The sequence below is a fragment of the Bradyrhizobium rifense genome, assembly GCF_008123425.1.
In the GTDB taxonomy this organism is placed as follows: domain Bacteria; phylum Pseudomonadota; class Alphaproteobacteria; order Rhizobiales; family Xanthobacteraceae; genus Bradyrhizobium; species Bradyrhizobium rifense.
Genome location: NZ_VSSS01000062.1, coordinates 1 through 57,127 on the forward strand (window position 1 = coordinate 1; position 57,127 = coordinate 57,127).

At 59.7% G+C, this 57,127-nt stretch carries 52 protein-coding genes, 2 tRNA genes and 2 pseudogenes (1 of these 56 cut by a window edge); 16 read left to right on the forward strand and 40 right to left on the reverse strand.

What is annotated here, in order from left to right; all coding sequences use genetic code 11:
* Positions 1-148: 148 nt before the first annotated feature.
* Complete coding sequence (gene rlmB, locus FXB40_RS36385; RefSeq protein WP_187437399.1) at positions 149-979, reverse strand: 23S rRNA (guanosine(2251)-2'-O)-methyltransferase RlmB; 831 nt, start codon at positions 977-979, stop codon at positions 149-151.
* A 206-nt stretch (positions 980-1,185) separates the two neighbouring features.
* On the opposite strand from rlmB, the gene FXB40_RS36390 reads away from it, so the two are divergent.
* The 7 genes from FXB40_RS36390 to FXB40_RS36420 all read left to right on the forward strand — a co-directional run bounded on the left by FXB40_RS36390 (position 1,186) and on the right by FXB40_RS36420 (position 10,936).
* Positions 1,186-1,271: transfer RNA gene (locus FXB40_RS36390), tRNA-Tyr, on the forward strand.
* 383 nt (positions 1,272-1,654) lie between these two features.
* Positions 1,655-4,093 carry an EcoAI/FtnUII family type I restriction enzme subunit R gene (gene hsdR / locus FXB40_RS36395; protein ID WP_148777106.1) on the forward strand — a complete coding sequence of 813 codons (2,439 nt, stop codon included), beginning with the start codon at positions 1,655-1,657 and terminating at the stop codon, positions 4,091-4,093.
* 3 nt (positions 4,094-4,096) lie between these two features.
* Complete coding sequence (locus FXB40_RS36400) at positions 4,097-5,551, forward strand: type I restriction-modification system subunit M (RefSeq protein ID WP_148777107.1); 1,455 nt, start codon at positions 4,097-4,099, stop codon at positions 5,549-5,551.
* Positions 5,548-7,239, forward strand: coding sequence for a restriction endonuclease subunit S (locus FXB40_RS36405; protein WP_148777108.1), 1,692 nt, complete (start codon positions 5,548-5,550; stop codon positions 7,237-7,239). The genes FXB40_RS36400 and FXB40_RS36405 overlap by 4 nt, the downstream gene beginning before the upstream one ends.
* On the forward strand, positions 7,236-7,922 hold the full coding sequence (locus FXB40_RS36410; RefSeq protein WP_148777109.1) for a hypothetical protein: 687 nt from the start codon (positions 7,236-7,238) through the stop codon (positions 7,920-7,922). The genes FXB40_RS36405 and FXB40_RS36410 overlap by 4 nt, the downstream gene beginning before the upstream one ends.
* Positions 7,919-9,409, forward strand: a complete 1,491-nt coding sequence (locus FXB40_RS36415; protein ID WP_148777110.1) for a hypothetical protein — start codon at positions 7,919-7,921, stop codon at positions 9,407-9,409. Before FXB40_RS36410 ends, FXB40_RS36415 begins: the two co-directional genes overlap by 4 nt.
* A gap of 78 nt (positions 9,410-9,487) precedes the next feature.
* Positions 9,488-10,936: a gamma-glutamylcyclotransferase family protein gene (locus FXB40_RS36420; protein ID WP_148777111.1), complete on the forward strand. Its 1,449-nt coding sequence runs from the start codon at positions 9,488-9,490 to the stop codon at positions 10,934-10,936.
* 184 nt (positions 10,937-11,120) lie between these two features.
* Here FXB40_RS36420 and FXB40_RS36425 read toward each other — a convergent pair whose 3' ends face one another.
* From FXB40_RS36425 to FXB40_RS36495, 17 genes and pseudogenes are all read right to left on the reverse strand, one after another.
* Positions 11,121-12,734, reverse strand: a complete 1,614-nt coding sequence (locus tag FXB40_RS36425) for an RNA-directed DNA polymerase (protein ID WP_148777112.1) — start codon at positions 12,732-12,734, stop codon at positions 11,121-11,123.
* 289 nt (positions 12,735-13,023) lie between these two features.
* Positions 13,024-13,866, reverse strand: a complete 843-nt coding sequence (locus FXB40_RS36430; RefSeq protein ID WP_148777113.1) for a hypothetical protein — start codon at positions 13,864-13,866, stop codon at positions 13,024-13,026.
* A 5-nt stretch (positions 13,867-13,871) separates the two neighbouring features.
* Positions 13,872-14,072 carry a hypothetical protein gene (locus tag FXB40_RS36435; RefSeq protein ID WP_148777114.1) on the reverse strand — a complete coding sequence of 67 codons (201 nt, stop codon included), beginning with the start codon at positions 14,070-14,072 and terminating at the stop codon, positions 13,872-13,874.
* Positions 14,073-14,394: 322 nt separating this feature from the next.
* Positions 14,395-14,919: a hypothetical protein gene (locus tag FXB40_RS36440; protein ID WP_148777115.1), complete on the reverse strand. Its 525-nt coding sequence runs from the start codon at positions 14,917-14,919 to the stop codon at positions 14,395-14,397.
* 227 nt (positions 14,920-15,146) lie between these two features.
* Positions 15,147-16,715 carry a UvrD-helicase domain-containing protein gene (locus FXB40_RS49995; protein WP_210352218.1) on the reverse strand — a complete coding sequence of 523 codons (1,569 nt, stop codon included), beginning with the start codon at positions 16,713-16,715 and terminating at the stop codon, positions 15,147-15,149.
* On the reverse strand, positions 16,705-16,929 hold the full coding sequence (locus tag FXB40_RS50000) for a UvrD-helicase domain-containing protein (protein ID WP_210352219.1): 225 nt from the start codon (positions 16,927-16,929) through the stop codon (positions 16,705-16,707). Before FXB40_RS50000 ends, FXB40_RS49995 begins: the two co-directional genes overlap by 11 nt.
* Positions 16,929-19,064, reverse strand: a complete 2,136-nt coding sequence (locus tag FXB40_RS36450) for an ATP-dependent nuclease (protein ID WP_148777116.1) — start codon at positions 19,062-19,064, stop codon at positions 16,929-16,931. The genes FXB40_RS50000 and FXB40_RS36450 overlap by 1 nt, the downstream gene beginning before the upstream one ends.
* 1,967 nt (positions 19,065-21,031) lie before the next feature.
* Positions 21,032-22,402, reverse strand: a complete 1,371-nt coding sequence (locus tag FXB40_RS36455) for a bifunctional DNA primase/polymerase (RefSeq protein WP_148777117.1) — start codon at positions 22,400-22,402, stop codon at positions 21,032-21,034.
* The gene (locus tag FXB40_RS36460; RefSeq protein ID WP_148777118.1) at positions 22,402-22,731 is read right to left on the reverse strand and encodes a hypothetical protein; all 330 of its coding nucleotides are present in this window, start codon (positions 22,729-22,731) and stop codon (positions 22,402-22,404) included. The genes FXB40_RS36455 and FXB40_RS36460 overlap by 1 nt, the downstream gene beginning before the upstream one ends.
* Before the next feature lie 53 nt (positions 22,732-22,784).
* Complete coding sequence (locus FXB40_RS50575) at positions 22,785-23,048, reverse strand: helix-turn-helix transcriptional regulator (protein WP_210352220.1); 264 nt, start codon at positions 23,046-23,048, stop codon at positions 22,785-22,787.
* 78 nt (positions 23,049-23,126) lie between these two features.
* Positions 23,127-23,288, reverse strand: coding sequence for a hypothetical protein (locus FXB40_RS48335; RefSeq protein WP_187437400.1), 162 nt, complete (start codon positions 23,286-23,288; stop codon positions 23,127-23,129).
* A 13-nt stretch (positions 23,289-23,301) separates the two neighbouring features.
* A complete protein-coding gene (locus FXB40_RS36470) occupies positions 23,302-23,502 on the reverse strand; it encodes a helix-turn-helix transcriptional regulator (RefSeq protein WP_148777119.1) in 201 nt (66 codons plus the stop codon).
* Positions 23,503-23,613: 111 nt separating this feature from the next.
* Complete coding sequence (locus tag FXB40_RS36475; protein ID WP_148777120.1) at positions 23,614-23,877, reverse strand: hypothetical protein; 264 nt, start codon at positions 23,875-23,877, stop codon at positions 23,614-23,616.
* A 196-nt stretch (positions 23,878-24,073) separates the two neighbouring features.
* Complete coding sequence (locus FXB40_RS36480; protein ID WP_187437401.1) at positions 24,074-25,357, reverse strand: tyrosine-type recombinase/integrase; 1,284 nt, start codon at positions 25,355-25,357, stop codon at positions 24,074-24,076.
* Positions 25,358-25,682: 325 nt separating this feature from the next.
* Positions 25,683-26,714, reverse strand: a complete 1,032-nt coding sequence (locus tag FXB40_RS36485; RefSeq protein WP_148777122.1) for an LLM class flavin-dependent oxidoreductase — start codon at positions 26,712-26,714, stop codon at positions 25,683-25,685.
* A 96-nt stretch (positions 26,715-26,810) separates the two neighbouring features.
* Positions 26,811-27,791, reverse strand: a pseudogene (locus FXB40_RS36490) (NADPH:quinone oxidoreductase family protein).
* Between the two features lie 55 nt (positions 27,792-27,846).
* The gene (locus FXB40_RS36495; protein WP_148777123.1) at positions 27,847-29,904 is read right to left on the reverse strand and encodes an ATP-dependent helicase; all 2,058 of its coding nucleotides are present in this window, start codon (positions 29,902-29,904) and stop codon (positions 27,847-27,849) included.
* 126 nt (positions 29,905-30,030) lie between these two features.
* Here FXB40_RS36495 and FXB40_RS36500 point away from each other — a divergent pair, with 126 nt between their 5' ends.
* A complete protein-coding gene (locus FXB40_RS36500; RefSeq protein ID WP_148777124.1) occupies positions 30,031-30,621 on the forward strand; it encodes a TMEM175 family protein in 591 nt (196 codons plus the stop codon).
* 15 nt (positions 30,622-30,636) lie between these two features.
* Here the strand turns inward: FXB40_RS36500 and FXB40_RS36505 are convergent, their stop codons facing one another.
* Positions 30,637-31,023, reverse strand: a complete 387-nt coding sequence (locus FXB40_RS36505; RefSeq protein ID WP_148777125.1) for a YciI family protein — start codon at positions 31,021-31,023, stop codon at positions 30,637-30,639.
* Positions 31,024-31,228: 205 nt separating this feature from the next.
* Between FXB40_RS36505 and FXB40_RS36510 the strand changes: the two genes are divergently transcribed.
* Entirely contained in the window at positions 31,229-31,414 is a 186-nt protein-coding gene (locus FXB40_RS36510; RefSeq protein WP_148777126.1) for a hypothetical protein, read from the forward strand.
* Between the two features lie 382 nt (positions 31,415-31,796).
* Positions 31,797-31,870, forward strand: a tRNA-Gly gene (locus FXB40_RS36515).
* 404 nt (positions 31,871-32,274) lie between these two features.
* On the opposite strand, the pseudogene FXB40_RS36520 reads toward FXB40_RS36515, so the two are convergent.
* From FXB40_RS36520 to FXB40_RS48345, 3 genes and pseudogenes are all read right to left on the reverse strand, one after another.
* Positions 32,275-32,931, reverse strand: a pseudogene (locus FXB40_RS36520) (SDR family oxidoreductase).
* 42 nt (positions 32,932-32,973) lie between these two features.
* Entirely contained in the window at positions 32,974-33,111 is a 138-nt protein-coding gene (locus FXB40_RS48340; protein ID WP_187437402.1) for a VOC family protein, read from the reverse strand.
* A gap of 651 nt (positions 33,112-33,762) precedes the next feature.
* A complete protein-coding gene (locus tag FXB40_RS48345; RefSeq protein WP_187437403.1) occupies positions 33,763-33,924 on the reverse strand; it encodes a hypothetical protein in 162 nt (53 codons plus the stop codon).
* 562 nt (positions 33,925-34,486) lie between these two features.
* Here FXB40_RS48345 and FXB40_RS49555 point away from each other — a divergent pair.
* From FXB40_RS49555 to FXB40_RS36545, 3 genes are all read left to right on the forward strand, one after another.
* On the forward strand, positions 34,487-34,909 hold the full coding sequence (locus FXB40_RS49555; RefSeq protein WP_246208196.1) for a DUF6894 family protein: 423 nt from the start codon (positions 34,487-34,489) through the stop codon (positions 34,907-34,909).
* 26 nt (positions 34,910-34,935) lie between these two features.
* Positions 34,936-35,403, forward strand: a complete 468-nt coding sequence (locus tag FXB40_RS36535) for a metallophosphoesterase family protein (RefSeq protein ID WP_148777128.1) — start codon at positions 34,936-34,938, stop codon at positions 35,401-35,403.
* Between the two features lie 1,558 nt (positions 35,404-36,961).
* Complete coding sequence (locus tag FXB40_RS36545) at positions 36,962-39,304, forward strand: membrane-bound PQQ-dependent dehydrogenase, glucose/quinate/shikimate family (protein ID WP_148777130.1); 2,343 nt, start codon at positions 36,962-36,964, stop codon at positions 39,302-39,304.
* A 353-nt stretch (positions 39,305-39,657) separates the two neighbouring features.
* On the opposite strand, the gene FXB40_RS36555 is transcribed toward FXB40_RS36545, so the two are convergent.
* Entirely contained in the window at positions 39,658-40,197 is a 540-nt protein-coding gene (locus tag FXB40_RS36555; protein ID WP_148777132.1) for a DUF1003 domain-containing protein, read from the reverse strand.
* Between the two features lie 203 nt (positions 40,198-40,400).
* Between FXB40_RS36555 and FXB40_RS36560 the strand changes: the two genes are divergently transcribed.
* Positions 40,401-40,649, forward strand: a complete 249-nt coding sequence (locus FXB40_RS36560) for a DUF6894 family protein (RefSeq protein WP_148777133.1) — start codon at positions 40,401-40,403, stop codon at positions 40,647-40,649.
* A gap of 590 nt (positions 40,650-41,239) precedes the next feature.
* Here the strand turns inward: FXB40_RS36560 and FXB40_RS36570 are convergent.
* The 3 genes from FXB40_RS36570 to FXB40_RS36580 form a co-directional block, all read right to left on the reverse strand.
* Positions 41,240-41,467 (reverse strand): DUF6894 family protein, encoded by a 228-nt coding sequence (locus FXB40_RS36570; protein ID WP_148777135.1) that lies wholly within the window; start codon positions 41,465-41,467, stop codon positions 41,240-41,242.
* A gap of 1 nt (position 41,468) precedes the next feature.
* A complete protein-coding gene (locus tag FXB40_RS36575) occupies positions 41,469-42,200 on the reverse strand; it encodes a Crp/Fnr family transcriptional regulator (RefSeq protein ID WP_148777136.1) in 732 nt (243 codons plus the stop codon).
* 127 nt (positions 42,201-42,327) lie between these two features.
* Positions 42,328-42,564, reverse strand: coding sequence for a DUF3551 domain-containing protein (locus FXB40_RS36580; protein WP_148777137.1), 237 nt, complete (start codon positions 42,562-42,564; stop codon positions 42,328-42,330).
* 155 nt (positions 42,565-42,719) lie between these two features.
* Here FXB40_RS36580 and FXB40_RS36585 point away from each other — a divergent pair, with 155 nt between their 5' ends.
* The gene (locus FXB40_RS36585) at positions 42,720-43,577 is read left to right on the forward strand and encodes an SDR family oxidoreductase (protein ID WP_148777138.1); all 858 of its coding nucleotides are present in this window, start codon (positions 42,720-42,722) and stop codon (positions 43,575-43,577) included.
* A gap of 61 nt (positions 43,578-43,638) precedes the next feature.
* Here FXB40_RS36585 and FXB40_RS36590 read toward each other — a convergent pair whose 3' ends face one another.
* The 11 genes from FXB40_RS36590 to FXB40_RS36640 all read right to left on the reverse strand — a co-directional run bounded on the left by FXB40_RS36590 (position 43,639) and on the right by FXB40_RS36640 (position 53,416).
* Positions 43,639-44,028 (reverse strand): c-type cytochrome, encoded by a 390-nt coding sequence (locus FXB40_RS36590; protein WP_246208198.1) that lies wholly within the window; start codon positions 44,026-44,028, stop codon positions 43,639-43,641.
* Positions 44,029-44,045: 17 nt separating this feature from the next.
* Positions 44,046-44,678 carry a c-type cytochrome gene (locus FXB40_RS36595; RefSeq protein WP_148777139.1) on the reverse strand — a complete coding sequence of 211 codons (633 nt, stop codon included), beginning with the start codon at positions 44,676-44,678 and terminating at the stop codon, positions 44,046-44,048.
* Positions 44,679-45,449, reverse strand: a complete 771-nt coding sequence (locus FXB40_RS36600) for a substrate-binding domain-containing protein (protein WP_148777202.1) — start codon at positions 45,447-45,449, stop codon at positions 44,679-44,681.
* Between the two features lie 49 nt (positions 45,450-45,498).
* Positions 45,499-47,328 carry a PQQ-dependent dehydrogenase, methanol/ethanol family gene (locus tag FXB40_RS36605; protein WP_148777140.1) on the reverse strand — a complete coding sequence of 610 codons (1,830 nt, stop codon included), beginning with the start codon at positions 47,326-47,328 and terminating at the stop codon, positions 45,499-45,501.
* 124 nt (positions 47,329-47,452) lie between these two features.
* The gene (locus FXB40_RS36610; RefSeq protein WP_148777203.1) at positions 47,453-48,205 is read right to left on the reverse strand and encodes a heme-binding protein; all 753 of its coding nucleotides are present in this window, start codon (positions 48,203-48,205) and stop codon (positions 47,453-47,455) included.
* 107 nt (positions 48,206-48,312) lie between these two features.
* Positions 48,313-49,245: a cytochrome c oxidase assembly protein gene (locus FXB40_RS36615; RefSeq protein WP_148777141.1), complete on the reverse strand. Its 933-nt coding sequence runs from the start codon at positions 49,243-49,245 to the stop codon at positions 48,313-48,315.
* Entirely contained in the window at positions 49,233-49,586 is a 354-nt protein-coding gene (locus tag FXB40_RS36620; RefSeq protein ID WP_148777142.1) for a hypothetical protein, read from the reverse strand. Before FXB40_RS36620 ends, FXB40_RS36615 begins: the two co-directional genes overlap by 13 nt.
* A complete protein-coding gene (locus tag FXB40_RS36625; protein WP_148777143.1) occupies positions 49,583-50,182 on the reverse strand; it encodes a cytochrome c oxidase subunit 3 in 600 nt (199 codons plus the stop codon). The genes FXB40_RS36620 and FXB40_RS36625 overlap by 4 nt, the downstream gene beginning before the upstream one ends.
* Positions 50,179-52,092: a cytochrome c oxidase subunit I gene (gene ctaD, locus FXB40_RS36630; RefSeq protein ID WP_148777144.1), complete on the reverse strand. Its 1,914-nt coding sequence runs from the start codon at positions 52,090-52,092 to the stop codon at positions 50,179-50,181. The genes FXB40_RS36625 and ctaD overlap by 4 nt, the downstream gene beginning before the upstream one ends.
* Positions 52,089-53,021: a cytochrome c oxidase subunit II gene (coxB, locus tag FXB40_RS36635; RefSeq protein WP_246208201.1), complete on the reverse strand. Its 933-nt coding sequence runs from the start codon at positions 53,019-53,021 to the stop codon at positions 52,089-52,091. The genes ctaD and coxB overlap by 4 nt, the downstream gene beginning before the upstream one ends.
* A 161-nt stretch (positions 53,022-53,182) precedes the next feature.
* On the reverse strand, positions 53,183-53,416 hold the full coding sequence (locus FXB40_RS36640) for a hypothetical protein (protein WP_148777146.1): 234 nt from the start codon (positions 53,414-53,416) through the stop codon (positions 53,183-53,185).
* Positions 53,417-53,468: 52 nt separating this feature from the next.
* Here FXB40_RS36640 and FXB40_RS36645 point away from each other — a divergent pair, with 52 nt between their 5' ends.
* Positions 53,469-53,792 carry a low affinity iron permease family protein gene (locus FXB40_RS36645; protein WP_148777147.1) on the forward strand — a complete coding sequence of 108 codons (324 nt, stop codon included), beginning with the start codon at positions 53,469-53,471 and terminating at the stop codon, positions 53,790-53,792.
* A gap of 56 nt (positions 53,793-53,848) precedes the next feature.
* On the opposite strand, the gene FXB40_RS36650 is transcribed toward FXB40_RS36645, so the two are convergent.
* The 3 genes from FXB40_RS36650 to FXB40_RS36660 form a co-directional block, all read right to left on the reverse strand.
* Positions 53,849-54,403 (reverse strand): inorganic diphosphatase, encoded by a 555-nt coding sequence (locus FXB40_RS36650; RefSeq protein WP_246208204.1) that lies wholly within the window; start codon positions 54,401-54,403, stop codon positions 53,849-53,851.
* A 108-nt stretch (positions 54,404-54,511) separates the two neighbouring features.
* Positions 54,512-55,786 carry a DUF892 family protein gene (locus tag FXB40_RS36655; protein WP_148777149.1) on the reverse strand — a complete coding sequence of 425 codons (1,275 nt, stop codon included), beginning with the start codon at positions 55,784-55,786 and terminating at the stop codon, positions 54,512-54,514.
* A gap of 105 nt (positions 55,787-55,891) precedes the next feature.
* On the reverse strand, positions 55,892-57,127 hold the 3' portion of the coding sequence (locus FXB40_RS36660) for an alpha-amylase family glycosyl hydrolase (protein WP_148777150.1). It continues 357 nt past the right edge of the window; only the last 1,236 of its 1,593 coding nucleotides appear in the window; its start codon lies beyond the right edge, outside the window; its stop codon occupies positions 55,892-55,894.

Sequence of the window (57,127 nt, forward strand, 5' to 3'; positions counted from 1 at the left end):
GTCGGGCAAAACAGGCGCACGATGGCATCGTCGGGATGTGCGCGGCGACGCCTAGAGCCCCGTTCCGATGGAATCGGAACGGGCTCTAGGTTCTTGTTTTGACGCGTTTTCTTGATGCGAACCGGAATCCACTTCGCTCGAAAACGCTCTACCGCTTCATCAGTCCAAGCCGGCTCGCGCCGACATAGAGCGAGAGCGCGGCGGCATTCGAGACGTTGAGGCTCTTGATCTCGCCGGGCATGTCGAGCCGCGCCACGACGCTGCAGGTCTCGCGAGTCAATTGCCGCAGGCCTTTGCCTTCTGCACCCAGCACCAGCGCGAGCGGCTCGCGCAACGTGACGTCCGAGAGGTCCTCGCTGCCTTCGCTGTCCAGACCAACGGTCTGGAAGCCGCTGTCGTTCAGCTCGTTCAGCGCGCGGGCGAGGTTCTGCACGGTGATCATCGGCACCAGCTCCAGCGCGCCGGAGGCGGCCTTGGCGAGCACGCCGGTCGCTTCCGGGCTGTGGCGCGCGGTGGTGACGATCGCCTTCACCGCAAACGCCGCGGCGGAACGCAGGATGGCGCCGACATTGTGCGGATCGGTGATCTGGTCGAGCACCAGCACCATCCCCTCGAGCGCTAAGTCCTCGATGTCAGGCGAGGGCAGGGGATCGGCCTCCGCGAGCAGGCCTTGATGCACGGCATCGGGCGAGAGCAGCCGGTCGATCTCCTGCGGCCGGACGATCTCGGGCGCGATGCGGGTCTCGATGTTCTCGTCCGCCAGGCGCCGGGCGGCGTTCTCGGTCAGCGTCAGCTTACGGATCTGCCGCTGCGGGTTGGCGAGCGCCAGGGTGACGGTGTGCCAGCCATAGAGGATGACGGGCCCGTCGGCATGCGAATCGCGTTCGCGCCAGGCTGGCCGGCTGGCCGATTTTCCAGGCCTGTTGAAGGGCTTAGACCCGCCACGGGGGCCCTTGGGGATGAATTTTCGATCCTTCATGGGCTCGCTTGTGTCACGGGTCCCGGAATATGGCAATTTGGACGCCCAAGGGGACGATTTTAGCTGTTCGCCTCGGTTGACTTTACCCCACCGCTTCGCCCATAACCGCGCCCGGTCGCGCCCCCATCCGGGCTGTCGCGGCCTTCACGTTCCATGGCCGTCTTCGGTCGCCGGCAAGGTCCGGCCCGATTGTGCTGCCGTCGAGCGGGGGAGTGTCCCGAGTGGCAAAGGGAGCTGACTGTAAATCAGCCGCCTTATGGCTTCGCAGGTTCGAGTCCTGCCTCCCCCACCAATCTGAAAAAGCTAGAGAATCTTGGATTTTCTAGCCAGCTTCTAAGAGGCCTCCCTCAAGGCCCTTCCTTCAAGCCCCACTCCAAGCCCCAATTGCGTCGCCGTAGACGGAACCCTCGGCGATGAGCGAACCCGCCGCGCTGAATGCACGAAGTCTAGCCCGGGTAGGGCTATCGATCCGGCTCTGCATCCTGTCTCGCCGGCCGGAGGGAGTCTGTATAGCCATACTATTTAGTGCCGAACTATCGCGGAGGACTTCATCACCTAGTTGTTTCATGCTCAACTTTCGCGCATTGAGAGGTGCGAGATTCGGTTCGGGGCAAGTCGCTCATTTGAAATTGCATTGGCCTGTCGCGCTTCGCGCCGCAACAAAGCTTGCCATCAATGGACAAACGCTCATTAAGCGAACGAGATATTTGCACGAAGTACATCACGCCAGCGCTACGCGACGCTGGCTGGGACGAAATACTGCAAATCCGTGAGGAGGTCGGCTTTACCAAGGGCCGCATCATCGTGCGCGGCAAACTCGTCACCCGTGGGAAGGCCAAGCGCGCTGACTACATCCTCTACTACAAGCCGAACATCCCGCTGGCGCTGATTGAGGCCAAGGACAACAACCACAGCGTCGGCGACGGCATCCAGCAGGGTCTCGACTATGCCGCGACGCTCGACATCCCGTTCGTGTTCGCCTCAAACGGTGACGGCTTCGTCTTCCACGACCGCACCGGCCAGAGCCTGCCGATCGAGGCGAACCTTGGGCTCGATGCCTTCCCTTCACCAGCCGATCTGTGGACTCGCTATCGCGTCTGGAAGGGCATCAGCTCCGAAGCTGAACAGATCGTGCTTCAGGACTATTACGACGACGGCAGCGGCGAGGCCAAACGCTACTACCAAGTCACCGCAGTCAATCGCACCATCGAGGCCATAGCGAAAGGAGCAAACCGTGTTTTGCTCGTGATGGCTACAGGGAGCGGGAAAACCAGAACCGCCTTTCAGATCATTTGGCGCCTGTGGAAAGCAGGCCGCAGGAAACGTATCCTGTTCCTCGCCGACCGCAACGTGCTGATCGACCAGACGATGGTGAACGACTTCCGCCCGTTCGGCGGGGCGATGGCAAAGCTATCGACCAACGCCAAAACCATCGAGCGGCAGGACGGCACCAAAGAAGACCTGCCCCTGGCACTCGACAAGAAACGCCGCATCGACACCGCCTTCGAGATCTATCTCGGACTTTATCAAGCGATTACGGGGCCGGAGGAACACCAAAAACTCTATCGCGAGTTCTCGCCCGGCTTTTTCGATCTGATCGTGATTGACGAATGTCATCGTGGCAGCGCGGCCGAGGATTCTGCATGGCGGGAAATTCTCGACCATTTTTCCGGCGCCACGCAGATCGGTATGACTGCGACTCCGAAGGAAACCGAATATGTTTCCAACACAGACTATTTTGGCGAGCCGATCTACACCTATTCGCTGAAGCAGGGGATTAGCGACGGCTTTCTTGCGCCCTATAAAGTCATTAAGGTTCACATCGATCGCGACGTGGAAGGCTATCGCCCCGAACTCGGGCAGCTCGACCGCGAAGGCAACGTGATCGAGGACCGCATTTACAACGCCAAGGATTTCGACCGCAACATCGTGCTCGACGACCGCACGGTGCTGACCGCGAAAAAGATCACCGAATTTCTCAAGGAAAGCGGTGACCGCTTTCAGAAAACAATCGTCTTCTGCGTCGACGAGGAGCACGCGGCGCGGATGCGCCAAGCGCTCGTCAACGAAAACGCTGATCTGGTCGCCGAGAACCAGCGCTATGTCATGCGCATTACCGGGAGCGACAAGGAAGGCCAGGAACAGATCGGCAATTTTATCGACCCGGAATCGAAATATCCGGTTTTGGTCACGACGTCGCGACTGCTATCGACTGGCGTGGATGCGCAGACCTGTCGCCTGATCGTGCTTGATCGCGCGGTGGGCTCGATGACCGAGTTCAAGCAGATCGTCGGGCGCGGCACCCGCGTTCATGAGGATACGAAGAAGTTTTACTTCACGTTGATCGATTTTCGCGGCGCGACAAGCCATTTTGCCGATCCGGATTTCGATGGCGATGTACCGGTTTATGAGCGGGGCGAAGGCGATCCGATCATACCACCCGACGCAACGCCGACATCCGATGACGATACAATCCCGCCGACGCCAGACGAAGATGAAACCATCGTCGATCAACCGGACTTGCAGCTGCCGCCGCCCGGTGATCCGATCCGCAAAATTTATGTCGATGGGGTCGGTGCGCGCATCATAGCCGAGCGCGTCGAATACCTCGACGAGAACGGCAAGCTTGTCACGGAAACTTTGCGCGATTTTACCAAGACTGCGCTGAAGAAGCGTTTCGCCAGCCTCGACGATTTCCTCAAGCGTTGGAAATCGACGGAAAGGAAACAGGCGATCATCGAGGAACTTGAAGCCGAGGGCCTGGCGCTCGACGCCATCGCCGACGAACTCGGCAAGAATCTTGACCCTTTCGACCTGATCTGCCATGTCGCCTTTGATAAGAAGCCGCTGACGCGCCGCGAGCGGGCCGAGAACATCAAGAAGCGCGACGTGTTCACCAAATATGGTCCGCAGGCCCGCGCCGTGCTCGATGCCTTACTTGAAAAGTACCGCGACGAGGGCGTACTCAATCTCGATGATGCCAACGTGCTGAAGGTGACGCCGTTCACCGCGATGGGCAGCGTTGTTCAACTCATCAACGCGTTCGGCGGCAGGGAGGGCTTCGAAAAGGCCGTCCACGAAATGCAGGCCGCGCTGTATCAGGAGACCGCATAGGCAATGATCGTTCGTACCACCGTCAAATCAATTCAAGACATAATGCGCCAGGACGTGGGCGTCGATGGCGATGCACAGCGCATCAGCCAGCTCACCTGGATGTTCTTCCTGAAGATCATTGACGATCAGGATCAGGAACTCGAACTGACGAGAGACGGCTACCGCTCGCCAATCCAGAAGCAATATCGGTGGCGCAGCTGGGCGGCGGACCCCGAGGGTATGACCGGTGAGCCGCTGCTGAGTTTCATCAATGACGAGCTGTTTCCGGCGCTGAAAGAGCTGAAACTCACCGGCAAGCCGGGCGACCGTCGCCGCGTGGTGCGTGACGTGTTCGAGGACGCCTACAATTACATGAAGTCCGGCCACCTCATCCGGCAGGTCGTTAACAAGATCAATGAAGTAGACTTCAACAATCTCGACGAGCGAAGGCATTTCGGCGAGTTCTACGAGCAACTGCTCAACGATCTGCAATCGGCGGGCAACGCTGGCGAATATTATACACCACGCGCCGTCACCGCCTTCATGGCCGACCGAATTGACCCACATCCCGGTGAAATCCTGTTCGATCCCGCCTGCGGCACTGGCGGCTTCCTAACCTGTGCTATCCGTCACATGGAGAAGAACTACGTCAAAACGCCCAAGCAGCGCGAAAAGATGCACGGCGCATTGCGAGCGGTAGAGAAAAAGCAACTTCCACACATGCTCTGCGTCACCAATATGCTGCTGCATGGCGTCGAGGACCCGAGCTTCGTGCGCCACGACAACACCTTGGCCCGGCCGCTGATTTCATGGAGCAAGGATGAGCGCGTTGACATTGTGCTCACCAATCCGCCGTTCGGCGGCCGCGAGGAAGACGGCATTGAGAACAACTTCCCGACGTTCCGCACCAAGGAAACGGCCGATCTGTTCCTCGCCCTGATCGTGCGCCTGCTCAAGGCAGATGGCCGCGCCGCTGTGGTGCTGCCCGACGGCACACTGTTTGGTGAGGGCGTGAAGACGCGGCTCAAGGAACATCTGATGGAGGAATGCAACCTCCACACCATCGTTCGCCTACCCAACTCCGTGTTCAAGCCCTATGCCTCGATTGGTACCAATCTCTTATTTTTCGAGAAGGGCACGCCGACTAAGGACATCTGGTTCTACGAACACCGCGTGCCCGAAGGCCAAAAGGCCTATTCCATGACCAAGCCAATCCGACTGGAGCATTTCAGAGATTGTATCGATTGGTGGGGCGGCAAGGAGCGGAAGGGCCGCGAGGAAACTCCGCAGGCATGGCGCGTGACAGCTGACGAGGTGAAAGCGCGCGGCTATAATCTCGACATCAAGAATCCGCATGCCGTGGCAGATGATCATGGAGACCCAGAAGCGCTATTGGCGGAACTCGCCGCCGCAGAGGCTGAGACGGGTGCATTGCGCGACCAATTAAAGGTGATCCTCGCCGAGGCGCTGGCGCGATGAACGCTGAACGCCTCTTGGCGCACTATCACGAGATCGCCGACGCGCCCGATGCGATCGCCCGCCTGCGCCGCTTCGTTCTAGATCTGGCCGTGCGCGGCAAACTCGTACCGCAAGATGCGGGCGACGAGCCGGCGTCGGAATTGCTGAGGCGGTCTGACAAAGGTCGACCGCAAGCGTCATTTAAAGAAAGCCGAACGGACAATAACGAAACGTCAGATCCCGAGTACGATCTTCCCGCCAATTGGCTCTGGGTACGGATTGGAGACCATCTTGAGCTGATTAATGGCATGGCTTTCAAGCCGACCGATTGGAAACCGTCTGGCATCAAAATTGTTCGGATTCAAAATCTTAATCGGCCCGACGCGCCGTTTAACTATTGCGATCCGACGATGGTACGAGATCGGTTCTTAATCAACGACGGCGCGTTTCTAATAAGCTGGTCAGGTACGCCCGGCACCTCATTCGGGGCTTTCATCTGGGAACGTGGCGAAGCGGTATTAAACCAGCACATCTTTCGATGCGATTTCCGCCTCAATGCCTTTGATCCACTCTACTTGCGCTTGGCGATCAATGGCCGTCTGGACGAAATGATTGCCAAGGCGCACGGGGGTGTTGGTCTTCAACATATTACGAAAGGCAAACTCGAAGCTCTTTTGATCGCCCTTCCACCACTCGCCGAGCAGTGCCGCATCGTGGTCAAGTTCGATGAGTTGATGCGTTTGTGCGATCGGCTGGAGGCGGCGCGGGGAGACCGTGAGAGCGTGCGCGATCGGCTGGAGGCGGCGAGTCTCACCCGCCTCAGCGCACCAGATTCCGAAACCTTCCAGGCCGATGCCCGCTTTGCGCTCGACGCGCTGCCCGCCCTCACCACACGCCCCGACCAGATCCAGCAACTGCGCCAAACCATCCTCAAGCTCGCAGTTTTCGGAAAGCTGGTACCGCAGGACCCGAAAGACGAACCAGCGTCGGAACTGCTTGATAAACTTTTAGCTCAAAAGTCGAAGGGACAGAGGGGACGCGATTGGACAGCGGGCATGTCCGACGCACGTGGGCAGATGTTTAAGGCTCCAGTCGGTTGGGCGTGGACCCGGATCGCCGACACGTGTGAACGGGTGACTGTTGGATACGTCGGACCGATGAAGGACCAATACGTCGATATTGGTATCCCCTTTCTTCGAAGCCAGAATGTTCGCGCCAACCGGTTTCGAGAAGAAGGGCTGATTTATATCTCGCCGCACTTTCATAAGAAGATAATCAAGTCAGCTTTGGTGCCAGGCGATGTTGTCGTCGTGAGATCAGGCAACGTAGGGACGGCCTGCGTTATCCCGGAGACGATTCCGGAAGCAAACTGTTCTGATCTGGTTGTGGTTCAGCGCCCTCAATGCGTTCTGCCGACTTTTCTATGTTTTTATCTGAACTCATTGGCAGCATTGCATGTTGAAGCAGGGTCGGTCGGCGTGGCTCTCACACACTTCAACACGAAGTCAGTCGCCACGATGCCTCTGCCCCTCCCACCACTCGCGGAACAACACCGCATCGTCGCCAAGGTCGATTCGCTGGTGGCGCTCTGCGACCGTCTAGAGGCGAACCTCACCGCTACGGCCGCCACCCGGCGCCGCTTGCTCGACGCGCTGTTGGCCGAAGCACTGGCGCCGACCGATGATCGCAAACTGGAGGCGGCGGAATGAGCCGCGCGCCGGCGCGCCCCGAAATGAACGGCCTCGATCCTGAGAAGGTGGCCTATTGGTATCTCCGGTTGAATGGGTTTTTCCAGATTGAGAACTTTGTGGTTCACCCAGAACGGCGTGGCGGTCAGCGGACTGACGCCGATCTGCTGGCGGTTCGTTTCCCCTTTCGTGCCGAGCGCCTGTTCGATGATCCGAACGACATCATGGCGGACGACGTACAGCAGCTCGCGCTTTCTGACGATCTGATCGATATCGTCATTGCAGAAGTGAAGACAAATCAACCTTGCACCTTGAATGGTCCGTGGACTCGAGCTGATCGGCAGAACGTCCATCGGGTACTGGCAGCGATCGGATGCCTACCATCCGGCCGGATCGAAGCAGCGGCGGCAGATATCTATCGGGCGGGCTTCCACCGGAGCGCCGCGCTTCGTATTCGTCTTGTGGCGGTGGGGCGCGATCGAAGCGATGACATTACGAAGGCGTATCCCGACGTCACGCAATTGTGCTGGACGGGAATGTTGGTGTTCATCTGGGAACGATTTCATCGATATCGACGCCAGAAGGCGCAGGTGGATCAATGGGACTCGGAGGGCCTCAAGATCAAAGAGCTCGCCGATCGGTCGAATAGCCCGGTAGATTTTATGAGAGATGCATTGCGCCTCATGGGGATAGAAGGACAATGACGCTCGCCGTTGCAGAAGCCGAAGCAACACTGAGGGCACGGCTGGGCGAGCCCGCCAAGCCGCCCACGGACTATGTGATCGGCTTCACGACGCCAAGCGGCAAGGTCCTGGCGATCCACCGCGAGGCCGCTGAGACACGCATCTGGTTTCAGCCACCGTCACCACCGACCCTCGATGGCATCCGGTTGATGGACACCCCCTCAAACGGAAACTCCAACATCAACGGACCGCTTCTGCCCCTGCGTTCGCCAGCCACGCTGCGTGTCGAAGTCGATAGTTCCGGCGCTTTGGACAGGTTTCTCGATTGGTATGCCGGTCCCGAGAGCACGCCTCAGCCGATCATGGCCGCGTCAATTGATCCATCCGCCTTCCGTGAAGCGCTTGTGCGCTTTCAGAACCTTGTTACGGCAAAGTCCGGTCATCCGTTCAACGGGTTTCACGAGGGCCTGGTTGCGGTCTGGGAGAGCTACAAGCCGCGTCTCCGCGATCATGCAATCGGTTTGCTTCGAGCAAGCGAATGGATGGAAGGCGATATCGGTTCGGGCGTGATCTTGGAATGCGTGATCGATGCTATCGAGATTCAGGACAACTCCCGCAATCTGACGAATAATCTCGTGTTCTGGCAAAACATTTATGGGCACGCCAACCGCGACCATCGCGAGCTATTGGAAGCGCGAGCGAAGCCGAAGCTTCGTCATGAACTCGAAGGTCTGTTTTTTGGGCTCTATCGAGGTGGCGCCGACGAGGGCTCAACGTTTAACCGGTTGAGAGATCTGACTGGCCGCAAGTACCCGTTGTTGGCGTATCTCTTCTTTCTCAAAGATATGGATCGTTTTATGCCGATCCAGCCCACCGGATTCGACCGCGCATTTTGGGCACTCAACATTTATTTTTCGACCATCCTCCAGTGCGGCTGGGGCAACTATTCGACATACAATGGGACACTGGCTGCATTGCGGCCGCTTATTGAGCAAACCGCCGGCCTGAAAAACGTCCGCCTTATCGATGCGCATACCTTCTGCTGGGTCTTCTCTAAACTGATAAAACTTGAATCGGAAGGCTCTGTCAGCAAAGCAACGAGCGGCAGGGATGATGGGCGCATTCTCGGTGGACGGGAAAGGTCCATTATTGAAATGCGCCTTTCCGTGGAGAACACGGTCAGGAATGCAAACGGACAAGAAGTCAAACGTACTGTAAAGAACAAGGAATTGCGGATGACCACGGTTGAGCTGGAGAGGCTCATCGGTTCTCTGCTTGACCTACAGGAGAACCGCTGCGCTTTGAGTGGTATCTCCTTCCATTTTTCCGGTCCTGAAGCAGACAGGAACCTGCTGCCATCGCTTGATCGGATCGACAGCGGGGGGCACTACGAAGTGGGTAATCTTCAGGTTGTCTGCCAGTTTATCAACTTCTGGAAAAGCGACAGTAACGATCTGGAGTTCCGCAGGCTCCTGGGATTGGTGAGGGGCCAGGAGGAAGTTGCCTAAGACCACTATCTCCAATTCGAAGTGCCTTTAGAAGAGCATCTGGAGTGCGGCGCAACGAAGCTGCGACAGGAAGTGACCATGTTGAAAGCTACTGAAGAGGAGATCCAGGAGGTCCGCGAATACTTTGAATGGCAAGCGCCCGACCTCAAACTGACCTTCATGCAGAAGGTCTATTCTGAAGTGGTCGTGAATACCCATCACGATGTCTGGGATATTCACACCAACAAAGATCGTTGGTGGGTCATTACCGGCGGCACGAACCTTTATTCTCAGGAGCAATTTCCAAACATGGACCTTGCTCTAACCTTCCATATTGGTCTGATCCTCCGCATGCCGCGCACGGAAGAACAGAAGGAAGACGATCTACGCATTCTCCCGTTTGGGTCAGTTTACCAGAAGGTTGAGGAAGCTGGCACCGCCGTGACCCAAGCGCAAAGCCTATCCGGATATCAGGCCGTTGGCGTCCGCTGCCGCGAAGCGCTTCTTGAACTGATCAGCATTGCGCAGGACGCTGCAGTTTGGACCGACGTTCCGCCGCAGCGAGCTAACTTCCGCGCTTGGGTGGAGATCATATGCAATCAGATATTGCCGAGCGACACCAACAAGGAGCGTCGAGGGGTTCTCAAAAGCGCGCTCGAATCCGCCTGGACGTTCACCAACTGGTTGACCCATTCGAAGTCGGCGACTTGGACCGATGCCGACTTGGCGCACTTATTGATCCAGCATGCCATCAGCACGACGACCGGAGCTATTCTTCGCGTGTTGCGCGGCGTGCCAGAGGAATGCCCCAAGTGCGGATCACCTCAACTTGCCCCGGAACAGGGCGAAAACTCCGCTGCACCGGGCGTTCTCTGGGAGCGACCTCGCTGCGTTGATTGCGGATGGACCGGCAGACCCCTTCCGATCTTCGACCGCGAGGATGGGCGGCCAATCATTACTCGCGAAGGTAAGGAGTCCGACGTGCATGGAATGCTTGCGATTCCGATGCGTAACATCCGCAGGCCGGGTGATCCGCCCGTTGAACAGCGACACAAAGTAGAGACACGGCCGCCGGAGTTGGCTGTTTATTTTGCTTACGGGCCGAATATGTCGACTGCGCGGCTGACCAAGCTATTGCCGAGCTGCAAGCCGACAGGTGCTGCAATCTTACCAAGGCACACGCTTCGCTTCCACAAGCGTAGCACCAAGGGGTTCGGAGAGTGCAACGCATTTCCCAGCGACGACAATGACGTGGTCGTTGGGGTCCTCTTCAGCTTCGACCCAGCCGAGCGCGCCAAGTTAGATGAAGTCGAAGGAGTCGGCGACGGCTATGAACATTCGATCGTTACGATCATCAACGAGAAAGGTCGCAGGCAGAAGGTCCTCGCCTACTTGGCCACTCCCGAGTACATAGACGACAGCCTCAAGCCGAGTGACGACTACAAGGACCAAGTCCTTGTGGGCGCTAGTGAGCACGGCCTTCCGTCAGAATACGTCACAAGATACATCCAGCCGGTTGAGGTAGCCGAACCACGTTCAGCGCCGTGATGATGTCGGCTACCGTCCGTGTAGTGGACCCGGCTCGTGCTGGCTTTAACGGCCTTCTGTGACCCACGGCAGACGTTCGCGTCATGTAGTCTAGTTTGCTAGGCTCGGCTCAGGCTCGCAGGCCTCAAACCTTGCGGATTAGAGCCGTCACGCTTCGTTCAAGCTCGACGGCGAGATGGTGGCGCTACTTCTTATCCATTGCGATCGTTAGAAGCTTATTTAGCGGCCCGTGGTTCCCCCAATTCGTCCTTGCATTCTGCCTCTCTACCTTCGACCACTTGCGCGACGAGAAATAGATGGCGCTCTGAATGTAGGGGGGCGACGTGGTGTAGACGCCCTGTAAGGTGATCCGTCGGGAATGATCCCCATAACGTCCGACGAATATCGCCGCCACTGCCCGGAGGGTCTCGTGCCGATGGGCGTCCTGAAGGATATCCAGCGCGGTTTTAACGGACGCATCGTCGTACTTGTCCGCTTGAGAGAGCGCCGCAAGAATCCACATCTTTTGCCAGTCGGTCAGCTCCGAATCCACTAGCAGGGCAAAGAGGGCGTCGAAAACGCCGTCGTGTTTCAGGAACTTGGCAACGTACGATGCATATATCTGAGCCATTGACGGACGCTTTTTGAATGACTCCAGCACATGTTGAAGTGCGTGGTCTGACTCAGCTTTGGCGAGTAAAGGCAGGCAGAACCGCTCAATGTTCTCCTCTTGTCCGAGATATGTTCCGATGGAATCGAAGAGCTGCTTCGTAGCCTCCAGACTGAGTTCGTCCTCGTCCTCCTCCTCTTCCTCATCATCTTCCCATTCGGACTGAAAGCCGTAATCGGCGTCGAAGTCATCATCGTTCAGCTGTTCACGGATCTCCTCGACGGCTTCGTCGAATAGCTCCTGCAGGTCCGGCTCTTCGGAATGAAGCTGATTTTTCGGAATGATCTTGCACTTAGCCTCATTCAGGACGAGATCATAGCTGCGTAGCCGAGGGATAAGCTGTCGCAGCAAACTCTCCGCAGCTTCGACGCTCTCGATGAAAACGTAGAGGTCATCCACGTAGCGAGCTGCCAGGACGCCATTGTCCTTCAAGAAACGATCAATTGGCTCCATGTAGAAATTTCCGAAGAGGTCCGATGGAAACATTCCCTGCAGTATGCCGCGCGAGGAGCGGTTGCTTGTATAGCTGGATAAAAGGGTCTCTAGCCGGTTCAGTAGCTCACTCGCGTATCCAGAGTCGTTCAGCACGTTAATCAGCGTGTGAAGATTCAGCGAGCCGAAATAGTTGGCAACGTCGATCTTTAGGATGTATTTGATCCCCTGTTCCTGCGAAAGCCTCGCCAGCTCGCTCTGCCAAGCGCTCCAGCAAGTCCTGGTGGGCATGAACATCGCGGGGTTATCCAGCGCCGCAAGTTGGTGACTGAACGTGCGTGAATGGTCAGTCTTCCTCTGAACGATAGGGGCTGCTTGGTCTGCCAGAACCTGATAGAGTAACCGATCGTGGGGAAGAAGAATGCTTCCTGGGCGTGAGAAGCTCGGGCCCAATCGCACGGGGTTCACCGCGACCTGTATGCGAAACGACTTTGGGACTTCGATCGTGATAGGCAGGCCGGGGCTGTATGCGCCGTTGGATAACGCCGATCTCACCTCCCGGATGAGTTCATCGCCCGCTTTTGCATAGATGAAGCCAATGTGCGGCGCGTAGATGAAGTCGGATCGAAGATCGTGGCTAATCCGCTTGAGCGCGAGTTGCCAATCCATTCTCGCTATCACCGCCCCGTCTAGACCGAAAGGTATCTTGTCCGACATACTGACTGCTCCGTATCGCAGTAAGATGCGGCTCCGCTGGTGGTATTTCAACCCCTAGTTGGCGACGGAAGCCTTGCATGCGTGATCTGGTCCAAGTCTTCCTTATCGGCACCTTCCTTCAATATTCCAGGTCGAAAGAAGGCATTTCGAGCAGGTGGCTCTAGCAAACTTGATTTTCGTTTGCGGAACGTCGGGTCGCGCCCTGTGTCGCCGCCGCGCATTTAGCCTCACAACAGCTCCCGCTGATTGAGCGGGATGATGTAAATCAGCATCGAGCAACTGACGCATATTATCCTCGCGGCCAAAAGGAGGGCTCGGCGGAGAACGCAGGCGGGAGTCGGACCGATGACAGCGTCGCTTCGGTCTGGCCGGGGCGGAAGGACACGCGCTCAAAAACGACCTCCCGATCTTCGAGAGTGGGGATGATGGTGAGCACGCGACCATAGTAGTCGTGCTGGACTGCGGGCACCGGGATTGCCTTACCATCACGACCAATGTCCGCCTGCCGAACGACTTCGTGCGGGGCTTCGTACTGAAACTTCGTCTTGTCCGTGTCGCGCGGGGAGCCGGGGTAACGATAGACCCAGCACTTCCGCACCGCGCGTCGCTCGCCAGCCTGGCGGTCGGGGCTCCTTCGGTGGATTGCGTCGTATCCCGCGACGTTTTCGGCGACGGGATTGGACCGCAGCGCGGCATTCACGGCCGTCGTCTCGATGTCGAGCGCTTCGAGCTTTGCGATCACTTCCGAAACCCGAGTAGCGTGGACCGCGTAGTCCGCGAGCAGCTTGGCGGCTTCCTTAGTGTTCGCCTTCCGCGCGGCTTCTGCACGCTGGCGCAACGCGTCGTCGGAAGCGACCTTCGCGGCGGCTTCCTCAGCCGCGATCACGTTCGGAAGCTCGGCGGCCAAGTGATTGGCGCGCGCTTCAAGTCGCGTAATTGCACGCTTGATCGCTGCTGCGTCAGCCTCAGCTTGCGCATGCTGGCTATCATTCATGACGGCAATGCCGGCAAGCACGCCCTCAAGTTGGGCGCTGTGTGCAGTGATTTCAGATTCAGCCCGTTCGATCTCGGCCCGGATCGTCGCGGAAGTGATGGCGGTCTTGGGGGCGAACAGCTTGGAGATCATATTCATTGGCATCAGCCTCGATAGTTCTGAAGAGCGTCGGTCGCGCGCAGCCATTCCGAGAAGGCGCTCGCTTCAAGATTGCAGGTGCCGAAGATATCGGCGCCCATGCCAAGCGCGGCCATTTTGCGCGCGTGAGTATGGCGCTCCTTGGCGGTGGCGTAGGTCGCAGTGGCGGCTTGCACGGCGCGCATAAGTTCATCGCGACGGGTCATGCGGCGTCTCCGCCGTCTGCGAGCCAGACCTGAAGCTGATCGACGGGATAAGCAGGTCGACCACCGATCAACAGGAACGGCGGACCTTCGCCGCGTTTGGCGAGGTTGCGCATGGTTTTCGAGCAGCAACCGATTCGCTTTGCGGCTTGCGTTCGTGAAAGAAAGACGTCGGACATGACTTCCCATCTGAAAAGTGGCCGGTGCATCTGGCAATCAAACGCACCGGCCTCGGTTTCACCCATTACTTGGTGAGGAGGAGAACCAAGTAACGGGAGCAGTATGGGAAAATCAGGGACCGCTGTCGGGACTGTTTCGGTATCCCTTAAGCCGCTTTACGGCGGCGCTTCTGGTTATCGTTGGCGGCGATGCCAGCGAGGCGCGATTCGTGCTCGGCCAGAATGGCGGCACGCTCGTCCGCTCGCATGCGGAGAAGCTTCTGCTCGATGCCGATGTCGATCAGAGCAGCCCAGGTCTGCGGGATATTCATTCGCATCTTGAGCGCGAGCGCAGTGAGTTGGCCCGCGAGTTCAGGATGGTCCAGTGCTTCAAGAGCGGCGACGGGTACAAGCCCGAATCCCAGCGTTGCCAGGGCCGCTTCAATGCTCTCTAAGCCGGGGCGATTCTTCTTTCTCCAAGCCTTCAGCGTGGCCCTACGCACGCCGCTGCGCTCTTCAAGCGAGTCGTAGGTCACTCGCTGGCGGGCCATCTCGGCAAAGACGAGTCTCGCGAACGGCCCGACGCGCTCGGGCATCGAGACGGTGCGCGGATTTCTGCGTCGCTTCCGGGTGGAGGGGAAAATTGGCGCCGCGCGGAAATCGGGCGGATACAGCGGATTATTCGGGGGCATCGGGTCATCCTGAAGGCGATTGAACTGCCTTCAGGGTCGGATAATGGCCTATTCCGCTACAGCCCATTTCGGTAGCCACTGCGCATGCGTCTAGTTTGGAGACAGAAGTGCATTCGAGAACAGAAAGTCACTGTTGAAATCTTATATCTAGCCAGATCGGGCGGTCGCACGTCACCCACGATTAGGGGGGCGCCAGGAGGACCCAAAGTGATCAGCGAGAGTCCAAATTACCAAGGCTGATCGTAAGCGAACGTGCACGCCGATAATACTTCGGTCGTTTCGTAAGGAATGCCACGAGGATCGAGGCGACCGGCCTCAGCAATGAGGTGGAGGTTCTTGCGCGGTCTGGAAGAGACGACGTAGAGCAGCTTCTTCGCGCTTTCGTCCCCGGCCGGATCGGCGAAGTGCGGTACCATCCCCTCAAGAAGAGCAAAGGCGATCACCGTGTCGTATTCGGCTCCCTTCACCCCGTGGATGGTCGAGATCGTAATGCCGCTCCGGCTGGCGAAAGCACGCCGAAACATGGTTATTTCTGAGACTCCCTGAACACCCGACTGCTCTAGCCGTTCGATCTGCGTAGCTGAGCGCGCGAAAAAAATGTGATAGTGGGCTGCGAGAGCCGGAACTTCCTCCAGTTCAAACTCCAGCGCTAGGCATAGCTCGTCGAAGAACAGTCGCAGATATTCCAGTCCATCATCGACCGCGATCTGGACAGTATTGCAACGTCGCAGCAATTCTCGCGGAGTCAAGCTACCGGCAACGACACCTGCGTTACGCAATTCGAAAATGATTTCTTTAGCCCATAGCGTGCGTCGCACGTACAGTTGAGGAGAAGGCTCGGTCAGGGCCAAGCGGGCGACCTTGTACCAAAAGTTGTCTTGATCCCGCGAAAACGGCGCCATGCCCGGGCCGTCAAAGTTATATTCAGGCAAGGCGCCCATTAGCCGCCTCGTTAGTGCTGCCAATTGCATCCAACGTGGGCCAACCACGCAAATCTCGTGAGCGGCGATTCCCTGATCAATGTTGAAGCGGATAAGCCGGACAATCTCGTCGTCAACCTCGTGATTCCCAGTCTGCTGATCAAAGGAAACTACACTGGCGTAATCACGACACTCACCCTCTGCCGAAATCGCAGCCGGTACGACATGGTAGTTTGAGAAATATTCAACCAGTCGCGAAGAAGATCGGTAATTGGTCGAGAGGCTCTTTTCCGCAAGCTGGAGGCCCGACAAGACTTCAAACTCGGCGCGGGTCATGGCATAGCCGCCGAGCGAGCCGTAAATCGCTTGGTTGGGATCGCCGACTAAAAAGGCGTTCGACTGACCGGCAGAGGACCTGAGGATCAATGCTAGGATGGCATATTGGATTTCCTTAGTATCCTGAAATTCGTCAACTAGGATGAACTTGAACAACGACCCCAGCAGTGTGGGTATTGCGGGCTCGCTTGCGACTAAGTCGTGCGCGTAACGGAGGATCATTTCGAAATCCACCAATCGCTCCGCCTCTAGGCCATTCCAAAAAGCTTCGAGCACTCCCGAGATCTGTTGACGGCGTTGTGGGTCCACTGCTTCCATTTGGAGGCCCTGTGGTGTGAAGAAGTAACCGCAGTCAAAAGTGCGAAGACGCGGACGCTGTCCTTGGCACAAAAGTTCCAGCCGACGTTCTGTTTCATGCTGATCGGCGATACGAAATCCGTGCTTTAGCTTGTCGTGATAAAGGCGGTAAGGCCGCAAGATCCAGTCTAAGCAAAAGGAATGTATGGTACCAATCCAGAGACGTTCGGTATCAACGCCCAAGCGCTCGATTNNCTTCGGCCGCGCGGTGGGTGTATGTAATTGCCACTACCCAGTGCTTGTCCGACTCCAGACGTGAGAGTTCGAGAGCGATTTTATAGGTCAGAGCTCGAGTCTTGCCGCTTCCGGGACAAGCCGTCAGAAATACGCTTCCCGGGTGCTCAATCGCCTCAACTTGCTCCGGATTCAAGTCGCGCTGTTCCCACACGAACACCATCACGCTTGTCCTAGCACCTCAATAATAACATCCCCTGGTAGCGCCTTTGCCAAAACATCAAGGAGCGAAGCGAGCTCAATCTCTCCTCGCTGGTATTGAGCCGCGTGGTCGCGGACGGATTGCGCGAGGGCTGGCGGAAGTAAGGCAGGATCATCATGCGCCCTCAGCCGGTGTGCAATCATATTGCTGAGAACCGCTCGGCTGAGAGGTCGATGGGCGGTAAAGATGGCCTCCAAGAGATATGGTGGGATACGGGTCTTTGTCGTCACTCGCTTGGCTAACTGAATTGCCAACCAGCCCTTACCGATGTTCTCAGCCATCGTTAGTATCCGCTTGCCGAACCTTTCTGGATCGGTCGAGCGCAGATCTTCCGTCGCGGTTCTAATCGTTGGGGCCGACGAATAGACCGCAGCAAGGCTGTCGACCGCCGCCTCCGCATTTCCACTTCTGATAAACTCGACTTCGAAAGTGCACGGCGCAAAATGGGTGGACAGCCAAGAATTGCCAGCCTTGAAAGAATTTAGACGCGCCTGCCGCGCGAGCCCAGCCTCTGCAGAACCCGCCGCCTTGAGCTTTAGCTTCGCAACTGCCGCCGTGTCGTCCTCGTTAGGAGTGATATCGAAGAAGCTTGCGTCCAGATCGGTAACAATTGCACAACGCTTCCGGATGCGGTCGTCGTGGAATAGCAGAGCAACGTTTTCAAACCCAGTGCTACGAATGTTTATCAGACTTATGCCGAGTTCATCGAGACTGATCCCCAATACCTCCTTCACCATCGTTGGAACGAGGATCTCCTCCGCATCGCCCTCGACGAGGATGACGCTCTTGGCGAACAGCAGATTGCTGCGCACTGCGTCCAAATAGCGTTCCAAGCTTAGGATCTGGCCGGGGTCTAGACCCGAGGCGGGCTGAAAGATTTCGCAGCGACTGCCGGAGCGGCTAAGTACGTTTACATTCTCAACATTGCTCACTTCAGATATGTGCGTGGAGTGAGTTGAGTAGATAACTTGAGTGTCCGCATAGGCCAAGCGATCGAACAAGGTCTTCTGAATATGTGTATGGATATGCGCCTCAGGCTCTTCAATCAGCAAGAAGTTAGCGCAGGCCTGCTTTGCTTTTTGGTATTTAAATTCGAGCAGCTTTAAAGTGAGATAGATTAGGTTGGCTCCGCCGAGGCTCAGTTCATGGATCGCGCCTTCGTAATCGTCGTCAGTTTCCCCGACGAAGAGCCGCAGTGATTGGAATAGTCGCTCGGCTTCAGCCGGTACCGCCGATCGTACAGCGAGGTTGGCCGGCGAATACGTTTCTCCCGCAGTGTCTCGAATGGTTTGGCGGATGTCGGAGCGGATTTCGCCGACGTCGGGCAAGTCCTCGATTGCTTGGTTTAGGTCTTTGACCTTGTCGGTGATCGGCTTGAGCTTTGCTGGATCGATTTCACCGCTCTTGCTACGTAGCAAGGTTAGGAGCGGATTAGTGCGCTGCCCCTGAAATTCGCTAACCACATCGCGAAGCGCTTGAACGAATGTAAAGCAAATTTCTTTCGAGACCGAGAGCACACGAGGAATTGGGCCGCCGAGCTGCGGAGGATTGAGCTCTTTTGGAAATGAGACCGCCTCGAAATCGCCGACCAATGTCTTGTAGGCATCGGGGTCAGTAAAGTTTGCGGTGCTCTTGCCCGTAAACACCGTTTCGTAGTCGGCGATGGTAATCCCGTTCAATATTTGCTGAAGCGCAGCTTGATCACCCTCAGCCAGTTCGCCGAGACGCTGGCGAACAGCGGCGCTCGGTCGGAAGATAAGGTTGTAAGTGGCACGCCCAACCACGCTCTGCTCGACTACGCCCGTACCGTGAAGGAAAAGGGCTTGAATGGCTTCGTCTTGCGAAACCTCGTCGAACTCCAAGCTAATGATGATCCAGTGGCCGCGCCAACTTTTCAGGCCTCGATAGAAATCTGTCTCTTGCAGGCGGTAGGCCCATCGCAGTTGATCGGCGTCAAGCAGAAGTCGAATGCCCCGAAACAGATTGGTCTTGCCCGATCCGTTTTCACCAATGATCGTGTTAACGCCAGACTTAAACTTGGCATCTGCGCGTTCGAAATTCCGGTAGTTGACGAGCTGAACGCGCGAAATGTGCATTCGTCTGTTCCTGGACCATGCTGGAGGGATTAATTGCAGAACAACTTGGTGGCTTGCGGCCACGCCGCATTAACCCACGATTGTAAATCATGACGGGCTGCTGCGATAGGGCGTGCGGCGGAGGTAGGCGGGCCGGCTATTTGAAAAGGCCGCTCGCCGATGCGAAGTGATCCGCCCGCAAGGAGATCTTGGCGAAGCTGGCGCGCGACTGCACCCGCGTAACCTCAAGGCTCGCCAGCGGCCCCAGCCGCTCTTCCAGCCACACCCGGAGGGCGGGAACGCCTCCGGGCAGGACGCCGGGGAGATAGTAGCCGCTACTTGCCGGACCGCGCGCTCCCCCTTTGCGGTAGGTGAACACCCGAATCGGAGAAACTGCCCCGGAATCCCTAATATGATTCCTATTTAGGGATTCCGGGGCAGTTTTCGCGCGCTCAGCGTCGTGCTTCGACAAGTCAAACGCGGTCATAGAGTCGCGGCTACTCGACAACACGACACCCTCGGCCATCATGTCAGCCTCGGCACCGGGGCAGACCGCGCCCCACTCAACGACCTCGTCCACCGTAACCGGCAGGACGACTTCCCCGACTAAGTCGAGAAAGCACGGCGCCGTTCGGCGGTGCGGCCTCAATCGACCGATGGCCTGCTCAAGCTCGTCTTCCGTGATGCCACGGCGGACGGCCTCGGCGAAATGGTCGGGATGGCACTCAACGTTGGCGGAGATGGCCGGACCGTCGGTCATCCGAATGCCGCCAATCCTCTTCCGGTAATATTCGCCGATAGGCTTGACCGGGTATCCGGCGAAAACGCTCGCGCGAGCCTCCACCTTGTCCGGGGACAGCCACCACCGGCCGATAACAACCAGGCCGGCCACCGTCCCAAATTCGTTTGAGCCCGAAGTTGCACCGAAGTGCATCCACGACACATTATCCGGCACCTGACGGGCGAACCGCTCCTCAAGGCCAAGGTAGGAAATGACGCCGAGACGCGCCGGTGCGATAAGCGCTGCCCGCTGCCGGATATAGCGGAGGACACCTTGCTCGTTTTGGGGGTGAGGCTTGGCATTCTGGCCGATTCCCAGGGAGCCCATAGACATGGTCTTCCCAGTGACCTGCCGCACGAGGACATGATCCGGCCATTGAATGGGGATGTCGGCCTTCACGCTGGCGGCGACCGGAAGGCCGGCAACTTCGTCCCCGAACACGGCCGCGTGCAGAATCTCGGGCGTCGTGAGCGTCGCGTCCAGCGCGAGCACCGGCGCCAACCATGACGGATCGAACGGGCGCAGCGGCGTCAGCGTGAACGCGCTGCCCGTAACGGTGATCCGTCCCGACTGCCGATGGTCGAACGCAAGGAATAACGCGATTTCGCTCCAGAGCGCGCCAACATCCCGCGCCAAGCGGTTACGAGCGCCGTGATTGTGGAGCGCGAGATTGAGTCCAGACTCCTTCATGCCCGGTTGTAGAACTTCTGGCCGAACGCGCCGCTGCTCTAAGGTCGCAGCTCGCAGGGCGGTATGCGAGAAAATGCGGTGATCTCCATCTTCGAGCACCGCGCGGGACAACGGCCCGTTGCCGTTCGCCTTTACTACGGCCAGCAGCTTCGCGCGCGTGCCGATCAGAAAATCGTGTTCTTCATCGCTGCAAAGTTCGATCTTCGCGCGCCAAAGCTCGGTGACGTCGATCGTCGTTGTATCGCCAACGGCATTGTCATGGAACTTCTCGTCGATCACAAGGCCATCTAGCTCGGGCAGGAAGTCCGGCTTTTCGTAGAGCAGTGATGCGGACGTAATGATCCAAACCTCAGGCTTCGCCTCGCGTTGCCGCTCATGGCCGCAAACAGTAGCGAACTCACATTGCACAAGCATCTCATCAATCCGGCGCATACAGACTGCGGACCTGACGCTGACACCCAGAGCAATGGCCGCAGCCACGGCCGGCAGGTTTTGGCACATGGTCTGTCCCGGCGCGTCAGGGTCGGCCTGTTCGCGGCCCCGATAGACCTGCGCCTTGATGCCGAGGCTCTTCAGGTCGAGTGCTATATCCTTTCCGAGGTCGATACGCGGGACCACATAGGCCAGGCGCCAGCCGCGCTTGGTCCACGCGGCAACATTCCGGGCGGCTTGAAATGACTTGGCCAGCATCGATCTTCACACCCCACACGGGCGACTTTTGGTGAATCAGCGGCGACTTGAGGCGTGCTTGGTTGCGATAGATGCGCCACGCCTTCATCTGCGCTTCGAAGTCGTCCAACGCACCGCGCAACGCCGAGGTGGCGTCGGCAAGCGGAAAAGCGCGGTCGGGATAGGTCGGTGACAGCGAGCCGGACTTGGTTGAGCGCAGAAGGATCAGGCGCTCTTCCGGCAGTCCAAGTTTTTGGCGCAGCCATGCCGCCGCAGCCGGATAGGGAATGCGCTGCGCCTTGGCGACGACCTTGATGGGCGTGAAGGTCTCCATGGTGCCGAAGTCCTGAATGCCGGTCGGGTGGAACGACAGGTTCGGTTGGCGGCGAGCCTCAGAGCGGCCCGAGCCTGAGCCACGCCATGGCGCGACTGCGCGATAGCCAACGCCATTCGGGCGGGTCTTTGGCAAACCCAGCGCAGGAACCCACGCATGCAGGTTCGCGAGCGCCACCGTATTCACGTCGTCGTGCCAAAGCAGGTCCTGGGCCGTCTCGCCTCGCGCGGGCCGTTCAACGGTTGCGCCACGCGGCTGCCGCTCGGGTGCGTCCCATCCGTATGCGCTAAGCACGTCCTCCATCGCCGCGACATGCGCGCTGGTGATCTCGGGAAGGTCACTGAGCGGCGTATCGAGCAACGTCCGCTCGGTGGTCCACTCATAAGGCCGACCGATGTCGGGATGCACAGTCGGGGGAAGCACCGTCTGCTTTCCGCCGCTCAGGAAGTCGAGCAAGCCGCGCTTCTCGGTGGTGCGGTAGTTCTTCGACGGCAGCGGCTCGGCGGCACGATAGAACGCGGTCACGCCCTTCCGGCCGCGTTTCGCGACCGTGTGGGGCGGCAACACCGCGAAGATGGGGTCAATCAGGGAGTCGTCGTCAACGTCCACCGCAACGAATCCACCGAAGCCGCAAGCGAGGCCGACCCCGGCATCCGGCCACCTTGACCAATGCTCGATAATCTTGAGATGGGCCTGCCGATCGCCGAACACCTGCCAGTTTTTGAGGCGATACCACTCCGGCTCACCGTCGCGGCCGACTTCGAGTCTGCCGGGCTCTTTGCCTTTCGGATTCCAGTCGTGTTCGCCCCACGGCGCGATCGGCAACGGCGAATAGCCGCGCTCGACCAGCGCCGGGGCAGTTAGAGCAAAGGGGGAGGCCATCATCACGCCCCCGACAGAGCAGGCGGCCGGAAGTTCACATCGGTAATCACAGCACGAATGGCGGCCTTGAACCGCTCGCGCGGGCTGCCGCCGCCACCGCTCCAAATCTTCGAGCAGAGATCGGCGCTGTTGCAGCAAATCGTGTCGCCGGTGCGAAGCGTGATCTCTACGTGGAAGTACCAAGGCTTCCGGCCGGGGTCGTTCGTCCACGCACGAACTCGGTAGATAGCGTTAGGAAATGCGGCGAAGTAAGCTGCGTTGATGTTTTTGACGGGCTTCCCGCAAAAACCTTGCGCACACTTCGAGTCGGAATTATAGAAATTGGGCCTCATAAGACTTTCCTTTTGCATCACCCGCCGCGCCAACGGCGGGTTTTGCTTTTAGGCTATACGACAGCAACACGCCGCGCTTCGAGCCATAGGTCCACGTCCGATCGGCGGTAACGCACGGCCCCGCCAGGAAGGCGGAACCAAGCCGGGCCGGTGCCTTCACGGCGATACCGCTGCAACGTCGGCCGCGACACGCCAAGTTCCGCCATGAGGTCATCTTGAGGTAGGAGCGCTAAGTTCGACATCTTTGGTCTCCAATCGTTCACGAAAACAAACGAACACGCCATCACATAGCTGAACAGGCCATTATGATCTCCCATGCCGAAACTCCTCTTGCGCAACGAAGCTAGGCGCCGCGTCGGTGGCAACGTTTCGTTGATACTTATTGCTGGGATTTATCAGGCGAGCCCTGCGTCGATCAGATCGGCGCGGTCGAGAAGCGCCCGCTTGCACAAGGCCTGATCGGTCGAGCCAAGCGTGGCCTCTTCATTGTGTCCGAGGCAGTCTGCGAGCAGGCGCAGGTATTCGGGCGAACCGATTTTGGGGTTGTTGTCGTCCATGGTCAGCCCTCCCTTACGCCGCGCATCCGTTGGAATTGGCCGCCGAACGGGTAGCGAGCCATGCGTCAATCTCCGCCGCATCGAAGAAACGAGAACGGCCGATGTAGATCGGCGTGGGAAAATTGTTCGTCCGCAGCTTAACCAGTCGCTCGAAAGTGGACTGCGGCATGTCGAGCTTGCCGCGCACGGTTTCGGACTTGATCAGTTGTTTCATTCTATACCTCCTGAGATTTGATGGTGGCTCAAGAGGTACAAACGGCGGCGTAGAAAATCGCGGTAGAAATTGACTGACGCTCGTTACCCCAAAACAATGGATGCTTTGTCTCTACACGTCACGCTTCAAGCGTTTCCAGATCTTCTTGATAGATTCAATCCCGACCCCAACACCCTTATCGGCCGCGACGGCGGCTTGAGCGGCCCCAACCTTCATGCCCCCCTCAACGCGCTCGTAAACGGCTAGGAAGATCTTATAGTCCCGCCATTCGCCTTGCAGCGATCCGACGGGATTGTCTCCGCCGGAGCTGCGCCACGCTTGGCTCAACTCTTCCGCCCGAAAACGGATTGGCGGTGCGCCCAACTGGGTCTGCATCGCTTTGTTCCGCAACCTTTCCGATGCAACTAGCAAACCTATCAACCTCAGCTTGGATCACATCCGGCACGGGTAGTCGGTGCCGTCGCGCCAAACTATATGCGGCCCAAGCCGCCGCAGGATTCTTGTTGACGGTGAACACTCCCGTCAGTGTGGTTAGGTCAAGTTCGGCCTTTGTGGGCAGCTTCGCCATTGATCACGCGCCCACCTTGAACTTCACGATATTCGATTCGCGTGCCGCCGAGAGATTGGCGAGGAAATCCGCCCATAGGTTGAGCGCGTGGCGCTTCTCTTGAGCGAACGAATGCCGTTGATAAACAGCCATCACGCCGCGCATCTGATGGTTCAGCACCCGTTCAATCGTCACGACGTCTACGCCCAGTCGCGGCATGGTGGTGGCCGCAGTGCGGCGAAGATCGTGGAGTCGCCATGGCTCGATTGTAACCGCGTCAGGATCAACGCCGCGCGCCACTGCATCCTCGCGCGCGATCTCAAGCATCACTTCGTCAACGCGTGTTTTCGCATGGGCGGCAGAGAATGACGCGAACACACGCGGCGAGTCCTTGACTCGGTCCATGGTGCTCAGAATCTCAACGGCGATTGGGGCGAGGGGAACGGCGTGTGCTCGACCGTTCTTCGCGCGAACGCCTGGGAGCGTCCATGTCGGCGCTTCGCCGATCAGGTCGAGTTCGGACCATTCCATGTCGCCGACTTCGTTCAACCGCTGCGCCGACAGCAAGAGCAGATGGACGAATTGACGCCGGGGCCATTCGAGCCGGTCGATTGCCCGCAGCACGAGCCGCAATTCATCATCAGTGAGGACTCGATCCCGAGGGACTTCCTTGACGACCGCAGTTCCGTCGAACGGGTTCTTTTCGACCAGTTCCTTGGTAATGCACCATTGGAAGAAATGCCGCCCATAGGCTCGCAGCCGCTTCGACTGGATCGGCGCACGCGCCTTGACCGTGTCGAGTACCCGGATTGCGTCGCTGCGCCGGATGTCATCCACCCGCCTCTTGGCCCAGCCTTTCAGTTCCCTGCCGAGAACTCGCCGTACCTCCTGGCCGGACTTCAATCCATCGGCGTGGTCGGCGTAGTAGCGAGCCAGCACGTTTGCGACCGTATCCTCGCGGCGTCGGGCTTCCTGCTCCTCGGCCGCAATCCGGGCAGCTTCTGCCCGGCGAGTAGCGCGCTTCTGGTCGGCGGGGTCCGCACCGATCGCACGTTGCCGTCGTGCGTCGCCGGCCGCATCACGGGCCTGCGCCAGCGTAAGCGCTCCGGGTCCGCTGGCCGGACCGAGTACGACAGTCACGTCTTGCGCGTCTTCCTTCTCGCCACGTCGGAACCTGTAGACGAACGTCCGCGCCCCAGACGGATACACCAACACGCGCAGGCCGGGATGCCCCACGTCCGGCAGGGCGTAGCGCTTCGCTCGCGGCTTTGCGTGTTCGATCGCCAACGCAGTCAGCGGTTTTTTCACTAGCGCCCCCTTTCTGAGCCCCACTCCAAGCCCCAACAAATACCTAGCTGTAGCGGTATTTCCTGGGATGTCGTCAGCTACCAATAGAGGGTGATGTTATTGAATAGAATGAGATTTTTTGACGCATGTGGGGCTTGGCGGTAGTTGCCGAAACTACAAGATGCCTGACTGTAAATCAGCCGCCTCATGGCTTCGCAGGTTCGAGTCCTGCCTCCCCCACCATGCTTCGCACTGACGGGCGCATGGCGCAGCCGAGCGTAGCCCGTCAGTGCCAAGCATGTCCGGCATAGCTTGAGCGCAGCGAAAGCGAAGACGGACTTTCGCCTTACCCCAGCATCTCCCGCACCATCGGCACCACTTTCCGCCCGTAGAGCTCGATGCTCGTCATCAGCTTCCCATGCGGCAACGGCCCCGCCGAATATTTCAGCTGAAACCGCGCAATGCCGAGCGCCTTCGCCGTCTTGGCGATCTTGCGCGCCACCGTTTCCGGCGAGCCGACATAGAGTGAGCCGTGCTCGGCTTCGCTGACGAATTCGTCGCGGCCCATCGGGGGCCAGCCGCGCTCGCGGCCGATGCGGTCGCGCATGGCCTTGTAGTCGGGCCACAGCTCTTCGCGGGCCTGTTCGTCGGTCTCGGCGACATAGCCGGGGGAGTGCACGCCGATCGGCTGCGCGGGGCGGCCGAACTCCTTGAAGGCGCGGTGATAGAGATCGACGTAGGGCGCGAAGCGTTCGGGATCGCCGCCGATGATGGCAAGCATCAGGGGCAAGTCGTAATGTGCGGCGCGCACCACTGATTGCGGACTGCCGCCAACACCGATCCAAGTCTTCAGCGTGCCGTTTTCGACCGGCGGGTAGACCAGTTGGTCCTTCAGCGGTGGACGCAGCTTGCCTTCCCAGCTCACCGGCTTCTGCGACAGCAATGCGGCAAACAGATCGAGCTTCTCCTCGAACAGCTCTTCGTATTTGCGCAGGTCGAAGCCGAACAGCGGAAAGGATTCCGTAAACGATCCGCGGCCGAGGATCACCTCGGCGCGTCCGTTCGAAACCGCATCCAGCGTCGCGAAGCGCTGGAACACGCGGATGGGATCGTCCGAACTCAGCACCGTCACGGCTGAGCCGAGATGAATGCGCTTGGTGCGCGATGCGATTGCGGCGAGCACGGTTTCGGGCGACGAGATCGCGAAATCGGCGCGGTGATGCTCGCCGAGCCCAATGAAGTCGAGTCCGAGCTCGTCGGCCAGCACCGCCTCGTCGACGACGTTACGGATCACCTGCGCATGCGGAAGCATGCTGCCTGTTGCGTCCTTGGTGACGTCGCCAAAGGTATCCAGTCCGAATTCGAGCGGTGCGGTCATCGATCAGGTCTCTGTAGGGAGGATCGACCAGATTTAATGGACGGCAACCAAGTCACAAGGCGGCTTTCGGAAATGCTCGGTTTCCGTTTGTGCGTCCTACTTCGACATGCGTACGACCATCTTGCCGAGCGCCGCGCGCGTCTGCATCGTCTTGAAGGCTTCGCGGAAGTCTTCGAGCGCGAAGACGCGGCCGACCGCGGGCTTCAGCTTGCCCTGGGCGAGCCAGCCGATCAGCTCCGACATCAGGCGCTGCTGCACCTCAGGCTCCCGCGTTGGAATTTGGGCGAGGTCGACGCCGAGCAGGGCGCCGCCTTTGAGCAGTGGCAGATTGAACGGCAGTGCGGGGATCGCGCCCGCGGCAAAGCCGACCACGAGATGGCGTCCGCGCCAGGCGATGGAGCGAAAGGCCTGCACCGAGATTTCGCCTCCAACGGGATCAAAGATCACGTCGGCGCCGTGTCCTCCGGTCAATTCCTTCAGCGTATCGCGCCAGCCGGTCTGCGTGTAGTCGATGTCAGCGTCGGCGCCGTGCGCCCGTGCGAACTCGCGCTTCTCCGGCGTTGACGCGGCTGCGATCACGCGGGCGCCGAGCAGCTTGCCGATTTGCACGGCCGCGATTCCGACGCCACCGGCCGCGCCCAGCACGAGAAGCTACTCGCCCGGGCCCAAGGTGGCACGCGCGCTCAGCGCATAGAGCGCTGTCAAATAATTGGCACGAAACGAGGCGGCGACTTCGGCCGCGACACCGTCCGGCAAGGGATAGACTGCTTCGGGCTTGACGACGATCTCTTCGGCAAGCGCGCCTGATCGCGTCATGCCCATCACGCGCATGCCGGGTTGAAAGCCTCCCGGTGCGCCGGGAGCCTCCTCAACAACGCCCGCGAACTCCGTCCCGGGAATGAAGGGCAGCGGATCCTTGGTCTGATAGCGCCCCTCGATCTTCAAGCCGTCGACAAAGCCGATGCCCGCCGCCTCCACCCGGATGCGCAGCTGCCCGGGCTGCATGCTCGGAGAGGGAACTTCCTTCAGCGGGATCTGATCAACGGGGGCGTATTGCTCGACGACGACGGCTTTCATGTCGGACCTCTCTGTTGCGATGATCCTGACAGGTCCTGAGGCGAAGCTCTTGTGTCTAGCGCCACATCCCCCGCATCCGAGCGCCGATGTCGATCTTCGGACCCTGCGATGCGGCGCGTGCGCCAGCTGCGGCGGCCTTCGGCCAGGCGGCGCGCTCGAACAGATAGACCAGCTGCTCCGGGATGAAGCGGGTGCGTGAGGCGTAGACGTGGCGGTCACCCCCGGCTTGCTGGCCATGGACGAAGAAACGCTGCGGCACGATGAGATGCAGATCGTCCTTGGCGCGCGTCATCGCGACGTAAAGCAGGCGGCGCTCCTCCTCGAGCTCGGCCGAGGTGCCGGCGCCGAGATCAGAGGGCATGCAGCCGTCGACGACGTTGAGCACGAACACCGACTTCCATTCCTGGCCCTTGGCGGAATGGATGGTGGAGAGGATCAGATAGTCCTCGTCGCGGAGAGGCGGACCTGACTTGTCGCTGGTCGCATCTGGCGGATCCAGCGTGAGCTCGGTCAGGAATTTTTCGCGCGATGAATAGCCGCTCGCGATCTGTTCGAGCTGCATCAGATCGGCGCGGCGCGTCTCGGAATCTTCGTGGATGCGGTCGAGATGCGGCTCGTACCACAGACGCACGCGCTCGAGATCGGCCGGCCATTCCGAGTAGCGCAAGTTTTCGACCGTGCGGACGAAGCCCGTCCAGTCAGCACCGGTGCGCGGCGGCACCGGAAGCTGGCCGAGAGCATGCAGCGGGTCCATGCTCTCGGCCATCTGGTCCAGCACGCGCTGTGCGGTCGCTGGTCCGATGCCCGGCAACAGATGCAGGATGCGAAAACCAGCGACGCGGTCGCGCGGGTTCTCGGCAAAGCGCAGCAGCGCCAGCACGTCCTTGACGTGTGCAGCGTCGAGGAATTTCAGCCCGCCGAACTTGACGAAGGGGATATTGCGGCGCGTCAGCTCGATCTCGAGCGGGCCGGAATGCGAGGAGGTGCGGAACAGCACCGCCTGGTGCTTGAGCAGCGCGCCTTGCTCGCGATTGGCCAGCACCTGCTCGACGATGTAACGGGCCTGGTCGGCCTCGTCATGCACGGTGACGAGCTGCGGCTTCTGCGAGGAGGTGCGGTCGGTCCAGAGATTCTTGGTGAAGCGCTCGCGCGCAAGGCCAATGACGCCGTTCGCCGCCGCCAGCACCGGCTGCGTCGAGCGGTAGTTGCGGTCGAGCGTGATCATCTCCGCGCGCGGCGAGAAGCTTTGCGGGAAATCCAGGATGTTGCGCACGGTCGCGGCGCGGAACGAATAGATCGACTGCGCGTCGTCGCCGACGACGGTGAGCCCGCGTCCATCAGGCTTCAGCGCCAGCAGGATCGAGGATTGCAGGCGGTTGGTGTCCTGATATTCGTCGACCAGGACGTGATCGAAGCGGCCGCCGATCTCGTCGGCGATCAGCGCGTCGCTCATCATCTGCGACCAGTAGAGCAGGAGGTCGTCGTAGTCGAGCACGTGCTGGGTCTGCTTGGCCTCCACGTAAGCGGCGAACAAGCCCTTCAATTCGGCCGCCCAGCCCGCGCACCAGGGATAATGCGCTCCCAACACCTTCTCGATCTCCATCTCGGCATTGACGCAGCGCGAGTAGATCGACAGGCACGTGCCCTTGGCCGGGAAGCGGCTCTCGGTCTTCGACAACCCGCGTTCGTGCCGGACCAGATTCATCAGGTCGGCGGAATCCTCGCGATCATGGATGGTGAAGGCGGGATCGAGCCCGATGCGCTCGGCATATTCGCGCAACAGCCGCGCCCCGATGCCGTGGAAGGTGCCGGCCCAGGTCAGCGCGTCGCGCATGATCGCGGCGTTGTTCTCGCCCAGCACTTTTCGGGAGATGCGCTCGACCCGGCCGGCCATCTCGGCGGCGGCGCGGCGGGAAAACGTCATCAGCAGGATGCGGCGCGGATCGGCGCCGGCGACGATCAGATGCGCGACGCGGTGGGCGAGCGTATTGGTCTTGCCGGAACCGGCGCCGGCAATGACGAGCAGGGGGGCGCCCACGGTCACGCCATCGGCCACGCCATGCTCTACGGCGCGGCGCTGCTCCGCATTGAGCGTGTCCAGATAGGTTGTCACGAATCGCCCCGATGAAGCCTGCAGAATCAACGATCCCCGGGCGAATCGCAATGTAGCTGGACGCGAGTCGCCCAAGGATTTAGGGGAGAGGGTAGCTCAAGTTCCAATCTGGACGGTTTTGCAGAGATGGCCGATCCCACGCCCGACCTTTTCGAGATGCGCCGGCTGGAATCGCTGAGCAACACCATTTTTGGTGTCGCGATGACGCTGCTCGCCAATGATCTGCCCAAGGCGGGCGAGTTCAAGGCCATGCCGACCTGGAGCGATCTCGCTCAGCTTTATTCCGGCCGCGTGACCGGCCTGATCCTGAGCTTCATCATCGCAGGCGTGTTCTGGATCAGCCATCACCGCCGGCTTGCCCGCCAGCCGGAAGCAGGCCGTCACATCGTGCTCCTCAATCTGATGTTCCTGCTGTCGATCGTGCTCCTGCCGGTGACCAACGGCCTTTACGGGAATTACGGCAGTAGTAGCGCCGTGGCCGTGCTGTTTGGCCTGCATCTCACCGTCATCGCCGGCTTGAATGCCACACTGTGGTGGCTCGTGATGAGTGGCTTCCGCTACCAGCTCATCGCAGCTTTGTTTCCACTGGCCGTGTTCCTGCCGGGGACTGCAGTGGCGGCGGTGGCCCCGCAATATGCGACCTATTTCTGGTTCCTGGCCTTTGGCGGACTTCTGATCCGCCGCCGCATGGATGCGGCGACGGACGGCAGGACCTGACGGCGCCGCTGTGCTTCAACCCTTGGTCGTTGTCGCGCCGAACCCATCGGCAGGCACGTAAAGCTTGACCGGTCGGATTTCGTAGACCGCGCTCGGATTGACCTCACGCAGCTTCCGCGCCGCCGCGATCGCTTCTTCATCCGTGTCGTAGTTGACGAGGTGGAAGCCCAGCAGCTGCTCCTTGGTCTCTGCGAATGGGCCGTCCAGCACGATGCCGGCGCCGGGGCCACGCAAGGTGCGGGCCTTGTGGGTGTCATCCAGACGGGCGGCCGGCCCAAGGTGTCCGCTTGCCCTCAAGGGCGCCTGAACTTCGATGACTTTGGCGACGACCGCGGCGTCCTCTGCCGCGGACCACGACAAAATCTCACCTTCGACATGGTAAGCCAGGATCGCATAAAGCATCTTCACCTCGTTCGTTTTTTGGGCGGACGTCCCGAAGGACGTATGGTCGCTGCCGACACCGACAACGGCCGACCTCAAGATATTGCGTCGCGGCGTGTGCGACGAAACGGCGCTGAAACCCGATTGCCGCTTTGCGGGGTGAACGCCGTCCGCAGAAGAGGCGACTGATGGCCACAAGAACAGTTGAGGCTCATCGGAGGCGGCAATGTCGGGGCAGACCATCAAGATCATCTGCGACGCGCGGCGGGCTGGGAAGTCCGAATCTGCCGATCTGCACGACCAGGCCGGCCATCATCGTTATTACGGCAGCTCGGTCGAGAGTGGCGGGGAGCGCATCGTCGAGAGCCGCCGCGGCAAGCGCCCGTCCGTGCTCGCTATCTTCGGCTTCTGAGCCACGCCGAGCGCGAGCACCTGCGGCGAGGGCTCACCCTTCCGAGAAAAATTTCGAAAAGACAAAAGAAAAGGCGCGGCGGGGAGACCCCCGTCGCGCCCGATTTCTTGCTCGCTGGTCCAGGGCTGAGAGCGCCCCGATGCCAAGCCCTTATTGAGAGCTTAGCGGGCGATCCCAGCGAGGTGACAGCGCTTGGTAAAAGACACTGGATCACCTCCTTTCGTTGATTGCGGGAGACCTCAGTATAGGCCGGAAGGCCGCCGCTGTTAAGGGGCGGAGGGCGGGGCGGAACCGCACCCTGTGCGCAAGGGCCGGAAAGCCGGCGAAAGCGTTCCTGGGGGCAGTTGAGACCGCCGCCCGGCCGTGTTAGGGAGCCGGTGTCGCGGGTGTAGCTCAATGGTAGAGCAGCAGCCTTCCAAGCTGAATACGAGGGTTCGATTCCCTTCACCCGCTCCAGCCTTTTCATAGACTTAGCGGAAGGGTCAGATTTCATTCTGACAAATGGGCTGCTTTACCCGTTCTGATGCTCGCTTTCCGATCGACTGTTTCGCGTGTCGCTTGATACGCTGTAGTATCCCCCGCACCGCTCTGACCGACCGAGGTGCGAGCTCATCAAATCCGAATATCTTGGTTTGGAGAAGAGGTACCGAACGCTCGTGCGGAAATCGGCGGTGGTGGCGTAGAAATAGGAAAGGCCGGACACGGCCTGCGAAGATTTGCGCCCGTGTTGCTGATACGGGCGCTACCCCAATATTTCGTGAGTTTCCGCAGGAGCAGAACAAACTTTGGGTGCAGTTTCGGTTCGGCGCTCTTTGCATGCTACGAACAAGAGGCAGCCGCCATTCTTGTATTGAGAGGGATCAAATCGTGCCTGGATAGACGCCGCTGTCGATCAGGATGTTTTTGCCCGGTGATGTAGCCGGCATGTGCCGAGCAGAGGAACGCGCAGGTAACGAACTCGTCCGGATGGCCGAAGCGCCTGGCCGGATTGCCGGTTCTGATCTCCTCGGTCACTTCAGTTACATCGCGCGACGAATTGTTGGTGAGCGCTGCGAGGTTGGATTTCAAGCGATCGGTGTCGAACGTGCCGGGAAGGAGATTGTTGAGGGTCACATTGTGCTCGGCAATGGAGCGCGCCAGACCCGCGGCGAAGCCGGTCAGGCCGGTACGGGCGCCATTCGACAGCGCAAGCATCGCGACCGGCGCCTTCACCGCGTGGGAGGTGATGTTGACGATACGACGAACTTGCGCGCGATCATGCCATCGACCGAGGCCTTGATCAGCGCGATCGGCGCCAGCATGTTGCCGTCGATCGCCTTGATCCAGTCGTTGCGCCCGAAATTCCTGAAATCGCCGGGCGGTGGTTCGCCGGCGTTGTTGACGAGAATGTCGGGATCGCGGCAGGCCGCGAGAATGGCCTCGCGACCTTCACTGGTCGTGACGTCAGCGGACGCCTTGCCCAAACCCCGGCTGGCGGCGCACACGACGGCCCTGCGGCCTCTCAACCCCAGATCCATAGTGAAGTACAACTTCGCAGTCGCCGGTTCTCTTGATCCCGTCTATTTGCTCGGCCGGCTCATGCCGGCGGGTTTGGAGCCCCACATGCAGAAGCTGGTCGGCTCGAAGCCGAATTGCCGTGCGCGGTGCGTCGCCTCATCCGCGACCTCGTCGACACCGACGGAATATTCGAAGATCATGCCGTCCGGTCCCCTGAAATAGAGGAAGCGCGCGCCGGAGGTCGGAACGCCGGCCCGGGCCGAACACGATCGGCACGCGCTTCACGTTCAGAAATTAGTAGGAGCGCAGCACGTCGTCAGGTTCGAAGCAATCCAGCCCCGGGATAAAACAGCTAAGGATACAAACCCGCTGCCCGGTGAATGATGACAGCAGGCTACCGATTTTACTGCAAGCCCAATCGTGGTTCCGCGTGCGGAACAGGAGCGCGCCGCCTGGAACAGAACGGCGAACCCCAATGACGGCAGGGCGCATCGCGACAATGCAGGCGGCGACGAGGCTGCGTCCGCAGCGGCCCCATAGATGCGCTGACGCTCGCGAAGCAGCGCACATTATTGCAGAAAGGGGGTTTAGCCGTGCGTCGAAGGCGGTTTCAATCCTGCAAAGAAAGCTGCCATCCGTAACCGCTCCCCTTGGCGTGACGAACAGGCGGCAGCGTTCCTGATCGGGAAGAAGGAGCACCAGAGAGTCCTGGTGTGGCGTTGGTAGACAATCTTATGCGTTCGCCACTGTAGTGAGGAACGCAGCTTTGAACTTGGTGATTAGAGGTGATGGCGGGCGATCACTAATTGGCAGCGCGTGCGATAATGTACAATGAACCCCTCATGGACGAGCTAAGGCAGGTCGAGCGCGAAGTTGTCGAAGGCGAGCGGCAGCTCGCGGAGCAGGAGGCCCTCGTTGTCGACTTGAAACGGCAGAACCAGGATACGAGCAAGGCCGAGGGCGAACTCGAACGGATGCGCACCGACCAGCGGCGACTTCAACAGGAGCGTCAACGTCTGCTGTCGCTGCTACAACCCTGAGACCCCGCGGCAGGCTCGCCTGCTGGATCCTTTTGGTGAGCGTGAGCAATGCCGGGAGGAGCTTCCCCGTGTGAGAAAATTCAAAAATCGCATCGTCGCAAATTTTTGCGGAGCAGCACACAAAGCTGGCGCCGATGGTGTAGCCGTCCGATGTCGAAATAATGATTGTCACCTTCACCTCTCGTTCATTCCGTCAACTTAAATGTCCCGCCGACCGTGTTGCGGTCGAGCGAAAGGCCCCAGAAACGGCTAGTCCTTGTCTTCGGTCCAGCTTTGCTCGCCGCATCCGCACCTGAACACGCGAACATTGGTTCCGCGTCCGATCCAAACATCTCTTCCAACGTGCTGGATGATTGCTGGCGGGTTATCGACGCAACCCAATCTCTTTTTGTCGATGGCCTTGCACCTGCGCCGCCGCTTCCTTCCTCCCTTGAGGTCGATCTGGTCATGGCTGCTGAATCTGTCGCGCACCCGGCTTCGCGGCGCGGCGGCGCTCGCGTGACGCTATCCGGGCAATTGAGGCGCCGAGCGGGAGATGATGAAGGGCAGCATCAACCATGCACCCACCAAGCACGTCGCCGATCACGTCCAACTTGAAAATGTCGATGTGGAATCCAGCAATGTGCTGGTCAGCAACCGGTTCCAGCTCAGGTCGAGCGTAAGACCCTCTCGCGCGCACGCTGTCCGGAACGAAATGTTGCGATTCTGCGTTTCTGCACGAGATTTCAAGGAAATGGATGTGCCGCGCTATCATTTCAATTTAGTTGATTCGAAGACCGTTGCGGACGAGGGGGGCGCTGATTTGCCTGACGACATAGTCGCTTTGGATGTTGCTGAGGAGATCGCAAGGAGACTTCTTGCGGAGCGACCCCAACTCAGGAATCGTCACTTCTCTATCCTCGTCACAAACCAGGAGGGTGAGGAGATCGGGAAAGTGCCACTGGATGTCCTTCACTGAACTCTACATAGGAGCCCTGGCTTGACATGGTGCTGAGGATCGGAGTGATCTCGGACACGCACGGTCTTCTGAGGACCGAGGCCGAACGCTCTCTTGCGGGAGTGTCGCACATCATCCACGCCGGCGATATTGGCGCGCCGGCGGTTTTGGAAGGGCTCCGCCGAATAGCACCCGTCACAGCCATCAGGGGAAACGTCGACGTTGGCGATTGGGCGAGGCGATATCCTGAAACTGAAACGGTGCACCTCGGTACCCATTGCTTCTACCTCCTCCACGATCTCCAGGCGCTGAAGATCGACCCTGCAGGATCTGGTGTGAACGCGGTGATATCAGGCCATTCGCATCGGGCGCGGATCAACTTGATCGACGGAGTACTTTTCTTGAATCCGGGGAGCGCGGGGCCGAGGCGCTTCAAACTGCCGATCACATTGGCAACGCTCGATCTGGACGAGGGCGGCCACCTACGGCCCATCATTCATGATCTGGACAAGTAAAAACGATGATGCGCACGAGCAGATGCAAGGCTGGTTGGCATTCTACTTTTTGCCATCAGCTACTATCCCAGCAGCTCCTGTCCCCAGGCACAAGCGGCTGATCAACTGCTTCTCGGATCAGTTCCCTGCACATGCGAGGGGAGATTCCGGGCTTGCAGAGTTTGCATTTTCAGGTCTTGGACCATGACTTGATTATTTTCGAACCCTGCCACGACCGATCCTTATCATAGGATATTTCGTCGGGCGCCGGATTGCGGCACAAAGGACTTTTGAGCGGCACGAGCGCTAACCTGAAAGAAACACCGAGGGCCTCAGCCCCTTCATGAAATCAGCTCGGAGTCTCGGAAGATGAATTGCCCGCGTTGCGACAAGCCGATGACCCATTCGGAAAAGATGTTCATTTGCGAGCCCTGCCGGGAGTTCGTCATTTTACTAGATCCGAAGTCCAAGCCCTCCTTACTTGCCGGGCAGGAACAGCGATGACCAGACTTGTCGGCGAGGCAAATCCTCGTCAATCGGCGACCTCGACAAAAGGGCCATGATGAATGATGCCGGACCAGCCAATCAACGGGCGAGAGCCTGAGCGCTCAGAAGACGACATTCAGCGGGAGGAGCTGGGTCCACGTGGTGTTCCAAACAAGGAGACCCCGGCGAAGATGACGCCTCAGCGCGACAAGAAGACGCCCAAGGATGTTGATCCCGGATATCCCGCTTAGGCAAACGGACAACTCCTCGTCTCATACTTCGACAAGGGAAGAGAAGCAGAAGTGAACAAGTAAGGCTGCCTGCTTTGCTGCACTTCTCTTGCTCCTCCAGTTCTCGACGGGGGTCTGCTGAACTCAACATCAATCGGAAAGACCCGCTTAGGAACACGTCAGCCCGCTTTGGATTGTGACTCGATCACATCAATCAGGAGGACAGTGATGCGAAAACTCGTTCTTGCGGCTTTTGCGATAGCCGCGATTTCCGCCGCGACCGTGGCGCCAGCCGAGGCTCGCTGGCGTGGTGGTGGCTGGCACGGAGGGTGGGGTGGCCCCGGTCTTGGCTTGGGACTTGCTGCTGGCGCTTTGGCCTTCGGAGCCGCTGCTGCTGCGTCGCCCTACTACTATGGACCCGGCTACTATCCCGGTCCCTACGGATACTACAGACCAGATCGCTATGCGTATTATGGACCTGGATATTATGGACCGCGATATTATCGCTCCTATTATCGGCCATATGGATATTGGTAACGACAATGGCCCGGTATACTCCGGGCCTTTCTGTAATCGATGCGCAAGCGCAAGCCGAGAGGGCGCAGTGGCAACAGCATAGAATGAAGCTCGACGCTGCCCTGCGGCGGGCACGGAACGGCTGAATGTCCTGGCAATCCGGACTTCCGAGCATGATCGCCGTCACGCGGATTTGAGGGGCCGACTACATCGGCGCGCCGCGGTTAGGAACCTCGCTGAAGGCGCTGGCTTGAACGGATTGATCAACACCGGCTGTTCAAGGTCCCGCCATGCCAAATTTTCGTACAACCGCTTCACGCTGGGCGGCTCCGCTGCTTGGCATTGTCATGATCGTCATCGGTCTCGTGCTGGCAGTCGGCGGGGTCTGGCTGATTGCGCTGGGTGGATCGCTATACTATCTGCCGGCCGGAATTGGCCTCACTGTTTCCGGCTGTCTGCTGCTGGGCCGGCGGCCGGAGGGCGCCTTCCTCTATCTCGCGGTTTTTCTGGCGACGCTGATCTGGGCATGGTGGGAAGTTGGGACCAATGGCTGGGCGCTGGTGCCGCGTCTGATCGGGCCTGCCGTGCTGCTCGTGCTCACCATCGCCGTCAGTCCGACGCTGGTACCGTATCGACCCGCCCGGGCTACCGTATTCGCCGTAGCGTCGATCTGCCTGCTCTTGCTCGCGACCGCGATGTTCATAGCCCCGCATCTCGGCACGGCCCAGGCCGCGGCCACGCCGGGGTCGCGCGCAGACATGAGCATGACCGATCCATCGACGCTTAAGGCGGGCGCCGATTGGCCCGCCTATGGCGGCTCGTTCAGTGCCCGGCGATATTCGCCATTGAACCAGATCAATCGTGACAATGTGGGCGCGCTGCGGCGGGCTTGGGACCTCCATACCGGTGACCTCCCGATCCAGGCGACCAAGGGAACGTACGGCGCCGAGAACACGCCGATTAAGGTCGCTGACCTGCTCTATGTCTGCACGCCGAAGGATATCGTCATCGCCGTCGATCCGGTGACCGGCAAGCAGCGTTGGCGTTTCGATCCGCAGGTGGCCGACGCAAGCATTCCCTACACGGCAGCCTGCCGCGGCGTGTCATATTTCGCTGTGCCGAATGCGGACGCGTCGAAACCATGTGCAACGCGCATCATCGAAGGAACGCTCGACGCCCGCATCATCGCCATCGATGCGAAGACCGGCGAACGCTGCCAGGAGTTTGGACATGGCGGCGAGGTCGATACCACGATCGGCATCGGCGAGCACGATCCCGGCATGTACTCGATCACCTCGGCGCCGACCATTGTGCGAGGTGTAATCGTGACCGGCCATCAGGTGCTGGACGGCCAGAAGCGCGACGCGCCGTCCGGGGTCATCCAGGGCTACGATGCGACGACGGGCGAGATCAAATGGGCCTGGGACATGGTCAAGCCTGATGCGCCGGCGGTTCCGCCGACCGGACAGACCTATACGCGCGGAACGCCGAACATGTGGACCACGGCGTCCGGCGACGAGCAGCTCGGTCTCGTCTATCTGCCGCTCGGCATCTCGGCGGTGGATTATTGGAGCGGCAGCCGTTCCGATCGCGAGAAGGAATTCGGCACCTCGCTCGTCGCCATCGATGTTGCAACCGGCAAGGTCGCCTGGCACTTCCAGACCGTACACAACGACGTCTGGGACTACGATCTGGGCTCGCAGGCCTCGCTGGTCGATTTCCCGACGGATCACGGGAATGTGCCGGCGCTCGTGCTGCCGAGCAAGCGCGGCGATATCTTCGTCCTCGATCGCAAGACCGGGCAGCCTCTGGTCGGCGTCGAAGAGCGCCCGGTGCCGCAAGGCGGCGTCGAGCCACAGTTGCGGGCAAAGACCCAACCGTTCTCGCTCTACCATACCCTGGCCAAGCCCGATCTCCAGGAGAAGGACATGTGGGGCATGTCGCCGATCGACCAGATGATCTGCCGCATCGAGTTCAAGCAGGCGAGCTACAAGGGCATCTTCACGCCGCCGACTGAGAACCCCCATTACATCGAATATCCCGGGTATAACGGCGGCTCCGATTGGGGCGGCGTGGCGATCGACCCGACGCGCGGCCTCATCATTGCCAATTACAACGACATGCCGAACTATAACCGGCTCGTGCCGCGCGAGGAGGCCAACCGGCTCGGCTGGGCGCCACGCGATCAGGCCCGCGGTCGGATCGGCGGTGCCGAGGGCGCCGGCGATCCGCAGGCCGGGGCGCCCTACGCCATCAACGTAAACGCCGGTTGGCGGCTGCCCGGAACGGGGCTGCTCTGCAAACAGCCACCTTACGGCGGCATCCGGGCGATCGATTTGAAGTCCGGCAAGACCCTGTGGGATCGGCCGCTTGGCGAGGCACGTACCAATGGCCCGTTTGGCATCCCCTCCATGCTGCCGATCACGATCGGCACACCGAACAATGGGGGTGCGGTGATCACGGCGGGCGGGCTCATCTTCATTGCCGCGGCCACCGACAATTTGATCCGGGCGATTGATCTGGAGACCGGCAAGACACTCTGGACCGACAAGCTGCCGGCCGGGGGACAGGCGACGCCGATGGTTTATGAAGCGAACGGGAGGCAGTATCTCGTCATCATGGCCGGCGGCCATCACTTTATGGAGACGCCGATTGGCGACGAACTGATCGCTTATGCGCTGCCCCGGTGAGCGAGGGACGGGAGCGGGCCTAGCGGGCCAAGACCGGCCTCTTTGGGCCGGACTTTAACATGTGCGAATCCAGAACTTGCCGTTTCGATGCATAATCGGCTCGACAATGGGGGAGCACGATGTTTGACGCCCAAACAGCCGCCTTGTTGCGGACGATCCTTGATGAGGTTTGTGGAGCCGTGTCCGGCGATGAAGCCGCTACCAGAGCCCACGTGGCATCGAAGCTCTTCGAATCCGCCAACCGCGGCGAAACCTCGGTCGAAAGTCTGACAGCAGTCGCCCGAAAGGCCCTCTCGGATGCCCCGACAATGTGGCGGTAGGGTCAGGGGCATCATCGGAATTGCCGCGCCGCCTCAACGTCTGCTCGTCTCCTCGATCCTGTCCAGCACGCGCTCTGGAGCGACGCTGCGGGCCGCCTCGTCGAGATCGTCCTGCGAGCTGGATTCGATTTGAAGCCTGTATGCGATTTGATTGAGCACGTCCGCGACCTTTGTGAGTTCGTGCTCGGTCAAGAGACTGATCTGCAGATCGAGATCTGCTCTCTTGTCAGCCTCGCCCGCCATTCGGTTCTGGGAAATCAGCACGAACGTCGAAAGAAAGATCGCTTCGACGGACGCGATCATGCCAAGGACGACGAAACTAGGATCCCACGCCATCAATCCGGGAATCCACCCCAGATTGGCCACGATCCAGAATCCGAACGCCGCGAGATGCAGGTAGACGAATGTCATGCTTCCAGCAAAAGCAGTGATAGCATCTGCCAGCTTCTGTTGGACAGTTGCCCCGGCCTGCTCACGACGGCGTCGCTCAACAAGCGCCCGAATATTTCGTTCGAGAACCGGGCTCATTTTTTCTTCGGGCGGCGGCGTCTTGTAAGTCAAGTCGTCTCGCATGATGCGCCAACGAAAGCGCTGATGGGACGTTCCTGTGAAGCTGACCGAACGCTGTGGACGCGCCGGCTGGACGGAACAGGGAACCCCAGTCCTGCTTTGAACCTGGCGGAACTTCCTGGCGTCTTCCGATATTTGCATCGAACATAGGAACGGATGTCCGGTCACTGCTTATGCTCACAAAAGAGCGAGGGAGATGCCCGGTGATGCCGCGTTTCTATTTCGATCTCCGCGACGGCGACAAGCTCGCCGTAGATGAAGAAGGGCTGGAATTGCCGGACATTGGAGCTGTTCAAGCGGAGGCAGCGATATCCCTGGCTGACATGGCTCGGGACGCAGTGCATAGCACTCCTCTGGTTCGTAACGGACACCGCATGGCGATCGAGGTTCGCGATGATGCCGGGCCGGTGATGCAAGTCAGGTTTTCTTTCGAGGTAGAGACACGGAAACATTAGTCCGCTGCTTGATCGACCAGCCGCACTCCAGCTGCAGTCGCTAAGACCGAGACGCGAAATCTGTCGCGACCCGATCGAGGAGGAGCGACGACTCCTCGATGGTCTCGAGGCGTCGCTCTTGACGAGCGCGCCACTTAGGCTGATCCCGGATTCGCCACCGGCGTGGGAGGCCGCCGCTAGGGCAATCACGCCATTGACCAGTCAGAGCCGGCTTTGGCTGCGACGCATTAACCTATGTAGGTGACCTCAAAGATGCCGGGGATGTAGCCTTGCGGTGGAATATGCGTGAGGACAGCAATGCAACGACGACGCTTCAAGCAAACGACCTCGCTTCAAGAGCGAATCGCGGAATTTTCCGAGAAGGTCCGCAAACAAGCAGATGCGGCGCCTGATGGAAGAGAGAAGGAAGAGCTCCTCAAGAGACTCCGTTGCGCCGATACCGCGGCGAACCTTGAACGGCAGTTGACCATCGAACCCTCATAGCCTCCTTGCGTCTCCGCCACACACGCAAAGTAAGCCAGCTTGCATCGCAAGCCTGGCGCCTATGCCGACTGTGCAGCGGGCATGCTGGTTCTGAGCCAAGCGGGGCTTCAACCAAACTCTTTCCGGCCAAGCGTTACAGTCATTTCAAACAATGGCCCGTCCTCACTTCTTACGGTCACAGTCACCTGCGATCCCCTTGACGTGAACACGTCCCTGGCTATGGACGTTACCGTGACAATAGCTTCCTTCCTTGCGGCTTCGACGCTGGCATACTCGGCTCCCTCGCCATCGGACACGGCAAGGAAGTCATCCCGAATGTCGAAATAGTAACGCATGTCAGAGCGAGGGATCCAAGTGAAGGTAGAGCCCGTCAAAGTCGGCTATCTCCCTCAATCTGGCTTCGTCCAGCAGGGTAATGCGGCCTCTGTCGAAATCGAGCAAACCTTTGCTGCGTAGTTCCTGCACCACTCGGTTCATATGGACCACGCTCGTTCCTACGGCGTCAGCAAGCAGCGCTTGAGTTGCTGGAAAGCTGTAGGACCGACCATCCGCGCGTCCAATTGCCGTCAGCCTGGTGTAGAGCTCGAGTACGAGGTGTGCCACGCGGCTCGTTGCATCCCGCTGGCCGACATTGCAGATCCATTCGCGGAATACCGAGGCATCGGTCAGGGTGTCGCGCCAAAGCGCCTGGGCGACATTCGGCCGGCGCTTGATGAGCTCGCGTAACGGCGCATGAGGAATAAAGCCCAGGACGGAGTTGCCCAGCGCGCTTACATCGTGATCCATGACGTGAAGAAAAAGGCTCTGCAGATCGGGGACGTCGCCTGGCTGGTGAAATGCGAGGATTTGGCGGTGCCCGGTGCCAACGATCTTGGACCGCAGAACAAATCCATCGACGACCAGACAACACGCCGATGGCCGATCCCCCAAGGATACGATCGGTTCGCCGCCCGCCATCCGTTTGACGGACATGGGGAGATTGCGGATCGCACGCTCGTCCTCTTCGTCGATCTCGGTGCTGACCCGCAATCTCTTCAAGAAGGGCTCTGTAATGTCCGCCTTGGTCATCTTCCGCTCCCGAACGCAGAACCCGATTTCGGGAAAAAAGTTCCCACACTCTGGGCCGAGATGGTTGTTCAACAGCTACGCCATACGTCCTTAATCTCAGCGGCGCGAGATGCTGCCCATCGGCTCCCTACCGATAGGGGCGTCCACCGCGTGCGTATGCGTAACGAGGATTGATGCCGCAATAGGCGTTTGTACCGGACGCGCTGGCCATGCACTGCCGGTAGCTCGCAAACTGGCAATTACCTGGATATCCCCAGATGCGGCCTTGCAGGCAGTAGCGGTCCTGCGCCGCGGCGGGCAGTGCAGAGCCAATGGTCAGTAGTACGGCGGCAATGGAAGCAATGGCAAGTGTTCTAGTGTGCATAATCAATCCTCCAGATCATCTGAATGAACGTCACGCTCCTGGTGGTGTTCCTAAGTCCGCACAGGGCGCGGCCGGCACTCCCGGAGATTCGCCGTCAGAGTGCAGGAACACCTTGCGGGCGGTGCAAGTTGGGCACCGAATAGTCGGAGCCTGACATGACCAATTATCCCACGCCACCATACCCGTCGCAAAAGCAACCGATGCCTGGTTCAACCAAAGCGATGAACCCTCGGCCTGACCATGGCGAGGAGACCTACCGGGGCGCCGGCCGTCTCGCCGGCAAGAAGGCAATCATCACGGGCGGGGACAGTGGCATCGGGCGGGCGGTTGCGATCGCCTACGCGCGCGAGGGAGCGGATGTCGTCATCGCCTACCTGGATGAGCATGAGGATGCCGCTGAGGTAGGGGATCTGATCGAACGGGAAGGCCGCAAGGTCGTTCTGATCCCGGGCGACATTCGCAGCGCCGAACATTGCCGCAGCATCGTTCGCCGGACTGTAGAGCAACTTGGCGGGCTCGATATCCTGGTCAACAATGCAGCGCACCAGGCGACGTTCAAAGACATCGGCGACATCAGCGACGAAGAATGGCAGCGAACATTCGAGACAAACATCCACGCGATGTTCTATTTGACCAAGGCTGCTGTGGCTTGCATGAAACCGGGAAGTGCAATCATCAACACGGCTTCGGTCAATTCCGACATGCCGAACCCAACCCTGCTTGCCTACGCGACGACAAAGGGCGCGATCCAGAACTTCACTGGTGGACTTGCCCAAATGTTGGCGGAGAAGGGCATTCGTGCCAATGCGGTTGCTCCGGGTCCGATCTGGACTCCTCTTATTCCATCCACGATGCCGGAGGAGGCAGTCGAGAAGTTCGGTCAACAAGTACCCATGAAACGCGCCGGGCAGCCGGCGGAGCTCGCAACGGCCTACGTCATGCTGGCCGATCCTCTTTCGAGCTACACCTCCGGCACGACGATTGCCGTCACAGGCGGGAAGCCCTTTATCTAAGCTTACACGTCCTATCGCCGAGCTTCGTCAACGCGGCCGCGTCCTTACTTGCTCGAGCGGGCTATTTCAGCGTGTATAGGTAGGCGGTAATATCTCGTGCATCATTCTGCGGAATGCCCATGCTCGGCATGGCGTTGCCTGGCAGGACCTTCTGCGGATCCCGAATCCAGAACGCCATATTCTCGGGGGAATTGCGCACGAATCCCGCAATATAGGTGCGCGTGCCGATACGATGCAGCGGTGGGCCGACGTTCCCATCAGCGCCCGCTATACCGGGAATGTCATGACAACCGCCGCAACCGTATTGGCCGATCAGCTCGGCACCGTGGCGAGCGTCTCCAGCGAAGTTGACGGGGCCGGCAGCTTCGCCCGGACCGCAGGCGGTGAGCACGGAGCCGAGCAGCAGGATCATCAGAAGACGCGTATCCGGGGCCGCAAAGAAGCAGGTCATCGGGCGCTCCGTCTCACTCATGGTTTCTGGCCGAAGCTGAACCCTTTCGTGCTCGACCAGGGATCGCTGGTCGAAACCTGCTCCGACGGCACCTGCTCGACATTTGGCGACAGTGGGCCCGCGGAGAATGTTCGGCCCCATTGATGGCTTGGCTCGTTGCTGATCTTGCCGATATAGGTCACGAGGTCCCAAATCACGGAGTCTGGCAGCACGCCGCCCCACGCCGGCATGCCGTTCGGCCGGCCCTGGTAAATGGAGAGATAGATGTTCTCAGGCTGTGAGCCGTAGATGAATAGACTATTGCTGAGTGCAGGCCCCATGCCGCCGCCGCCATTCGGCGCGTGACATCCGACGCAGTTGAGATTGACGTAATACGTCATGCCCCGTTCGAGTGCCTGCGGGTCTCCCTGTACGGGATTCTTGATGGTCGGGCTGCTGGGCTGTGCGCCCGGGAAGAGGTGGGTGACCGGCACTTGCATGAAAACGCCGGGTCTGCCGCTGCCGACACTCTCGCCAAAATCGGGCCTGGGCGCGAGCGTCCGCCTCTCGGCTTCCTGCGATTGTGGCAGGCTCTGCTGGCCGATTAATGGTCCGCCGCTGGCGCTGACCATGAGCAGAGCAATAGCAATCCTGAAGGGAGGCAGGGGCATCTAGTGTCCTCCGGAGGCGGTTTCCGGTGTCTCCACCAAGGGGACGCCGTAGTCGCGCAGCAGGGTTGCGATTTCGGCCCGATGCCCGACGATGAAGGCGTTGAGCTGATCGCGCAGAGCGTGATCGCCCTTGCGCACGCCCATCGAGATGGAAAACTGGAATTGCTGGGGCGCGAACCGGTCGCCGTCCTGGATCGGAGTGACGGTCAAAGGAACTGGCGAGAGCTTGGCGAAGTAGCCGGCGAGGGGGCCCCACGCGGCGGCAACGTCGATCTCGCGATTTTCGACCGCCTCGAGCAAGCGCGCCGGCGGATCTGCCTGGCGATAGTCGCCGTAGATCGAGTAGCCACGCACATTGTCGACAATACCTTGGTCGCCGAGTGCCTGGGCCGGTGGCGCATTGTTGCCGTCGTCGCCGATCAGGTGCACGCCGATCGTTAACTTGCGCAATTTTGGATCGAGCAGGGAAGCGACATCAAGATGCTGGTCCTGGCGCGACAGGAAGACGTAGGTCGACCGATAATAGGGGATCGTCGCCTCGACCAGATCGTAGGTCGAGGGCACGCCCATCACCACGTCGCATTTTCCGGCTTTCAAGGTGTTTCGGATAAAGCCTCGGCGCTGCGCCCACCAGGTGTAGGAGGCCTGCTTGCCCAGATGGTCCGCGATCATGGCCGCAAGCCGGTTCTCAAATCCGAGCTCGGCGCTGTTGGAAAAGGGCATGTTGTTTGGGTCGGCGCACACCCGAAGCTCGGTAGCAGACGCAGCCATGATATGGCTGGTCAAGACGACCGTGGTCGCGAGGGCTGCCGTCGCCGCCTTACTGCGCGGGCGCATGATCGTTGTCCTGCGCTGCATTTCCCAACTTGAAGACGAGCAACTCGCTGCCACCTGCGGTGTAGAACGGCAAGTCCTGGGTAGCGCCCGTGAAGCCAAGCGCGGCGTTGCGGACGCGAGGATCGACCTCGGCATTCGCCACCACCCCTGGCCAACCACCGACGCCTGAAAGAATGGCGATGTATTGCTGGCCGTCCGAGCCGCGATACGAAACCGGCTGACCGATAAATCCGGAGCCTGCCCTGAACTGCCAGAGCACATGTCCATCCTTGGCATCGACGGCTTTGAACAAACGATCCATCGTGCCGTAGAAGGCGACATCCCCGGCCGTAACCAATGCACCGCTCCAGATCGGAAGCTTCTCGTGAATTTCCCACACCTTTTTTCGAGCGACCGGGTCCCACGCCATGAACTCGCCACGGTAGCCGCCCGGACCCGCGAACATGTCGACTTCAGCACCGACATACGGGGTGCCGGCGATATAGCCGACCTGAGACGCCTTGAAATTCATGCACAGATGTTGATGCGGGACATAGAGCAGCCTTGTCCGGGGAGACCAGGCGCTCGGCTGCCAATCCTTGGCGCCAGGCGCGCTAGGACAGATATTTTCGATGGTCTTGCCGAGCAGAGGCGTCTTCTCGTCATTGGGAATGATCTTCCCTGTCTTGAGATCGACGCCTTTGTAAGCGTTGATGAAGTCGTAAGCGTCCGCCGAAATCACTTCGCCGGTCGTGCGATCCATCACATACATGTAACCGTTACGCCCGGGATGGATGAGGACCTTGCGCGGCTGTCCGTTGATGTCGAGATCGACAAGAACGTTTTCGTTGATTTCGTCATGATCGAACAGGTCGTGCGGGTTCACCTGATAGGCCCATTTGGCTTGGCCGTTGTCAGGGCTTCTCGCGAAGATCGTGGTGCTCCAGAGATTGTCGCCGCTGCGCTGGTTGGCGTTCCACGGACTGGGATTCGCGGTGCCGTAGTAGATCAGGTTTAACTCCGGGTCGTAAGAAATCCAGCCCCACATTGTGCCGCCGCCAACCTGCCAGCGATCGGCCGGCCAGCTCTTGATGCCGAGGTCTTTGCCCTTGAGGTTGTCGTAGAAAGGCTTGAAATCGTCGCCGATCAGGACATCCTTGTCCGGCCCTGTTGCGTAGGCGCGCCAGACGATGGCGCCGGTGTTTTCGTCCAGCGCGGTCACCCAGCCGCGAACCCCCATCTCACCGCCGCTGTTGCCGACCAGGATCTTTCCGTTGACGATCACCGGCGCCATGGTGATCGTTTCGCCCTTGTTGATCTCTCCAAGCTTCGTGTGCCAGAGTTCCTTGCCGCTGCCGGCATCGATCGCAACCGTGTGGTTGTCGAGCGTGTTGAGAAAGACTTTCCCATTGTCGAAGGCAAGTCCACGATTGACCACGTCGCAGCAGGCAACTCCGGCCGCGGAAGGCTCTGGCTTTGGCGCATAAGACCATTTCAGCTCGCCTGTCGTCGCGTCGAGCGCGAACACGCGGTTAGGGTATGGGCCCGCATATGGTCCGACCACATACATCGTGCCATCAATGACGATGGGGGCCGCTTCCTGTCCTCGATCGGCTCCAACCGAGAATGTCCAGGCGAGCTGCAGGCGGGAAGCATTGCCCGCATTGATCTGATCGAGTTGGCTGTAGCGGGTATTGGCATAATCCCGCGCAGCCATCGGCCATTGTGCGGGATCCTTCATGCGGCTGATCAGATCGGTTTGGGCCGAGGCGGCGGGCAGCAACGTTCCATTGACCAGGACGACGCCCAACGCTCCGACCAACGATCGCCTCATGCCCCGGCCTAGCATATGCAAACGTCTCCACAGCAACGCATGGTCCGCGCCCCGCCGCGGGCCAACTGCAAACGTACAAAGGTTGCCTCAGCTGTTGGTTCCTAACGCCGCAGAACCGAAGTGCTTATCTCACGACGTTCCCTGAGACCCCCGCGCCGAGATCGATTGCGATTTGGTCTTCCCTACCGTTGCATTTGGGGTGCCCAAAACCCGATGGGCTTTTGCCGTCTGGGCCGATATCGTAAATGATGGCGTCCTTCATGTTGGGGCTGACGCCCGCCGGAATGTGATCAAGCCCGAGATAGTGGCGCGTGCGCCAAGCGACATTGTGATCCGCACATGAGCTGTCGCCGCTGACCCCGATCGCACCGGCGATACCGTGATCGTCATAGAGCGCGAGCCCGCCGCCGAACACGATCACACCGCCCACGGGCTTGCCGACCATCGGATCATGCGCGGTGCCGAAGTCATCGGGCCGACCGGCATAGATAACCTCCGGTGAAGGCGGATTGCTGAGTGCCGCGCCGAACAGAAATCCGCCGGGTTGGGCACCCGCATATAGGTTTGCGCTCGCCATGGCCTTGTTCTTGAGGCTGAACGCGTTGGCTGTATTGGCCTTCTCTGCTGCAATGGCTCGGCTGCCGAGCCATTGATCGTCCACCTTATCGCCGCTGTAGGCGACGGCGCAGACGATTCCTTGGCGGTTGACGACGGCCGCCCACTCATTGTTGTCAAATCCCCCGTTGCTTGGACCACCCGACGCTTTGACGCTCTTCTTGAGGATGTCGGTCAACTGGTTATGGTCGACCGGACAGGAGATTGGGGGGCTCGGCTGATCCTGCGCTTGCGTTGCGGTTGGACTGAGACCGGAGATCATCAAAATCGCAAATCCCACCAATGCGCGTTGGTTGCTCATGCATCCTCCAATAACCGGTGCTGACCGTTGACCACTGCGCGACGAACGCCGAGCGAAAGCGGCGGTTCCTAGCCGATCCCGGGCATTCGGCAGGAAGCATGAGAGGAGGGCGTTTTGTTCATGCTGAGCCAGCGATGGGCGAAGACCAGCGCCACGCCGGTGTAGAGGGCTCCCATTGGCACCCACATCAGGATGCCTGCGAGCTGCTGGTCTTCCAGCTTTGAAAGACCGAAGTCCGCCGCGAGAACGCCCTGGCCGGGAATCCAGACCCGTGTCGACAAGGTCAGAAGAGCCCCGAGCACGCCGGAATGCAAGACCGTTACAAAGAGACATGCGATCCCGATCCCGTCGCGCAGCCGCGCGCTGCGTCCCGGACCGCGGCCGTGGAAAAGCACCCACCAGAATAGAAGTGCTGTCGCAAAAAAGCTGACATGCTGGAGCCGATGGACCGCGACATTCTCCAGGGCCCATGCGTAGAGAGGCGGAGCGTGCCAGATCCAGAGGGCAAGTCCGTGTAATGCCGTTGCACTGATAGGGTGGCTAAGGAAGCTCCACGCGAACGCCAAGGGCCCTGTGCTGAGGACGCGACCGACCGGGGGGCGCAGCTTTGAGGGCAGACTCCACAGCATCGGACCGTTGATCCTGGCCCAAGCCATGAGCGGAGCAGCGACCAGCATCAGCAATTCGTGCTCGACCATATGCGCGGTGAACAGGCGCTCGCCGATCCAGTGAAGAGGTGACGTAACCGCGAGCGCAACCACCAACCATCCGGTCCAGAACGCGGCAACCCGACTGTAGCTCACCCCACGCCCGCCGCCGGCGCTATGCCAGAGCCGCTGCGTTCCGATGTAAAAGGCGATGCCGACAGCATAAAGCGGAGTGAGGAGCCAAGGGTCGTAGCTCCACAGCGACGATGGGTCGATGACGTCGGATAGTCCGTGCGCGCCGGCGGACGATGGCAGGGACGCGACCAGCAGCAGAACCGCAATCAGCGCAGGCATGAGTTGACCATGGAAGCGGCGATGAGCTGATTTGCGATCACGAGCGCGAACAGCATGCCGCTGCCGACGCCCAGCCAGGCCATGAACGTCCTGGGGCCGCCGCCCCGGGCGTCGGCCCATTCTGATCCGGCACCGCGATAGACCGCCCGTGCTGAGAGCAGAGAGCCCGCCAGAGCGACGAGGATCAAAATAGTGCCTATGACCAAACTGCTGGAAGCCGTGTTGTGGCAGGCGAAATGTGTAATGACGTAAACGCCCTGCAAATTTGTAGCCCAGGCGGCGGGCCCAAGAGCAACGCCGGCCCAATAGAGCAGCTTCGAGTTTTGCTCAGGAGTACTCATAGCCTGGGGACCCAATCGAGCAGGATGTACAGAGGCAGCCATGCAAGCACGACGAAATTCCAGTAGAAGACATTGTCCGTGACGTCACTGAAGCGACGCGGCTTGGCATGCGAAGTGAACATCAGGACCGTCAGAACGATCGTGTCGCCGAGATCCGTCGCCAGATGCGTCGTATGCAGGCTGAGAATGAGCCAGACGACGGAGCCATAGGCCGAATTATCCCACCTGGTGTTGAGGTGAGCGAATTCGAATCCCCGCAAGACCAGCAGCACTATTCCGATCAGCGACATGATGATCAGGCAGACACGGACCTTCCGCAGATTGTGGCGACGCGCCACCCGATTGGTGTACTGGTTCGGGATGATGCTGAGGAGATACAGCGTAGTCTCGACGCTGCCCGGCCAAAGGTCGGGCGGCGACGCTCCAATCGGCCAGGTCGGGTTCACCGCATACAGATAAAGGTATGCACCGACGGCGATGGCAAAGCCCATGCCTTCGAGCGCCATGAAACTCATGGCGCCCCACCAGGGTCCGCTCCGGGGGCCGAAACCGTAGGTCGGCAACTCTCCGACGTTCTGAACGATTTGCTGCTTCACTCCTCGTCCTCCCTGCTGCCGGTCGGCCAGAACCAGCCGATCAGGGCGACAGCCATGGGGGGCGTACCCCAGAGCACGGCCCAAGGCGTGAAGATCGAGCCGATGAAAAACACCGTCGTGGCGAGCGCGGTGAGCAGCGGCCAGATGCTTGGCTCCGGCGAAGCTTCGCGGACCTGGGGATCGGCTTCCGCAAGCGATGTCAGTAGCACCTCGCGGCGCTCCGCACTCAAGCCGGCCACGACGCGTATGCTTTCGGTGTCCGACCACAGCGGGTCGCGATGATCGACTGCCGGAATGCGATCGAAATTGTAGGACGGCGGAGGGGAGGTCGTCGCCCACTCCAGCGTGGAGGCGTCCCAGGGGTTGTCGCCGGCCAGTGCGCCTCTGCGAGCGCTGACGACCACATTTGCAATCAGCAAGATGAAGCTGACGGCGAAAAGCGCCGCGCCGCAACTCGACAGGAGATTCAACCGGTCCCAACCCATATCGGGTATGTAAGTGTAGACCCTGCGGGGCATGCCCATGAGTCCGAGAAAATGCATCGGGAAGAACGCGACATTGAAGCCTACGAACGCAAGCCAGAAATTCCACCGCCCCAGTCTCTCGCTCAACATGCGGCCACTGATCTTCGGGAACCAGTAGTAGACGGCCCCGATCAGCGGAAACACCGCTCCGCCGATCAGCACGTAATGGAAGTGGGCGACCACAAAGTAAGTGTCGTGCACCTGGGTATCGATCGGGACCGAAGCCACCATCACGCCGGAAAGCCCGCCGATCACGAAGACCACGATGAAGCCGAGCACGAACAACAGGGGGGTACGGTAGACCGGTCGTCCATCCCATAACGTTGCAAGCCAGCAGAAGATCTGGAGCCCGCTCGGGACCGCAATGAGCATGCTGTTGGCGGTGAACAGCGCCGCGCCAAGCTGCGGCAGTCCCGTCACGAACATATGGTGCACCCACAGCCCGAACGACAGAAAGCCGGTCGCAATCAGGGAAAGCACGATCACGGGATATCCAATCACTGGCCTGCGGGCAAACGTGGCGAGAATCATGGATGCCATGCCGGTCGCAGGCAGGAAGATGATGTAGACCTCGGGATGTCCGAAGAACCAGAACAAATGCTGCCACAGCAGCACGTGCCCGCCGGCCGCCGGGTCGAAGAAATGCGTGTTGACGAGCCGGTCGAGGATCAGCGAGGTCGATGCGATCATGATGGAAGGCATCGCGAACATCACCAGGAAAGAGGTCACCAGCATCGACCAGACGAAGATGGGGATGCGGTCGAGCGTCATGCCAGGTGCGCGCAGCTTGAAGACGGTGACGACGATCTCCACGGCGACTGCAAGCGCGGCGACTTCGGTAAACGTGATCATCTGCGCCCAGACGTCGGCGCGTTTACTGGGCGTGAACTGGAGGTTCGAAAGAGGGACGTAGGCGAACCAGCCGACATCAGGGCCGACGTTGAAGATGAAGGAAATCCACAGAAAGCATCCGCCAAACAAGAACATCCAATAGCTGAACGCATTGAGGCGCGGAAACGCAATATTCCGAGTCCCGACCATCAGCGGCACGAGATAGACGGCAAAGGCCTCCATGACGGGCACGGCGAACAGGAACATCATGGTCGAGCCGTGCATCGTGAAGACCTGGTTGTAAAGGTCCGCCGACAGGACGTGTTTCTCGGCGCCCGCCAGCTGAACGCGCATGAGGAGCGCGAGAGCGCCACCGAGAAACAGGAATACAAAAGCCGTAAGGATGTAGCGCCGGCCAATGACCTTGTGATCAACCGAGGTAAGGGCGCCGATCAAGCCTGACGGGGTTCGCCAGATCCTGTCGAGCCGGGTCGAGAGTTGCAATCCGTCCAGAACATCATCGCGCAATTCTTTGTGCTGGGTGACCAGGGTCACTTGAGCTGCTCCAAATAATGATGGATCGCGATGAGTTCATCTGACTGCAACGGCATCTGCGGCATAAGATTGCCGGGTTTGATGTGCTGTGGATCGGCAAGCCATGCGCCCAGGGTTGCCGAGTTGAGGGGTAACGTACCTGCCGCAATTGTCGTTCGGCTGCCGATATGCGTCAGGTCTGGCCCGAGCTGGCCGCCAGCAAGCGTGCCGCGAACGGTGTGGCAGAGCGCGCAGCCGCGCGCGCGAAATAAATCTTCGCCCTGTTTTGCCAGCGGATCGACGGGGCTGCCTGCACTCTGGTTTTCGTGCTCGCGCCAACGCCTGAATTCATCTTGCGGCAGCGCGATCACCGAGAATGCCATGTGCGCGTGCTGCAACCCACAGAACTCGGCGCATTGGCCGCGATAGATGCCCGCCGTCTTCGCCGTGAACTGGATCTCGTTCTGCTGTCCCGTGATCAGGTCCATTTTTCCCGTGAGACTAGGGACCCAAAAACTATGGATCACGTCGGCCGATTCCAGTTGCACTCTCACAGGTTGCTCGATCGGGATCCGAATCTCGTTTGCCGTGACGAAACTCAAATGCGGGCTGTCCGCCTCATAAAGAACTTCCCACCACCATTGATGCCCAGTGATCTTCAGGGTGAGCGCGTTGGGGTCCTTCGCGAACACACTGCGCTGTCCGGCGTAGCTGACCACGGATAGCGCAAGCACGATGATGATCGTTGCTATCCCGAGCCCAAGGACAACCTGCCCGGCACGGTTCTCAAACGGCGGATCGAGCGCGAGTGCATGTTGAGAAGGTGAGGGCCGGCGCAGCAGGCCTGCGGCGAGAACGACCACGACCGCAATCCACACGATTGCTGCGACGACCAGGAACACGACAAATGTGCGGAGAATGTCTGCGGATTGCAGCGCGTGAGGGTCCAACGTAGATTGCCGCCCGGCGCAAGCACCGAGTGGCCAAGCCGCAAATAGCACAAGACCCGCTCTCATCCGTGAAGGCATTGGTGGTTAGAGACGCTCCGCCTCCTCGGAACCGGCGATAGGTACAAAGGTTCCTATTTGGGACGACGTGGCCGCAACCGGCCCTAAAGCGGCGGCCACCCTTTGACCGCGATAGTGATAGCTGCATCCCCGACCGCCATCAGCAGGAGCACGAGGGCGATAGCGACGATCGCCCCTGGCTGAGCGAGAGCACGTAGATTTTCGAACATGATGCCGCTATGTCCATGGACCTGCTCCGAAGAATGATTGCGGAAACGAGTGGTTCCAAGTGTTGAAGCAGTGGCGGTCGGCAGACTCATCTGGTCCAGACGCGCCATCACAAGCCGCCTGTCGCTGAGGAACCTTCAAATTCACGTCTGGTTGGGCGTCATGGCTTTCAAGGAAATCAGCAATGGGTTGACCCAGCTCGGCGTGCTGACGGCCAGGCCGGCAGCGTTCATCCTTTACCTCGTTTACTGCCTGCTGTGGCTATGCTTTGGCAACGGCCTGGAGTGGCATTCGCTGGCCACACTCGCGACGTGGGGAATGACACTGGTTATTCAGCGCGCGGAGCACCGGGACACGCAGGCCATTCACGCCAAGCTCGATGAGTTGCTCAAGGTTCACGGAGACGCAAAGAACGATCTCATGGATGTTGATGAGAAGGACGCCGAAGAGGTAGAGCAGGAGCGATTGCGCGTGCGCGCTTCCTAAGCGGGACAACCGAGCATGTCCAAGCGACCGAGGCAGAGGGGCCGTTCCCCGGGGGATTAGCGGGACAGCCGGCGAATTGTTTTGATCGCACGGTTGGGACCATGCCATCCCAGAAAACTGAGCTCTTTATTCTCCAACGCATTGGTTGCGCGAAAGAACTGCTCGAGCTCTTCGCGGCCATGCGATGGCAGATCCCGAATATCCCTAAGATCGGCTTCGAGGGGCGAACGGTCGGGGACTGCGAATACGCGGTCATTCCTTTCCACCCGGCCTTGGCTCTTCTGCTGGACCTCCAGTATCCCGATCGGCCTGCATTTCAAGACCACGCCGGGATAGGTCTTGGCATCGTGAATGATGAGTACATCGAGCGGATCGCCATCTTCCGCTTTGGTGGATGGAATGAAGCCCCAATCATAGGGGTAGGTGAGCCCCGCCATGAGCGGCTTCGCCAATGTAAAGGCACCGAGCTTGGGATCGAAGTCAAGCTTGCACGAACTTCCACGCGGCGTCTCGACGACCGCATGGAGATTGTTCTTGTCAGCCCAGCTGGGCAAGCTCAAGAGATCCGTCATTGAATGGACCCCGCCAGGGGCTGAGATCGGCGCGGACATTGCGCCGATCTCATCATTATCTTTCAGTTAGAATCGGAACGGGGCTCTAGCTTCTTGTTTTGACGCGTTTTCTTTACGCAACCGGTATCCACTTCGCTCGAAAACGCTCTAGGATTCGGCCTGCTCCAAAGTCGCGGGCATTTTGGCCACGGACATGAGCGATCGCGCAACCTGATTGAGTAACACATCAGCATTCTCTTCCTCGGCGAGCGATTTGGACAGCAGTGCCACGACCGCACTGTGCCGGAGTTGCTGCGCGAGATTCCGGGCGGTGGTGTAGCCGGCCATTTCATAGTGCTCGACCCGCTGAGCGGCAGCGATCAGCGCGAGGTCGGCCGCCGCGTCTTCCTTGTCCTCGCTCTCCTCCATGACCTCCTTGCCTTCCTCGATAAGGCCCATCATGCCTTTGCAAGGCTTGGCGCGGGCATTCTCGCCGAGTAGCTCGAAGCACTGATTGATACGGTCGATCTGCTCTTCCGTTTCGCCCAGATGCTGCTCTAAAAGTTCCCGCAACTGATCGAACCGGGCAGTTTGCGCCATTTTTGGCAGAGCTTTGGTGAGCTGCTTCTCTGCATGCAGGATGTCCCTCAGTTCGTGCAAGAGGAGCTCGGTCAGGCCGGCCTCGTCAGCCGGGGGTGAGCTTTCGGTGACGATGGGCGTCGCGGTGCCGGGCTCGGCAGTCTGCAGGGCCGGCGAGTCGGTAAATACCCATTCGCCACCCTCATTCCATGGACCGCGCGTGTCGATCTCGCCGTGGTCGCCCGCCCCGGTGGAGTCATTGAAGAACTGATTGACCAGACCCGGAGTCGGTGCAATCCGCCCAATACTGAACGCCGGCTTTGATAGACTCTCGAGCGCGGCGGCAAATGCCTTCATATGCGTGATCTCGCGCGTCATCAGAAACTGCAATGCATCCTTGGAACCGGCGTCGTCGCAGAAATTAATCAGCCGCTCGTAGACAATCTTCGCACGGGCTTCGGCCGCGATATTGCTTCGGAGATCGACGTCAAGTTCGCCGGTGATCTTGAGATAGTCGGCAGTCCAGGGATTTCCTTGGGAGTTGAACAAGTTCACCCCTCCGCCGCCGGCAATTGCGATGAGCGGATCCGTCTCCGCGGCTTGGCGGTCGAATTTCGACGGCGCCAGATGCATTCGCGCGAGACAGCCGACGACTTCCAAATGGCTCAATTCTTCCGTGCCGATGTCCATCAGCAGGTCCTTGCGATCGGGGTCTTCGCAATTGAGGCCCTGAATGGAATACTGCATTGCGGCCGCGAGTTCGCCGTTGGCGCCGCCGAATTGCTCTAGCAGCATATTGCCAAAGCGTGGATCGGGTTCATCGACACGGACGGTGAACATGAGCTTCTTGACGTGGTGATACATGGGAATCCCGGGGCAGGAGGAGTGGATCACGCGACAACGGCGCCCCCACTGCTTCGTTCCTGTAAGGCTTCGTTCCTATGGCTCTATTGGGACGCCCGCTGAACCTCACGGCCGGTCGAGTTCGATTATCAGACCTTCATTGGCTCGCAGGAGGACAGAGATCGGTTGGGCAGCTGGTGTGGACCAGTCCAGGTGCGTCGACAGGAGCACATTCCCGCGACAATCCCCTTCAAACTTGCGCGGCTCGGCCGCGATGTTGAGGACAATGAGCAGTTCGCTTTGGTCCAGAGATCGCTTGAACGCCAGGACATCGTTACGGGCACGGACCGGGTGGTACTCGCCGCGCTGCAGGGCCGGGTGTGCTCGCCTTAGCGCGATGAGGCTCCGGAACAGATGCAGGATAGAGCGTTCATCGCCTCGTTGCTGGTCGACGTTGCGGGCGCCATCTGTCTCCAATGGTAACCAGGGCTCACCGGTCGTGAAGCCGCCCGCTGGGCTGTCGTCCCACCGCATCGGAGCCCGCTCGGGATCGCGGCAGAGACCGTACCCTTTGACGAGCTTCTCGAAGGGATCATCGATGCGATCATCCGGGATATGAACCCGTTCACGGCCGATCTCGTCGCCCATGAAGAAGAAAGGCGTCCCTTTCAGCGTCATCAACAACATCGCCAACGTGCGCAGCGGCGCTTGTCCGATCGAGCTTGCGATGCGCTGCTTGTCGTGGCCTCCGATGACCCAGACCGGCCAGGCGCCCTCGGGCAGAGCATTCAAGTAAGCGTCGATCGCGGCTTGCAATGCGAGCACGTCCCAAGGGCAATCGAGCAATGCGAAATTGAGCGGGAGATGGAGACGCGGCCGCTCGGTTCCATAGAAATGACCAATGCGGTCCGTCTTGCCCTGAACTTCCCCGCATAGCAGCCTGCTGTCGTAGCCATCGATCACTTCGCGAATGAACTCGATACATCGCATCGTTTCTGGCCGATCGTCGGTGAAAACCGGCGTGAAGCGCTGCGGCGGCGGCTTGTCTTGGCCTTTTGGGGCCGGCGGATTGTCGCGGAGGAGGTGATCCTTGATCAAGACGGCGCTGGCGTCGACCCGAAATCCATCGATGCCGCGATCCAGCCAGAACCGCATGACGTCTGCAATGGCCGCCCGGAGATCGGGATTTCGCCAGTTCAGGTCAGGTTGCTCGACCAAAAACGAATGGTAGTAATATTGGCCTCTTGCGTCGCACCATTCCCAAGCGCTGCCACCGAAGCGGCTGAGCCAATTGTTGGGCGGAGCACCTGTCTCAGCCGGCTCCGCCCAGACGTACCAATCGGCCTTTGGATTGTCGCGAGA

Bases quoted from the DNA above. Each gene is read 5' to 3' on its own strand.
- FXB40_RS36600 (WP_148777202.1), bottom strand. From the start codon at position 45,449: ATGGCTGCGTCTGCTACCGAGCTTCGGGTGTGCGCCGACCCAAACAAC.
- FXB40_RS36615 (WP_148777141.1), bottom strand. From the start codon at position 49,245: ATGCCTGCGCTGATTGCGGTTCTGCTGCTGGTCGCGTCCCTGCCATCG.
- FXB40_RS50575 (WP_210352220.1), bottom strand. From the start codon at position 23,048: ATGGGAGATCATAATGGCCTGTTCAGCTATGTGATGGCGTGTTCGTTT.
- FXB40_RS36555 (WP_148777132.1), bottom strand. From the start codon at position 40,197: ATGCGAGACGACTTGACTTACAAGACGCCGCCGCCCGAAGAAAAAATG.
- FXB40_RS36605 (WP_148777140.1), bottom strand. From the start codon at position 47,328: ATGAGGCGATCGTTGGTCGGAGCGTTGGGCGTCGTCCTGGTCAATGGA.
- FXB40_RS36645 (WP_148777147.1), top strand. From the start codon at position 53,469: ATGGCTTTCAAGGAAATCAGCAATGGGTTGACCCAGCTCGGCGTGCTG.
- FXB40_RS36510 (WP_148777126.1), top strand. From the start codon at position 31,229: ATGTCGGGGCAGACCATCAAGATCATCTGCGACGCGCGGCGGGCTGGG.
- hsdR (WP_148777106.1), top strand. From the start codon at position 1,655: ATGGACAAACGCTCATTAAGCGAACGAGATATTTGCACGAAGTACATC.
- FXB40_RS36425 (WP_148777112.1), bottom strand. From the start codon at position 12,734: ATGTCGGACAAGATACCTTTCGGTCTAGACGGGGCGGTGATAGCGAGA.
- FXB40_RS36430 (WP_148777113.1), bottom strand. From the start codon at position 13,866: ATGAATATGATCTCCAAGCTGTTCGCCCCCAAGACCGCCATCACTTCC.
- FXB40_RS36405 (WP_148777108.1), top strand. From the start codon at position 5,548: ATGAACGCTGAACGCCTCTTGGCGCACTATCACGAGATCGCCGACGCG.
- FXB40_RS36475 (WP_148777120.1), bottom strand. From the start codon at position 23,877: ATGCAGACCCAGTTGGGCGCACCGCCAATCCGTTTTCGGGCGGAAGAG.
- FXB40_RS36455 (WP_148777117.1), bottom strand. From the start codon at position 22,402: ATGATGGCCTCCCCCTTTGCTCTAACTGCCCCGGCGCTGGTCGAGCGC.
- FXB40_RS36460 (WP_148777118.1), bottom strand. From the start codon at position 22,731: ATGAGGCCCAATTTCTATAATTCCGACTCGAAGTGTGCGCAAGGTTTT.
- FXB40_RS36575 (WP_148777136.1), bottom strand. From the start codon at position 42,200: ATGACCAAGGCGGACATTACAGAGCCCTTCTTGAAGAGATTGCGGGTC.
- FXB40_RS36590 (WP_246208198.1), bottom strand. From the start codon at position 44,028: ATGACCTGCTTCTTTGCGGCCCCGGATACGCGTCTTCTGATGATCCTG.
- FXB40_RS36595 (WP_148777139.1), bottom strand. From the start codon at position 44,678: ATGCCCCTGCCTCCCTTCAGGATTGCTATTGCTCTGCTCATGGTCAGC.
- FXB40_RS36400 (WP_148777107.1), top strand. From the start codon at position 4,097: ATGATCGTTCGTACCACCGTCAAATCAATTCAAGACATAATGCGCCAG.
- FXB40_RS36410 (WP_148777109.1), top strand. From the start codon at position 7,236: ATGAGCCGCGCGCCGGCGCGCCCCGAAATGAACGGCCTCGATCCTGAG.
- FXB40_RS36505 (WP_148777125.1), bottom strand. From the start codon at position 31,023: ATGCTTTATGCGATCCTGGCTTACCATGTCGAAGGTGAGATTTTGTCG.
- FXB40_RS36545 (WP_148777130.1), top strand. From the start codon at position 36,962: ATGATCGTCATCGGTCTCGTGCTGGCAGTCGGCGGGGTCTGGCTGATT.
- FXB40_RS48340 (WP_187437402.1), bottom strand. From the start codon at position 33,111: ATGATCTTCGAATATTCCGTCGGTGTCGACGAGGTCGCGGATGAGGCG.
- FXB40_RS36580 (WP_148777137.1), bottom strand. From the start codon at position 42,564: ATGCACACTAGAACACTTGCCATTGCTTCCATTGCCGCCGTACTACTG.
- FXB40_RS36585 (WP_148777138.1), top strand. From the start codon at position 42,720: ATGACCAATTATCCCACGCCACCATACCCGTCGCAAAAGCAACCGATG.
- FXB40_RS36440 (WP_148777115.1), bottom strand. From the start codon at position 14,919: ATGCCCCCGAATAATCCGCTGTATCCGCCCGATTTCCGCGCGGCGCCA.
- FXB40_RS36570 (WP_148777135.1), bottom strand. From the start codon at position 41,467: ATGCGTTACTATTTCGACATTCGGGATGACTTCCTTGCCGTGTCCGAT.
- FXB40_RS36420 (WP_148777111.1), top strand. From the start codon at position 9,488: ATGTTGAAAGCTACTGAAGAGGAGATCCAGGAGGTCCGCGAATACTTT.
- FXB40_RS36655 (WP_148777149.1), bottom strand. From the start codon at position 55,786: ATGTATCACCACGTCAAGAAGCTCATGTTCACCGTCCGTGTCGATGAA.
- FXB40_RS36650 (WP_246208204.1), bottom strand. From the start codon at position 54,403: ATGTCCGCGCCGATCTCAGCCCCTGGCGGGGTCCATTCAATGACGGAT.
- FXB40_RS36500 (WP_148777124.1), top strand. From the start codon at position 30,031: ATGGCCGATCCCACGCCCGACCTTTTCGAGATGCGCCGGCTGGAATCG.
- FXB40_RS36610 (WP_148777203.1), bottom strand. From the start codon at position 48,205: ATGATCTCCGGTCTCAGTCCAACCGCAACGCAAGCGCAGGATCAGCCG.
- FXB40_RS36640 (WP_148777146.1), bottom strand. From the start codon at position 53,416: ATGGCGCGTCTGGACCAGATGAGTCTGCCGACCGCCACTGCTTCAACA.
- FXB40_RS36485 (WP_148777122.1), bottom strand. From the start codon at position 26,714: ATGACCGCACCGCTCGAATTCGGACTGGATACCTTTGGCGACGTCACC.
- FXB40_RS36470 (WP_148777119.1), bottom strand. From the start codon at position 23,502: ATGAAACAACTGATCAAGTCCGAAACCGTGCGCGGCAAGCTCGACATG.
- FXB40_RS49555 (WP_246208196.1), top strand. From the start codon at position 34,487: ATGATGAAGGGCAGCATCAACCATGCACCCACCAAGCACGTCGCCGAT.
- FXB40_RS48335 (WP_187437400.1), bottom strand. From the start codon at position 23,288: ATGGACGACAACAACCCCAAAATCGGTTCGCCCGAATACCTGCGCCTG.
- FXB40_RS36560 (WP_148777133.1), top strand. From the start codon at position 40,401: ATGCCGCGTTTCTATTTCGATCTCCGCGACGGCGACAAGCTCGCCGTA.
- FXB40_RS36450 (WP_148777116.1), bottom strand. From the start codon at position 19,064: ATGCACATTTCGCGCGTTCAGCTCGTCAACTACCGGAATTTCGAACGC.
- FXB40_RS36535 (WP_148777128.1), top strand. From the start codon at position 34,936: ATGGTGCTGAGGATCGGAGTGATCTCGGACACGCACGGTCTTCTGAGG.
- FXB40_RS36620 (WP_148777142.1), bottom strand. From the start codon at position 49,586: ATGAGTACTCCTGAGCAAAACTCGAAGCTGCTCTATTGGGCCGGCGTT.
- FXB40_RS36415 (WP_148777110.1), top strand. From the start codon at position 7,919: ATGACGCTCGCCGTTGCAGAAGCCGAAGCAACACTGAGGGCACGGCTG.
- FXB40_RS36435 (WP_148777114.1), bottom strand. From the start codon at position 14,072: ATGACCCGTCGCGATGAACTTATGCGCGCCGTGCAAGCCGCCACTGCG.
- rlmB (WP_187437399.1), bottom strand. From the start codon at position 979: ATGAAGGATCGAAAATTCATCCCCAAGGGCCCCCGTGGCGGGTCTAAG.